Raw genomic sequence first — 57,671 nt, forward strand, 5'->3', positions numbered from 1 at the left:
CTTTCCAACTTTGCAGGGATTCTACCCCCTGCCGAAAAGCCAAGTCTGGATAAAATAAGCTCCTTATCAACTCCCCAAAATCCGATACAATTCCAGATTCAAGTAATAATCTCCTCCGCTGATTTTTCGCTTTTCACACACGCCCAACTCGACCAACTGATTCAAGTATTGCCGGGCAGTATTTTCGGCATAGAGCTTTTTGTCCACCAAGTGCCTGACTTTGGTGAAGGGTTGGGTAAAAATAGCTTCTAAAAGTGACTCCGGTCGGGCGATGCTAGTTTGCTTTTCCAAGACCTGAAGAATGGCATCTTTGGCATTGAGGATATCAGTGATCTTTTGAAAGGTGTCCTGAGACGTCTCTTCTATCCCTCGGAATATAAACAGAAACCACTCTTTCCAAGCCGCACGCTGAGTGACAGCCGAGAGATTGGCGTAGTACTGCTCCTTTTCTCTGAGGATATATTTACTCAGGTACAGAATCGGCAGGTCCAAAAGTCCGCTATGCACCAAGTAATGGATGTTGAAAATCCTGCCTGTTCGCCCATTTCCATCCCGAAAGGGGTGAATCGCCTCAAATTGCAAGTGTGCAATGGCCACTTTGATCAAGGGATCGATCTCGGGTTGCTGGACATCATTGACAAACTGGATCAAATTGGCCATCAAGTCTTCCAAGATCCCCTCTCCTCGAGGTGGTGTGTAGATGGGCTTCCCAGCATTCGGGCCCGAACCGCCCAGCCGGATGTAAGTTTGGGCAAAGGGCTTTCTTAGTCCATCCGTGTACTGCGTCATGGTGCGGTAAACCTGCTCGAAATAGCCCAAGTCGAATTCGCCTTTCTCAGTCAAATATTCATGCCCAGACCAGATGGACTCCCGATAGCGCAAAACCTCCTTTGCCGGTCCATTTACTTGGGAAGCCTCGTCACTATAAGCCTTGTAGAGCTCATCATCCGTGGTGAAAATATGCTCGATCTCACTCGAGGCTTTTGCTTCCTGCAAACTGATCGTGTTCACTAAAATTCCCTGATTTGGAATGGCAATGCTCCGCCCTTGAAGTTTGCCCAAAGCCGCCTTTGCCTTTCCCAAACCTTCAAATACATCCAAATCCCGGTACAACGAGGCGTCGATTGGAAGTTTGGGTAGATTATTCCAAGGGATAGTCCGGTCTGGATTGATTTGATAATGCTGATCTGACATTAAAATAGTCGATTTTTAATGTAATATATGAAAACTAACCTTAAACGCAAGGTCAAAATTACTAATTGACATTAAAAATATGAATTTTTAAGGCGAGTGATACTTTCTGACCTCAATGCTGAAGTCAGAAAACAAGATTAACCTTAAAATTTTGAAATTTTAATGTGAAAATAGAGCTTAAAGCAGGGAGACATCTGACCATTTCCTTCATCTCACCCTGGTCACGGTATTCTGAAATTCAATCTTATTAGACATGGATTAGTTAACCTATTATACTTTTAAAGAATCGAGAGGCCTAAAACTTTTTCTAATAATAATTTAGGCTAGCTATTGTATTTGGTATTTGTTTTAAATAAACTCACCTACAAACTCTTTAAATGAAAAACCTTTTCCTTCTGGTTTTATTCTTTGGCTTTACAGTTCATTCTTCCTATTCCCAAGTAAATCCACCTCAAAAAATTCTCATTATCTGTAAGTGCAGGCCCTGCCATTCCAGTGGGTGTATTCGGAGGAAAAAATATGGAAAATGCTGCGGTTTATTTTCCAGATTCGAGTGTACCCAATCTTGCGAGTATTTCAAAGGCTAGCAATGGATTTGCAAAAGTTGGCTATTCTATTCACGGAACTCTTAATTATCATTTCGCCAGTCACTTTTATGTATTTCTTAGATCAGGTGTTACAAACAATCCGATCTCTGTTACCGAAATGGAAGATTTCGTCAATGATATTTACGGATTGGATTTTCGCTTCTCTCATGAAAATAACAACATGCTATCAATCACTCCTGGGCTAGGATATTTCTTAAAAAAAGGAAATTGGGAATATCGAGCGGGAATATTTCTTGGCTACGGACAGATCAGCTACCCTTATTTCGAGATGGTTAGGGTTGTTGGTAATGAAACTCTTACATGGGCACATGCCGGTTCTAGACCCAATTTGCATTCACTTACTGCAGGAGGAAATCTGCAAGTATCCAGGGCTATCGGAAAATTTCAAATCGGTTTGGAGATCAATTATCAACGGGCTGATTTTGACTATTCTATATTTCCCCGTACAAGTCCAGGAGGTAGTCAATCTGTAACCTACGAGGATACAATTAAGGTACGAACCTTGACGCTGGGACTTGTATTGAACTATCAACTATCGTCTACTAAAAAGTAATCGATTTCTTATCCACTTAAACCTATCGAAAAATCAAATCACTACGTTATTGTATTTTTTTAAATAGGCGGATCAATCGCGTCCTACTAGTGCTTGAAGCCCTCAGGGGTAGCTTATTTTCCAGATTTGAAGGCAGTTTTATCAAAGGTTTTTTTTCTTCTAGTAATCCTGCTTTTCCGAAAGCAGGATTTCATATTCACGGACTTAACTAGTCCAGCTTCTGGAGAAGCAGGAATTTAACAAAGTTGCTTCACGAAAAAGGAGGTATCATTCTGGTTTTAATGGCCAAGGCTTCGTTTTGGGTGATAGTTAATTTATCCAAATAGGGATAAACTTGCTCATCATCCCTTTCTAGGAATCCAGCTGCGGTAATAAAACTTTATTTCAGTTTGAAGACATTAGAACAAGAGATTGGAAGAATACCTTATTCTATTCTGAAGTGAGTTTGATCCTTTCTGTCTTTCTCTTATTTTTCTTTCCGTACTCGACTTCTACAATTACATCTGGGAAGACCCCCTCCTGGATTACCAAAATTTTAGGATTTTCTAATCCCTCCATCTTATACAATTTACTCTCAGTATAGTAGTCTCCATCCGGTCTAATGCTGATCAAGATACTAGACAAAATCTCATCCGTTCCTACGAAATAATCAGTCGGTGTAGCCTCAGAGTCATATATTAAATAGGCATTGATGAAAAGTGCTCTTTCAAATAATGGGTGAGACAGAAATTCGACACTTTGAATATTGGCAAAAAAGTAATTCGCCTTCGAATCCCCAGTAAGATCTTTCAATTTGACTTGTTGAGCAAAGGAAAATAATGGAACATTAATGGCTATGACCAAAGTTATAGCAATGTTTCGGTTCAAGTATTTTTTCATATTCTTAGACTTATCTTACTGAGAAATGAATATGGTCTGAATGTCCCCCAACAGGATGACTGTAATTCCATTTTCCTGTTTCTATTGAGAATTTATGTTTAAAATGGGGTCCAAAATTTTCTCTCACATTCGGAAAATTATCCATAGCAATCTGAAGTTGAATAATTTGGTTGGTTATTCCTGAGACTGACATCTTTACACCATTTATTCTACTTATATCAATTGCCGTTCCATTGTAATGATTACTTCCGGGTCCATGGGTGCCATTTGTGGTAGCTGCAATATATATTGAGGTGATTTTTTCATTTCCACTTAATTTCAAGTTTGCCTTCTCGATTGCATGTTTGATCCCTTCTAATAATAATTTTGCTACTTCTTGATTAGCACTTTTTCTATCAGATTGGGTAATACCAAACTCTATCTTAATTTGATCTCCATTTTGAAGGATTAGAGTGGTTGGTATTTTAACCTTTTCTCCCTGAAAATTAAACCCATCATCTGGTGTATTTGTCGTTTCGAAATAACGATCCTCCTCCGGAAAAGGAATGCAAAACTCCTCTTCACAGATATCTTCTTCTTCCGGAGTAGTTGATGAAGGGGGTGGAGAACTCGTTCCTCCTCCGCCTACTTGGGGGCTGGAAGTTTCTGGCTCTTCAGTTTCATACGTATTCGTATAACACTCCTGAACCCACACCGATTGCTGGGATTCTACACCAATCCCTTCTTCCATGGCATAGTAGGGAAAATCCACCCAATAACCCGGTTGGCAGCTAGTGTATGAAGAATATGCTCTTGATGAAACTCTCGGCTCCTCGGTCTGATAGCGGATATGTGAGATCAACTGTCCGTTTTCCACTTTAATACTTCTCAGATGTCGCTCATCATAGGTTAAGAGATCGATCCTCCCCGTCCATCCTAGCGGTATCTGATGGTAGGTCATCTCCTCGGACTGTTGACCTTCACTGAAATAACGCGCCACTACCGGTACAAATCCATCCGGTATCTGAGGATTTTCGATGAATAAAAGACTCTCCTCCGTCAAATCATCGGCCTGACTGCCATATTTCTCCATAAATGCAGTAGGCATGATTCCGGTCAAATTTTTAAGATGCACCTCAAACACCTGTCTTCCGTCCGGGAATTGATAAGAATAAAAATCTTCCCAATCCGGCTCTTTTTCGAAGAAGGGTAAAATCAAATCATGGCCGAATTCCCGGGCATGGGCTGAACCCGGCTTGGGATGCAAGAGCACCTTATTCTTTTCATACCAAGACTTTACTTTTTGGATCTCCGGGCTGAATCCCTGATCCATGGAAGTCTCAATATCCTCCTCCTGAATACAGGAGAACCCTATCAATAGGAGGACTGACAAACAGGCAATAGCGCAAAGGCGCAAAAGACTTCTCTTATCCTTCAAGAAAGAAATAAAATGGAAGGAGTGGGGGGGGGGTGTTAAATTAGTTTTCATTTTACGCTGAAAAAGATTGACGAATTATTAAGAATCAATTATAAGACTAGTCCACAATAAATCCTATAAAAATTTGGGAATTTTTTACTATTGCTGCTTTTCCGAAAGCAAGAAATGCCAGTATTATCAAATCGTCCAATTTCTGGAGAAACAGCACAGCATCAATCACATAATTTCGTTAACGCTGACCGTTATACCAATTCCCTTTACCCAGTCATTTCCATCTTCCCAATCCTTAAGATCGATAAGGGTGACTATACTGCCAAACATTTCTGCCGAATTTTGATACCAAAAGCTGGCACTTTTATCGGACTCCATCAAAAGCTTATCCTTCGATATAGAATTTTTATTTACAGAATACTCCTCATGCCCATAAGGCGGGCTTGCCATATGAAAGAAAGAAACTATATTATTTGATGGTGTAGGATCAGGATAGCTCAACGTGAACTCTATATAATCCATTTTATAGTCTCCTATATCTTGGACAACTTTTCGGATATCCAATAGCTCTCGCTCAAAATCAAGAACGATATAGGTGGTATCGTGCAAGTTCTGTATTGGGGGATAATTCTTTTCAAATTCAGGCTTTTTGTTGTCTGAGATCTGTATGGTCTGAGCTAGTCCACTTGATGCCCAGGCAAGAAATAGCATAAATAACAATATTCTTCTTACGGTTAGTTGCATGATTTTCTACCGGTTTCTGCTTTACGAAGATGTTCAGTTATTTCTGCTTTTTTTATCGGACTTAGTGCTTGATAGGCTAAGGTACTCGCATCTTTGAGCCCAGTCCAGGCCAAAGCCTCATAAAATTCCCTCGGAACCCCATCGGGATATCCTCCTGGGTAGTTCATAAAATCTGCGTAAGCAGATCCCCCTAGCTGGGGATGAATCTGTTGCAATACATCAGCCATATATTTTACAAACTTGTCAGCCATTAGATTGTGATGGATTGCATCATTTCCACTAAATCTTCTGGTATATTCTTCAAATGTATCTCTAAAAGATAAATCTTCGGTAGTTGGACTGTTGGTTTTTATTGCTCCATAAATTTCTGCGTGGATCATTTCATGTAAGATCGTTCTGGCTACCTCTAGTGCGGAGCTACCCAGTCGATTTTGATTTAGCGTTATTTCAATTGGTCTGCTTGTAGATCCCATCCATTGGGTCTGTCCTGTAGCATCAGGATTCTGAGTAGCTCCTATCTTAAAAACAACATCTAACTCGGAGGCTACTCCGTCAAATCTTCCAGAAACTTGATTAAATCCGTTAATACTTTTTAATTTCTCAAAAATGCAATCCGCATTAGTGCCTTCAAAAGAAGGATCTTTAATAATCTGATCTCTCTCCTCCGGAAAAGGAATACAATGATTATCCCTGCAGAAATTATTGCTTTCATCATCTTCTCCAGGATTACCTGTAGGTGGAGGAGGATTAATAGGAGTGCCTCCTCCTGTGGGTGGACCCGCGGGGATGCTTGAGGATCCTGGTGTACCCCCTCTATCCACCACATTACATTCAACCATCCAAACAGAGGCCATAGACTAAACACCTCCTGATACACCCCAATAAGGAAAATCTACCCAATAACCTGGCTCACAAGATGTCAAAGCAGAATAATTTCTAGTAGAAACCTTCGGCTCCTCGGCCTGATATCGGATATGGGAGATCAATTGACCGTTTTCTACCATTATACTTCTCAGGTGCCGCTCATCATAAGAAAAAAGATCGATCATCCCGCTCCATCCAAGCGGTATCTGATGGTAGGTCATCCCCTCGGACTTATGACCTTCACTGAAATAACGCACCACCACCGGTACAAATCCATCCGCGGCCTGAGGATTTTCGACAAATAAAAGACTCTCCTCGGTCAAATCATCGGCCTGACTGCCATATTTCTCCATAAATGCAGTAGGCATGATTCCGGTCAGATTTTTAAGATGTACCTCAAACACCTGTCTTCCGTCCGGGAATTGATAGGAATAAAAATCTTCCCAATCCGGCTCTTTTTCGAAGAAGGGTAAAATCAAATCATGGCTAAACTTGCGGGCATGGGCTGAACCCGGCTTGGGATGCAAGAGCACCTTATTCTTTTCAAACCAAGACTTCACTTTTTGGATCTCCGGGCTGAATTCCTGATCCATGGAATTCTGTATATCCTCCTCCTGAATACAGGAGAACCCTATCAATAGGAGGACTGATAAACAGGCAATAGCGCAAAGGCGCAAAAGACTTCTCTTATCCTTCAAGAAAGAAATAAAATGGAGGGAGTGGGGGGTTAAATTAGTTTTCATTTTACGCTGAAAAAGATTGACGAATTATTAAAAATCAATTATAAGACTAGTCCACAATAAATTCTATGAAAATTTGGGAATTTTTTACTATTGCTGCATTTCCTGCTTTTCCGAAAGCAGGATTTCATATTCACGGACTTAACCAGTCCGGCTTCTGGAGAAGCAAGTGGGAAGGGTTATTAATTTCAATCTTTCAACTTCAAACAGTAGATAAAATACGACTCGGCATATTCATCCGACAGCCTGTGCTTAAAGGAGTCAGGTAAGTGATCATAATTTTCCAAGATCCGCTCTCCAGATACACCGAAATACAATATCCCATCTGCTGATAATTGAGGGAAATGAAGCACCATATTAGATATTGAGTTGTCAATTATACCAGGATAAGACATCAATTCCCTTGTATGGAAATCCAATAGTCCAAGTTTACGCCTTCCTTTTTCATTGAACTGAAAAAGAATTCTCTCGGAATTTAACCCATGAACTTCTCCTTGTAAGTACGAGTATTTTTTTCTCATTAAGAAAAGCCAACATTTCCATGGCATGTTGAATTTGAGTAAGGCGATCCAAAACTGCGTCGGAACCAAAATTTACATGGAAAAGAGGACGAAATTCCTCTCGATCCCAAACATAAACCGTATCATTAAAAGCTTGAGAGAAAAGTACATAATTTCCCCAATGCGAGAAGGGAGAATAGGACTTATATACAAAATTATACTCCTCATTTCTAATAGGAAGTGCCTTTTTGATATCCTGATTTTCCTTTATCAGGATATCATAATCCTCTAGCTCATCAATCCGATTGTTGAACGATATAATTTTATCCTTATCAAGAGGATAATGGAAATTTGCTTTAAAAGGAAGTTCCTCCGTTTCAAGTTCCTCCAGATTTTCATCAAACCAAATAACGGTTTTACCCATTGAAACAACTCCTACCTCATTTTCTCTTAAAATTACCTGAGTGATTCCGTCTGCATTGATTTTATCATCGTATCCAAAATCGATACTATTTTTGAGGTTTCCCTTTAAATCTATTTGGTGAAGCGAAGTAACGAACCCCTCTTCAAATAAATAAAAGTACCGATCCGACTTTAAAATTGTGGGTACTCCTGAGATTGGGTATTGGGTTTTGATCTCGATAATATCCAGACTTTCTCCGATCTCGGATACGAAAATTGGCTTTTCGGAATTTATCGGAACAAAAGAAAAATCTGATTTTTTTTCTTCGCAGGAAAAAGTCAGAAGCAGCATAAAAAGGAAAAAGATGCATCTCGAAGTCATTTTCGATTCTTATTTAATAACTAAAACTAAGTGTTTTCAGAATAAACACAAATAAACCGGATCTACCTAAGAAGCGATTTTATCAAATGCCCTTCCTTTTTTCCCTGAATTCCTTAAATTCCCATTCAAACCCAAAAAACCTCAATAATGTCCAAACCAGACCACCTCAACCGCCGGGATTTTCTGGCTTCAGCAGCCACTTTTGCGGCTTCTTTTACCATCGTTCCGTCAACCGTCATCGCCGGACTGGGGAAAATTCCTCCCTCTGATCAACTGACCGTAGCCAATATCGGTTGCGGAACGCAGGGATTGCGGGAAATGGGGGGACTCCTCACTAATCCGAAGGTACGGGTCGTCGCCGTCTGCGATGTGAATAAATTCTCTAGCGACTACTTCGATTGGTCTCCTTACGGCATTCGGGATGGAATCCGTGAAACCTTAGGCGATGAATCATGGGGGGAAGGAAAGCCCGGAATCCCGGGTGGCCGGGACATCGGGCAGGAGTATGTGGAAAAATTCTACGCCAATAACAAACCCTCCGGTAAATACAAGGGTTGCGCCAGCTACGAGGACTATCGGGAGCTATTTGCCAAGGAAAAGGGCATCGACGCCGTTAAAATCATGACCCCCGATCATACCCATGCGCCAATCGCTTTGGCGGCCATGGATCAGAAAATGCACGTAGTCACCCACAAACCGATCGCCAACCGGCTTATCGAAGGGCGAAAAGTCATCCAAAAAGCAAAAGACACCGGCTTGGTCACGCATTTGTTGGCTTGGTCCGACCGACCGGAGTACCGGCAGATCAAGGCATGGATGGATGCCGGACTAATTGGGGAATTGAAAGAAATCCATAATTGGTCTTATCGACCTGTTTGGCAGCAATGGACCAAGCGGCCTGCTGAAAGTCAAGCTGTCCCCGAAGGATTGAACTGGGAACTTTGGCTGGGGCCGGTGCCGGATATGCCTTATCACAAAAACTACACGCACAATGTCTTTCGCGGCTGGTATGAATTCGGCGGTGGATCGGTGGCGGATATGGGACATTACAGCTTGTTTCCACTTTTTGAGACTTTAGGCATCGACCGAAGTCCTGTTTCCGCCAGGGCTTTTGGCACCACGACTCGAGAAGAAGTCAATCAGGTTTATCAGTGGGTCAAAAATGATGTAGCTTTCCCAGCCAGCTGTACCATCAAGTGGAACTTTCCAGCCCAAGAGACATTGCCCGCTTTTGACCTTTTCTGGTATGATGGGGGAATGAAGCCTTTTGCCTGTGAAGAATTGGAAGTTGATGGCAAAGACACGCCGGAAGAAGGTTTGCTGATCGTGGGTTCCAAAGGGAAAATCCTGGGTGGATTCCGTGGTGAAAATCCGGTGCTTTTACCAGAATCTCAAATGATGCCAGGCCGGGATTCCGAGCGGATCAATTCCCGGGAAGTGGACCGAAAAACTGATCAATGGGTGGTTGCCATGCTGGAAAAGCAACAGACCCCGGGCAGCTTTACCCGCGCTCAGTGCATTACTGATACCATCAATCTGGGGGCGATCGCCTTGCGTGCAGGGAAAAAAGTGGATTTTGATGCCAATCTGGTCAAAATCACCAATGATGAAGCAGCAAATCAATTGCTGACAAGGGAGTATCGTGCGGGGTGGGAAGTTTAGGAAAGCGTACGCAGAAGGCAGTCACAGTTTTTAGTTATCTTGCTTTTCCGAAAGCAGGATCCAAGAATAAGTCCAGCTTCTGAAGAACCAGGAAAACACCAAACTAATAATTCAAATTCTATTAACCCATAAACCTAATCTTCAATGACCAATCGAAGAAATTTTCTCAAAAATTCCACCTTAGCCACAGCAGCCTTAGGCCTGGGCTTACCCCAATTTTCCTTCGCTATGAAAGCAGCAGATCCTCCCTTCAAAATCTCCCTAGCCGAGTGGTCAGTCAACCGGCTGATTTTTGGTAAAAAGCTGGACCATTTGGATTTCCCCCTGGAAACCAAAAAGCATGGCATCCACGCGGTGGAGTATGTCAACCAGTTTTTTATGGATAAAGCCCAAGACAAAGCCTATCTCAAAGAGATGAACACCCGCTGCCAAAACGAAGACATCACCCAAGTGCTCATCATGGTGGATCGGGAAGGAATGCTCGGAGCAAAATCAGAAAGTGACCGAATACAGGCGGTAGAAAACCATAAAAAGTGGATCGAAGCGGCCAAATTTCTAGGTTGCCATACCGTCCGGGTCAATGGCTACTCCGATATCGCCTGGTCGGATAATCCTGCTGATGCTGCGGAAGCTTCCAAACTCGTCAGCGATGGCATCCGAAAGGTATGTGAGTTTGCCGAACCGCATGGGATCCATATCGTGATCGAAAACCACGGGGGCTTTTCCTCCAATGCGAAATGGCTGGCCGAAACCATCCGAAACGCCGACCATCCACTTGCCGGAACCCTCCCTGATTTTGGGAATTTCCGTATCGCTACGGTGGATGACAAAGCGGTATCCTACGACTCCTACCGTGGGGTGGACGAATTGATGCCCTTGGCCACCGGAGTCAGCCTGAAGCCCCGGGTATGGGACGATGCCGGCAATGAATCCGAGCTCGATTATGAGCGTATGATGAAGCTGGTTCTTTCCCACGATTACCATGGGTATGTCGGTATCGAGCACGGCACCCAGGACCGGGAATGGGAAAGTATTGTGGAGATTCGGGAGATCTTGGAGAGTTTGCAAAAGTCCCTTTAATAGGAGGATCCTGTTTTTGAGGAACCCTTCGAGGTTTTAGAAACTTTCAACGATACCCCCAACCTTTGAGGTCTTTTTTTGACCTCGAAGGTTTTAATTCCTAACTCCAATCCTTCGAGGTTTTAGAAACCTCAACCGATAATCGCCACCTTTGAGATCTTTTCCGACCTCGAAGGTTTCTTGCTTAGAGCCTATTCAAGCAAAAGGGTATCAGGAAAATATTCTGATTTGATGCTTTCATGTTCTTTTCTGAAAAATTCCAGCCCTCCAAACCATTCCAAGACAAATGACCTTTCTATTTTGGTAGACTTTTGTGATAAAAATGTATCGTATGAGGAGTATTTCCAAGACCTGAAATTATCTGTAAAGCCATGTTTGGCTGGATTATGATGAATATACAGGATCAATCTAGTCAGATAGCTTTCTTCATCAACTACTTTCCTTTTGAATTTTCGCTGAAATAAGGCTCCATTCCTTGAGTAGGTTTTATTAAATGCCTTTGTATAAGAATTTAAAAAATCAGAAAATGCCTTTACTACCTTCTGATTTTCGATAGGATTTTTGACCCTAACTAAAAAGTGAAAGTGATTTGGAATTAAACAATAGGCAAAAGTTGCAAATACTCCGGAACAAAAATGATTATATTTTTCAAGGAAAAACTGATAGTTCCTTTCTTCAATAAATAATAGTTCGTTTCCCACAGATCTGGAATAAATATGAAAAATTCTGCCTTCTTCGAAGATATCTGAACTTTCACTCATAGTTGTTTTTTAAGACTGTTCGAATTTAATAAAAATCCTTCGAGGTGTTAGAAGCCTCAACCAATACCCCCAACCTTTGAGGTCTTTTTTTGACCTCGAAGGTTTTAATTCCTAACTCCAATCCTTCGAGGTTTTAGAAACCTCAAAGGATCTACCCAACCTTGAGGTCTTTTTTGCAGACCTCGAAGGTTTTATATTTTAAAACATTTATACGATCAATCATCGTATATTAGAGCAAAATCTTATTACTATGAAAGTAACTGCCTTGATATCAGACGAATTGATTGCCGAAGCCATGGAGCTGGCTCAAGCCAAAAACATTACCGAAACGCTCAAAATAGCCTTGCAAGAATATGTGGCTACCCAAAAATTGAAAGCCGCCTCCCAAATGATTGCTGCCGAACCTTTGGAGTTTTACTGGACGGCAGAAGAACTCCGCGAAAAGAATAATTCATGAGAGGAGTACTTTTCGACACCTCCATTTGGATAGAATATTTCAAAGCCAATCCAGACTACTTCCCCGCTTGCCAAAGATTTTTGGAAGAGCGATCTGTTTGGACCTTGGATATCATTTTTGGGGAATTGGTCCAGGGAGCAAAAGGGAAAAGAGAATTGGAAATACTGGACATAGTTTATCAAAACACACCAAAAATCAAGGATTCAAATCTTGGATACCATGCAGGGCTTTTTTCTCAAAAATACCAGCTTATCAATCATGGAATAGGCCTCATTGACTCTGTCATTATTTTAGCTTGTCTGGAGAATAGACTCCAACTTTGGTCTTTAGATAAAAAGATCAATCGTTTTTTAGAGGAATCCTTTTCCATTTATGTCTTTGATCCTAAAGGAAGCCAACCTTTGAGGTCTTTTTGACCTCGAAGGTTTCATACATTGACTTTAATTTTTGCAATTTAAAACTTCGGTATTCCCACAAAATACAAATCAAACCCGCCCAATCCACCGGGTCGGTTGGAGGAGAAGATCATCACCTGGTTTTCAAATTCCCAAGAATCCGAGACCACGGGTCTGTATTCATCGAATTCGGAATTGATCTTGGGGCCGAAGTTTTCCGGCTCGGTCCAGCCATTTCCACTGCGAAACGAGTAATACAAATCGTAGCCCCCATATCCTCCCGGTCGGTCCGAGGAAAAGACCAGTAAATCTCCATAGACAAAAGGCATATGGTCATTGGCCGTGGTATTAATCCCGATTTTTTGGATCTCCTTTTCTTCAGCGCTTTCGAGGTATTCCAGCACGGACCCGCTTGCCGGCAGGTCCACCTCGTAGATATCAAATGCCCCATCCCGATCCGAGCTAAAGAGCATTTTTTCGGGTCGGCCTTGGCTTACAATACCTTCATTGTCTTTCAAAAAATTTTGCCCATAGAAACAAGGATACATTTCACTTGACCCAACGTCCAAAAGCCTAAATGAAGATTTACTCCTATCAACCTCTTCTGAGGAGCTTATTTTAGGTTCCGTTAAGATGGAAAAAGAACCATCCGAATTGGCTCTAGAAAACAAAACATAGTTACTATTTTCTTCCACGAAGGTGTATGGTCCTTTTTCATGTAATGGGGAATTAATTGCAAATAAACTATTCCTAATGCTTTGGCTTCCATCAAATATTTTATTGGTACTAAAGGAAAAATTTCCACTTTCTTTATCCCACAAAAATCCAATTAAGGAATAATCCAGATCAAATTGTTGACCCTGAGAGAGTGAATTTGTTGAAAAAACAAAATTAATCGTGATATCAGCCGTTGAAGGCACAAAATTAGAGTTCATTTCGTCATACTCCGTGTTCAAATCAGTTAAATTAACAGGAGCGTCATCTGGAAATCTTCCCGTTTCGTATGGGAAGGTCTCATCACAAGCTGTTAAAGCTATAACCACGCATATTTTAACTATGTTTTTCATCTTAATCCTGTTATCATTTTTAAACTGTTGTAAAATCAGTTCAAATCCCCGCTTCCAAGACCAAAATTTGATTGTTTGTTTTCATAGTTTCTGGAAAAAGTTTGTATTAAGATTGTTAAATATAAAGCTAAATTTTATTCAAAAAAATACCCAGTTCTGGGTATTTTTCAGGGGTTTTCTTAATTTTTTCTTGATATTTCACAATCAGTAACCTTAGTTGGCTTAGTTAACCAACGGTAGCTCTCCAGAAACCGGACTGATTAAAACTTCGGTATTCCCACAAAATACAAATCAAACCCGCCCAATCCACCGGGTCGGTTGGAGGAGAAAATCATCAATTGATTGGCAAATCCCATAGCGTTCGAGACCACGGGCCGGTACTCATCGAATTCGGAATTGATCTTGGGGCCGAAGTTCTCCGGCTCGGTCCAGCCATCTCCGCTGCGAAACGAGTAATACAAATCGTAGCCTCCATATCCTCCCGGACGGTCCGAGGAAAAGACCAGCATATCCCCATAGACAAATGGCATGTGGTCATTGGCCGTGGTATTGATCCCGATTTTTTGGATCTCCTTTTGTTCAAGGCTTTGGAGATATCCCAGTACGGATCCGCTTGCCGGCAGGTCCACCTCATAGATATCAAATGCCCCATCCCGATCCGAGCTAAAAAGCATTTTTTCGGGTCGGCCTTGGCTTTCAACTCCTGCTCCTTTCAAATAATCGGCTCCATAAAAGGAGGGGTACATTTCACTCGATCCATCTTCCATTAGCCTAAATGATGCCGCAGCACCATCAATTTCTTGTGAGATTTCTTCCCGGGGTTCTGATAGGATGGAGTAAATACCTTCGGCATTGTCCCGACTAAAGAGCAGAATCTCTCCAGCTTCCGAATCAACGAAGGTATAGGGCCCTTTTTCATTAATATTAGTCTCCGTTTTTCTAACCCAATCGCTCAACCAGGTATCAAAAAGGGTACTACCTTTTTCAACCGATAGAAATCCATCAGATGGATACCAAATGAAAACAAGCTTTGATTCTACCAAATTAAAGTGATTGGGTTGGGAATTAATTCGATTGGATGAAAAGACTAGATTGGTCTCATGACCAAAAAACCCCATATCTGAGTTCACATCATCAAATGGAGAATTGACTACGGATAAGTTGGTCGCTTCCTCAGGAAAAATACCGACAGGGTAGTTGTTTTGATTACAGGAGAAAAGACCAACAAAGAAAACAGATAGAATTATTGACTTTTTCATCTTAAACCAGTTATCATTTTTAAACTGTTGTAAAATCAGTTCAAATCCCCGCGTCCAAGACCAAAATTTGATTGTTTGATTGTTTGATTGTTTGATTTCATAGTTTCTCTGGAAAAATGTAAAAGTTTATGATTAAAACTAGGGAAAAATTTCTAAAACCAAGCCTGACAGACAGATATTCATCATTTTTTAACACTAATTTTTATTGGATAAAGCATAATCAGAAAAAATAAGGGACTAATCCTTCGAGGTTTCAGAAACCTCAAAGAATATTCCCAACCTTTGAGATACTTTTCTAGGCCTCGAAGATTCTATTGGTTACTGCCATCTTGTCACTTTTTCTCGATTGGAACAGGCATTGATAATTCCCCATTGTCAATCATTGTATTCACTAAAACGATTTATACCATGCAGGAAAAAGGTACCATCTCGATTCATACCGAGAATATTTTCCCCATTATCAAAAAATTCCTCTACTCAGATCATGAGATTTTTCTTCGCGAATTGGTTTCCAATGCCGTCGATGCTACGCAAAAAATCAAGCGGTTGGCGACTTTGGGTCAGTACAAAGGCGAATTGGGGGACATCACGGTAGAGGTTTCCTTCGACGAGAAAAAGAAAACCATCACGATCTCTGACAAAGGCTTGGGGATGACCGCCGAGGAGATCAAAAAGTACATCAATCAAATCGCGTTCTCCGGGGCTACGGAGTTTGTGGAGAAGTTCAAAGATGCCAAAGATGCCAATGAGATCATCGGTAAGTTTGGTTTGGGATTCTACTCTGCCTTTATGGTGGCCAAAAATGTAGAAATCCATACGCTTTCCTATCAGGATGGGGCCGAACCTGCCATTTGGACCTGTGACGGTTCCACCGAGTTTGAGATCAAAAAAGGCAAGCGAAAAACCCGCGGTACAGACATTATTCTCCACATCAACGAAGACTCCGAGGAGTTTCTCGACAAGTGGAAGCTGCAGGGCATTTTGGACAAATACTGTAAATTCCTTCCCGTTCCGATCAAGTTTGGCACCAAGAGCGAATCGGTAGAAGACGGCGTCGATGACAAAGGTGAGAAGAAGTGGAAATCCGTCGAAGTGGATAACATCATCAATACCACTTCCCCGATTTGGACCAAGTCGCCTAATGATCTGAAAGATGAGGATTATTTGAATTTTTACAAAGAACTCTATCCGATGAGTGAGGACCCGCTATTTTGGATTCACCTCAATGTGGACTATCCATTCAACTTGACCGGAGTATTGTACTTCCCAAAAGTGAAGAATGAATTCGAATTGCAGCGCAATAAAATCAAACTCTTTAGCCGTCAGGTATTCATCACCGACGAGGTGAAGGATATCGTGCCTGAGTTTTTGATGCTGCTTCATGGGGTGATCGATTCTCCGGATATCCCATTAAACGTATCCCGAAGCTTCCTGCAGGCAGACGGAAATGTGAAAAAGATCAATAACTACATCACCAAAAAAGTTGCCGATAAACTTTCCGAACTGTACAAAAAAGACCGAAAAGCTTATGAGGCCAAATGGAATGATATTGGTCTTTTTGTGAAGTACGGCATGATCTCCGAGGATAAGTTCTATGAGAAAGGCAAGGAATTTACCCTGCTGAAAAACACCAAGAACGAGTACTTTACCCTCGATGAATATACCGAGAAAGTAAAAGCCATTCAGACCAATAAGGACGATCAGACGATCTTCTTATACGCCACAGATGTGGATAAGCAGGATAGTTTCATTGCATCGGCCAATAAGAAAGACTATGATGTGTTGATTTTGGATTCGCCAATCGACAGTCACTTTATTCAGCATATAGAAACCAAGCTCGACAAAACCCAACTCAAGCGGGTCGATGCCGATGTGGTGGAAAAACTGATACAGAAAGAAGATTCCTATGCCAACTTGCTTACCGAAGATCAAAGCAAGCAGGTGAAGGAACTCTTCGAAAAAGCGATCGATAACAAGTCCTACTCGGTAGAGATCGAAGGACTCAGCCCGGAGGAGATGCCTGTGACGATCACCATGGAAGAGTGGATGCGCCGCATGAAAGACATGGCCCAAACGGGCGGTGGAGGCCCGATGAGTTTCTATGGACAGATGCCGGACAACTACAAAGTGGCGATCAACGGAAACCATCCCGTAGTGGACAAAATTTTGAAAGCTGAAGGCGAAGAAGCCCAACTGCAGTTGGCCAAGCAAGCCTTTGACTTGGCAAAACTGTCTCAAGGACTTCTAACCGGGAAAGATCTGACTGCCTTTGTGAAGCGCAGTGTAGAGTTGATTTAGACCTTTGGGGTCTAGCAGACCTCGAAGGTTTCTTGAAGTAGAACCAATTTAAGAGAGAAGAAAATTTTTGCTAAATCCCCGTCAAATCGACGGGGATTTTACATTCATACCTGTCAGAACTCCATATATATCTTAAAAATAAAGGTTTATTAACAAATTGTATTTCAAGAAGTTAATAATATGATTATTTTGAGAATTAAAATTTTTTATTACTGATAATCAGTGGGTTAAATAGTACAATTTCAAATTAATTAGTCAATTATTTGACTTTGTGGATAGGGGGGAGTATGTTTAGTTCAAGTTTTCGGCGCTGAGGACTTTTTAATTAAATAATTAACATTAAAAATTTTAAAATTATGAAAAGTAATTTAATTATTCTTTAGTTCGCATTATTACTCGCAGTTGCTTGTGATTTTAATCAATCTCCTGTAGTGGAAAAAGAATCCACATTAACTAAACTTCTTAGTGATCCTCTTTCTAAAGAATTTAGCAAAGCGTTAATTAAAGCAGAAGAATTACATTCCTTATATATTGGAAAAGTTTCTGATCCGGAATTTTTGAGACATAAAGGATTTGATTCTATTGATGAACTGAAAAAATTTATTGGCACATACTACGATAATCCTGAATACGTTTTTAATTCACTATATGAACTGGCAACTCTTGGACAGGAAATAAGAAATAAATATCCAAGTGTTTCGAAGTTTACTTCAAAAGAAATTGAGATTTTGGTTTTGGAAGTTATTGAATCAAGGGAAAAATCAAATTATTACAATTCTTCTGAAAATCTCAGAATTCAAGGTCAGTGTGAAGATGAATTGGATTCTTCTTTACAGACTTGTCAGGATGCTGCACTGGTAGGGGTTGCAGGTTGCGGTCTTTTGACACCCACCCTATTAGGAGCATTAGGATGTGGAGCTGTTGTATATTTGGGAGAATTGGTTTGTATAGATGATGCAAATCGTTCTTATGATATTTGTAAAAATTATGAAAACTAATTTGCTATGGGTAATGTAAAAAAATGGGAACTCTTTTCTGGATTTCTTGCAATTGGAGTTATTTATTCAGGATTTTTCTTCAAATCAATTATGATATCTCTAATAGTTTTATCTTTTGGGGTTTTAATTCAAATTTATATATTCTACCTCTATAAGAGGAATAGTTTGGTAGATGATTATTTTAAGAAGAAATTTGGAGCATTGCTAGCGGGGCTATTATTGGTAGGTCTTTTTCTTTTGAAAAATACAATCACATTCTAATTCTATTATTGTTAAAGTAATAGTGTAATCGGAAAATGAATCCCTGTCAACTCGTCGGGGATTTTTTTATTAAAACCTATTCATACACTATGATTAGTTTTTCATAATCAGAAATCGAAAGTTGGTTAACAAATTGTATTTCAGGGAGGTGTAGATATAACTATTTTAAGAACTAAAAATTTTAATTCTGAAAATCAGTAGCTTAAATAATACAATTGTAAATTAATTAGTCAACTGCTTGACTTTCTGGATGCGGTATGTTTAGTTGAGTACTGAGGGCTTTTTATCGAACTTTCAACCCATAAATTAACCGAAAATGAAAAAATCAATTTTTGTTTTAGGCCTCTTTATCTCAAAACACTACCTCTTATGAGAAGGAACTTTTGGTTTTATATTATTTTGGCCACGATTATCAGCTGTACTAAATCAAGTGAATTTACAACCTCCAATCAAACTATAGAGATTCAAGTCGAAAATGCAAAAGAGGCAAAATTAAGTGAGCTCTATGAAAGTATAGAATATGTTTTGTTGAAAAAATCCGATGAATTTCCGTTGGTCCGGCCTTATAAATTTAAGTTTTCTGGTGATCTCTTGGGGATTGAGGATCCGGGAGCTGAGCAATATGTTTTTTTTGATTTGAAGGGGAGTCCTCGCTTTAAGCTTACCGCCAGTGGTGGGGGACCAGGAGAATTTCAGCGGACTGAGGATTTTCAGTTTTCTAATAATCAGATTATCATCAAAGACCCTATGCTCTCCAAGTTCCTATTCTATGATCGACAAGGGAATTACCTTCGAGAGGAAAAGTCAAGGGTCAGGACCAGCTACTTTTTTAAAAATGATGAAATTGAGCTTCACTACTCAAAGAATATCAAAGAGCATGGGGATTTCGATTTTTATAGAATTGAGAATGATCAAATCATCTCTATGGTTCCATCAAAGACCTTCATTAAAGATGTGGTTTTTGGAGATAATGCAAGTTTTATGACTGATCCGAATAGCGGCAATATTGTATTTAATATTCCTTTTGCTACTCTTATTGCATTCTTTGATGAACAGGGTCAACTTAATAGCTTGCTTGAATTTGACTTTGGCGATAAGTATATTAATCAGGAAGAAGCAGCCAAAATGACTCCGGAAGAAAGGAACGAAAGGGTTATGAGCGAAAATTTGGTATCGATGGGAGTCAGTTCATTTTTCCCAATGAATGGAGGTTATTTAGCTACTTTCGGTACGGGTTATAAGTATAGTCACCAAGTTTTTTTAGATGAAAATCTAAAATTAAAAGGGCATTACTATAATATCTCAAATGACATCGATCAGATGCCTGTAAATACTGTTCCTTGGTTCTTTCAGGAAAATCGTCTTGGATTTTTCATTCCTTCCAGTGAGTTTTTTGCAGATTACTTGGAAAGATTTGAGATAGGTACTGATGCCACTGCAAAGAGTAATCTCCACCAATTCGTAGAAGAGAATCAATACGAATTAGGTGAAGACTCGTATGTGCTCACTTTTCTAAAAGTAAAAAAAGAGGTTTTCAATGATTAGTTTGGATTTTCCAAAAAACGAAAAGATTAATTTAATACTTGTTAAATCGTCGGAGATTTTTATTCCCCACCCCCGTACTAGGCTATTCCGAGAATTGGGTTATTTTTGTCTATGCTTTCCAAAAAGACCAAGTACGCCCTGCATGCCCTCACCTATCTCGGCAAGCATCGGGATGAAAAAACCGTCCTGATCCATGATATTGCCGAGGAGCATGGGATTTCCCAAAAGTTTCTGGAGAATATCCTACTCGAGCTCAAGAAGGCCGGTATTCTTGGCAGTAAAAAAGGAAAAGGCGGGGGCTACTATTTAATCAAGGAACCCAAGGATATCCCGCTTTCCAAAGTGATCCGACTCCTCGATGGACCCATTGCACTTCTCCCCTGTGTCAGCCTCAACTACTACGAACCCTGTGCAGAATGTAAGGATGAAGTCACTTGCGGTATCAATAAAGTCATGATTCAAGTTCGTGATGAGACACTTAAAATACTGGAAAACAAGACCCTAGAAGATATTTTAAAAACTTAACAAAATTTTTTCCCTATAAAGTCTATAAAAATGATAGGCTTTATATACTTTTGCTTTTACAATTCGTGTAAAGCTTATGATTCTAGACCAGCCACTTAAAAAAGCCTTCGAAAGCAAGCCGGGAAAAGACAGCAACCTGAAGAGTCTGCTCAAGTCGATTTCTTGGCGGATTGTGGGCACGATTGATACGATTATTATTTCCTTTCTCGTCACCGGAGAGCTGACGATGGCTTTGTCTATCGGTTCGGTTGAGGTAGTTTCCAAGATTCTACTTTACTATCTCCATGAGCGGGTATGGGAGACGGCCACCAAAACCAAAACAGCTGATGCAGAAAAAGAATATGCACGATCTTGAGCAGCGACTGGAGCAGTTGACTGCTGGAGAAGGCTTGGCACTGATTGCGGATCTTTTCCCTGGGAAGGTGGTTTTTTCTACCTCCCTAGGACAAGAAGATCAGGTGATCACTCAGTTGATCGCTTCACAAAATCTCCCGATCCAGATCTTTTCGCTGGATACCGGAAGATTGTTTCCGGAGACCTTGGAGCTCTTGGCCCGAACCGAAAGCAAATACAAGACTCGAATAAAAGTCTATTATCCGGAGACCACTTCCGTGGAAAAGTTGGTGGCTGATATCGGAATCAATGGATTTTATGAGTCGGTAGAAAATCGAAAATCTTGCTGCTTTGTGCGAAAGGTAGAGCCTTTGAAAAGAGCTCTGGCAAGGAATAAAGTTTGGGTCACCGGTCTTCGTGCCGAGCAAAGTGCCAATAGAAGTGCGATGAAGCGGATCGAATGGGATGAGGCCAATCAGATCTTGAAATACAATCCACTTTTGGATTGGGGTTTTGATGAGATGCTGGCTTACATCCAGGAACATAAGATTCCGTACAATCCCCTTCACGATAAAGGATTTATCAGTATTGGTTGCGCTCCCTGCACCCGTGCGATACTCCCTGGGGAAGATGCCCGCGCCGGCAGATGGTGGTGGGAGGAATCCAAAAAGGAGTGTGGGCTACATGCTAAATGAGACGCTAGAAACTAGATGCAAGACACAAGACTTCGTTTTGACGTCACTACGAGGAGGAACGACGAAGCAGTCCTTAGATTAAAAAGTGAAAATTGAGATAGCTTCGGGCCAGTTAAATAAATTGTAATAAAAGAAATGATCGTTTGGGCCATATCGATGACAATGTCAAGTAAGACCCAAGTTCTGGTCACCCTGAGCGGAGTCGAAGGGTCCTCGACTCCGCTCGGACTGACCCATTTAAAAATACCTAAATAAAATCTGTCATCGGTAGGAGAAACGACGAAGCAGTCTCCAAGACGGGGAATTGTGATATAGATTGCTTCGGGCCAGTTAAATAAATTGTAATAAAAGAAATGATCGTTTGGGCCCTCGCAATGACGCTCGAACACATAAATCGAAAATCATAACTCGTAAATCCTATGTCAAACCTATTCATACCTAATCCCAAAGAAGCAGAATCCATTCACATTATCCGTGAGGTGGCGGCGCAGTTTGAGCGTCCGGTTCTGCTTTTTTCTGGAGGGAAAGATTCGATTACCTTGGTGAGATTGGCCCAAAAGGCCTTTTTTCCGGCAAAAATTCCTTTTCCACTTTTACATGTGGATACCGGGCATAATTTTCCGGAGACCATTGAGTTCCGAGACCAACTGGTGAAGGAATTGGGCTTGGAGTTGATCGTGCGAAATGTTCAGGATTCTATTGATCAGGGGAAAGTACGGGAAGAGAAAGGTCGCTATGCCAGTCGGAATTCGCTTCAAACGACTACGCTTTTGGATGCAATAGAGGAGTTCAAATTTGACGCCTGCATCGGAGGTGCCCGAAGAGATGAAGAAAAAGCCCGAGCCAAAGAGCGGGTGTTTTCTGTGCGGGATGATTTTGGCCAGTGGGACGAAAAAAATCAGCGCCCAGAGCTCTTCGACATGCTCAACGGCAAAATTCACGTGGGCCAAAATGTGCGGGTATTTCCGATCTCCAATTGGACCGAGTTGGATGTTTGGGAGTATATCCGTACGGAGAATATCGCGATCCCGAGCATTTATTTTGCCCATAAGCGGGAGGTGTTTTTCCGTGATGGGTTGATCTGGACGGCCAATGAACATGTGTACCGCGAGGCGCATGAGGAAGTCACTGAAAAGTGGGTTCGATTCAGAACGGTCGGAGACATGACTTGTACCGCTGCGGTGCTATCGGAAGCGGTGAGTTTGGATGATGTGGTCAATGAAATTCGTCAATCTACACTTTCTGAGCGAGGTGCCCGGATCGATGACAAGCGCTCCGAGGCTGCCATGGAGACCAGGAAGAAAGTGGGATACTTTTAGCAGATGCTAGATACTAGACACAAGAAACAAGATAAGAATCTAAACAGAAATACAGTTGAAATTAAAAACGAATAAGTCACTCGGTTATGCTGCTTCTCCAGAAGCAGCATTTTCAGAATCAATAAAGGTCCTTCTTTCCGAAAAGCAAGACAGCGGCGAAGTATTTCACCGAACGCAATGAGGCTTATTTCAACCTATTTCTACAGTATTTCAAAAAGATAAGATAATGAATATACAAAACCGAAAACTCATCAAAATCGCCACTGCAGGCTCAGTGGATGATGGTAAAAGTACCCTGATCGGAAGATTGTTGTACGATACTCATTCCTTGACTACCGATAAGATTGAGGCGATAGAAAGAAGCTCTCGGCAGCGAGGCTATGATTACCTGGATTTTTCCTTGGCTACTGATGGTTTGGTGGCAGAGCGGGAGCAGGGAATCACCATCGATGTGGCCCATATTTACTTCAATACTGACAAGACCAACTTTATCGTAGCCGATACTCCGGGACACGTGGAGTATACCCGAAATATGGTAACTGGCGCATCTACCTCCCAGGTGGCCATTATATTGATCGATGCCCGGAAAGGGGTGATCGAGCAAACGTATCGTCACTTTTTTATCGCCAATCTCCTTCGGATGAGTCATGTGGTCGTGGCGATTAACAAGATGGATTTGGTCAATTATAGTGAGGATGTGTTTCTGAAAATAAAGGCAGATTTTGATGCCTTGGTATCCAAAAGCAATTTCTCGGAAGAGCAGATTACGTTTATCCCGGTTTCGGCTTTGAAGGGTGAAAATGTCACGCGTAAATCCGAACACATGCCGTGGTATGTCGGTAACACTCTCCTCGATCATTTGGAAGTGTTGGAGCCAGAGGATTTGCAGGAAAGCACTGCGGCGAGATTTCCGGTGCAGTTGGTCATACGGCCAAAAACCGAAGCTTATCATGATTTTAGGGGTTTCTCCGGGAAATTGTATGGAAATTCCCTACAGGTTGGTGACCGAGTGACCGTTCTTCCTTCCGGAAATGAATCTACGATCAAAAGCATTCACTTCTTTGATCAGGAATTGGAAAGCGCCGCTCCGGGATCCTCCATCGTTCTTACTCTAGCCGATGAGGTCAATTGCAGTCGGGGCGACATGATTGTCAAAAGCGGTGAGGTTCCGAAAAGCGAAAAGTTGCTTTCTGCTACGATCTGTCAGGTCAATTCAAAGCCTTTGCAAGTTGGTCAAAAATATACCCTTCAGCACGGGGTGAACCGTGTTTTGGCCAAAGTAGACCGAATCGAAGCGAAAGTCCATACAGATTTCTCAGGAACTGAGGAAACCGATCAACTCAAACTCAATGATATCGGCAAGGTACATTTCAAACTCAGCAAACCGATTCATTTTGACTCCTATCATCAATCCAAGTCGAATGGGGCTTTTATTCTGATTGATGAGGGGAGTTTTGATACCGTGTCCGTGGGATTTATTGAATAGGCTCAGGATACTAAACTAAAATACAAGCCTCGACCAACATCTAGGCTTTTTAAAATATTATAAAACCTACTTCCCCGATAGGGAAACAAAACTATTACGCTATGCAAAGTTTTCGAACCGAATTAGAAAATCCGATTGTCGAAAAGGACATCATCGATTTGGATCGTAAAATCGCTCTTTTCCGCGAGGGAAATATCGATGAGGAAAAATTCCGGAGTCTTCGCCTTGCCCGCGGTGTCTATGGACAGCGGCAGCAGGGGGTACAAATGGTACGGATCAAATTGCCCTATGGACGTGCTACTTCCGCTCAATTAAGGAGAATTTGTAAGGTTTCCGAAGACTATTCTATCGGTCGCCTGCATATCACCACCCGTCAGGATATTCAGATTCACTACGTGAGTTTGGATCGTACGCCTGAGCTTTGGGCAGAACTCGAAAAGGATGAGGTGACAATTCGTGAAGCTTGTGGGAATACCGTTCGGAATGTAACCGCTTCTGAAACTGCGGGGATTGATCCCCGAGAGCCTTTTGACGTGACACCTTATGCAGATGCAACATTTCGGTATTTTCTGAGAAATCCAGTTTGCCAGGAAATGGGTCGCAAGTTCAAGATGGCTTTTTCCTCTTCCGATCAAGACACGGGTTTGGCGTATATGCACGATTTGGGTTTTATTCCAAAGACCAAAGAAGCGGATGACCAGCAAGTTCGGGGCTTTAAAGTCTTGCTTGGCGGAGGTTTGGGTTCTCAGCCTCGGCATGCGGATTTGGTTACGGATTTTTTGGAAACTGATCAATTGATTCCCTTTATCGAGGCGGTACTTCGAATTTTTGATCGGCATGGAGAGCGGGCTAGAAGAAATAAAGCAAGGATGAAGTTTCTGATTAAGGATCTTGGGATTGAGCACTTTTTGGATTTGGTAGAAAAAGAAAAGGCAGCCCTTCCTTTCAAGAGTTATCCACTCGATTTTGAAGATCAGGAAGAAAAAGTCCCTCCCAATCCACCTGCAGTCCACGTAAATGAAGGCGAATTAGGCTTGGATTATGAGCTTTGGAAACTGACCAATATACTGCCGCAAAAGCAGGAAGGTTATGTTTCGATTGGGGTTCGTGTGCTTTTGGGAGATTTTTACCTGGATCAAGCCCGGCCTTTGGCGGATTTGGTGGAGAACTATGCGGCAGGAGAGCTTCGATTTACCCTTCGGCAAAATATTTTGATTCGGGATGTGAGAGAAGACTTGATTCCATTCTTTTATCAGGAATTGAAAAAAATCAATCTCGCTCAGCGGGGATACAATTCTCTCGGAGATATTACGGCCTGCCCGGGGACAGATACCTGCAACTTGGGAATCGCGAGTTCGACTGGGATAGCTGTGGAGCTCGAAAAAGTAATTCAAGCGGAATATCCACAACACCTGAAAAACCAGGACTTGGTGATCAAAATCTCGGGCTGTATGAATGCCTGTGGGCAGCACAATATGGCTCATATTGGTTTCCAAGGGATGTCCATGCGCGTGGGGAAAACGGTTTTTCCGGCGCTACAGGTTCTTCTCGGTGGAGGCAATCTCGGCGATGGAAGCGGTCGATTTGCCGATAAAGTCACCAAAATCCCAAGCAAAAGAGGTCCTCAGGCGCTTCGGGTTTTGTTGGATGATTTTGAACAGCATGGGAAAGGGTTGGATTTTCTCACCTATTACGATCAGCAGGGACAAATGTATTTTTATGACTTGCTCAAAGAACTGGCGGACCCGGCTGTTTTGGAGGATTCGGATCGGATCGATTGGGGAAGACAGGAAGATTATGAAGTGGCCGTTGGAGTAGGCGAATGCGCCGGTGTGGTGATTGATTTGGTGGCGACCTTGCTTTTAGAGGCCAAGGAAAAGCTGGATCTCGGTCAGGAATCTCTCGAAGAGGGACGCTGGTCAGATAGCATTTATCACCACTATGCAGGCTTGATCAATGCTGCAAAAGCACTTTTGCTCAGCGAGGATATCAGCACCAATAGCTATGCGAATATTATCAAGCTTTTCGATGAAAACTTTATTGAAAACGGTAAAATTCAGCTTAATGGAACCTTCGCAGAAAAAGTCTATCAGATCAATGAAAATGAACCGACGGAGGAATTTGCGAAAGCTTATGCCAAACAGGCTTTGGAGATTTATCAGGTATTAAAACAATATAGAGAAGAGGAGGTGGAAGCATGAGATCGAATATAACTCCAAAAGTGACACTCGTCGGTGCGGGTCCCGGTGACTCTGAATTGATCACGCTAAAAGGAATTTTGGCGCTGAATACCGCTGATGTGGTTTTGTATGACGCCTTGATCGATCCGGTTTTGCTTAAGCATGCCCCACAATCTGCTTTGAAAATCTTCGTGGGAAAGCGTGTTGGCAAACATAGTATTCCCCAGGATGATACCAATCAACTCTGTGTAGAATTAGCTAAAAAACACGGGCATGTCGTCCGTTTGAAGGGTGGAGATCCTTTTGTATTTGGCAGGGGAGGAGAAGAGATTGATTATATTGAAACTTTTGGCATCTCCACAGCAGTTGTTCCGGGAATCACCTCCGCAGTTGCCGTTCCGGCGAGCGCGGGGATTCCTGTAACCAAAAGAGGGATTTCTGAAAGTTTCTGGGTCGTAACCGGAACCACATCTTCTCGCGAGCTTTCTCAAGACGTGGCCTTGGCAGCCCAAAGTACTGCAACGGTGGTGATTTTGATGGGGACCAAAAAGCTTTCCGAAATCGCTCAAATCTATCGAAAAATGGGAAAGGAAAATTTGCCGATCGCCATTATCCAAAGTGGTACCACAAACGAGGAAATAATTACGGCTGGATTTATTCAGGATATCGAGCAGAAAGCATTAAAAAATCAGGTCGAAGCCCCTGCGATTATCATCATCGGGGAAGTGGTGAGGGAAAGTTTGCGATTGGCTGAGGTGTACCGGGAAGCCGTATCAGTGGTCAGTTTGCAGTAGCAATAAGTAAAATTCTTTGCGAAATACGATTGAAGAAAAGCTCACTTCGTCTAGAGATGTCCGGGTTATGCTGCTTCTCCAGAAGCAGCATTTTCTCGCCTCGGTCTGTGTCTCCACAGACCGAAAATTCAAATCAGAGTAGTCTGTGGCGACACATACGACGGCAGAGAACAGTCGCATTAATACCGTGTATTTTCAAAAAATCTCGATTCCATTGTCTTAACTCTTGATTCTAAGAAAAATGAACCATTTATATCCCATTTTCCTCAAAGTTCACGAACTCAACGTCCTGCTCATTGGTGGAGGGTTTGTAGCTACTGAGAAACTGGAATTTCTACTCAAATCCAGTCCGCAGGCACAGGTGACGGTGGTCTCCAAAATGTTCCGTCCTGAGTTTTTAGCTTTGGCCGAAGGTCAAGAAACCGTCACTTTGATCGAAGATCTCTATGATCAAAAATATCTCGGAGGGAAGCACCTCGTAATCGCAGCAACGGATGATAAAAGGGTCAATCGTCAAATCCGAACTGAAGCCAAGGAGCGCTTTCTTCTGGTCAATGTCGCGGACACGCCGGAACTCTGTGATTTTTATCTGGGTGGAATAGTTACCAAAGGAAATTTGAAAATTGCCATTTCCACCAATGGAAAATCACCGACGACAGCAAAGCGGCTCCGGCAGCTTTTGGAAGAAGTGTTGCCCGAGGAAATCGATGATTTACTTGAAAACCTGAATGCATATCGCGCTACATTAAAGGGCGATTTTGAATATAAAGTCAAAGCGATGAATGAGGTGACGGAGGGTTTGGTGAGGAGGGAGTCTAGAGATGAGAAGCGAGACTCCGCAAGTTGTAAATAGTAAAGGGTAAGTTGGAATTGGTTTTAAAAAAAGCCTCTCTAAATCACGCTTTAAGTTCCGATTATGTGAATTTTTTCACGTTTTAGTCAGGTAAAGTGTGATTTTTATTTTATGGGTGGACTTTTCCTTCGTTTTGACCAATAAAAAAGCCCAGAATTTCATCCGGGCTTTTTGGAGTAAGTGGTGGTGGTTTCTTACACGTAATTATTTAGCATTACTGGCATCACGAGCATCAGGATGTCTTCATTTTCGTCTTGTTCAGCCGGAAGAATCAATCCTGCCCGATTCGGAGCGGAGAACTTCAAGCTGACCTCTTTGCAAGAAAGATTGTTGAGCATTTCGACCAAAAACTTGGCATTGAACCCAATCTCAATATCCTCACCATCGTGCTCGCAGGAAAGTCGCTCGTTAGCTTCATTGGAGAAGTCAAGGTCTTCTGCCGAGATCATCAATTCCGACCCTGTCAATTTCAACCGAACCTGATGCGTGGTCTTATTGGCATAGATGGCGATTCGACGAAGCGAGCTCAACAAATCCTGCCGATCTATGGTCATGATGTTCGGGTTGTCCGATGGAATGACATTTTCATAATCCGGAAAACGCTCATCGATCAGTCTACAGATCATTTTGATGCTGTTAAACTTGAAGTAAGCATTGGACTGATTAAATTCTACAGTTACCGGGACATTTTCAGACGGTAGTGTTGATTTCAGCAGATTGAGTGCCTTGCGGGGAATAATCAGACTCGCTGGACTTGGTGAAGCGATGTCTACCCGTCTGTATCGTACCAGGCGGTGTCCGTCAGTAGCCACAAATGTGGTGTTAGTTTCACTCAGGTTGATATAAACCCCAGTCATGGCAGGGCGAAGTTCATCAGAACTTGTCGCAAAAATCGTATTGGAAACCGCGCTGGAAAGCACCTCCGTCGACATATCCACGGTAGTGGCATTGCTGACTGTCGGGATTTTTGGGAAGTCGGTGGCATTTTCACCGGCTAATCGATAGCGTCCATTATCAGAGCTGATTTCTACCGCATAGGTGTCATGATCAATGCTGAAGGTCACCGGCTGCTCCGGCAGATTCTTCAAGGTATCGATCAGGATTCGGGCGGGCACGGCGATGTTTCCATCTTCTTTTGCTTCCACGTGGATTTCCGTGATCATGGAGGTCTGCAGGTCAGAGGCAGTAATCGTCAAGACAGAATCTTTGATCTCAAAAAGGAAATTTTCCAAGATAGGCACAACGGGATTGGTAGTGACCACACCATTGATAGCCGATAACTGCTTTAAAAGGGCAGAAGAGGAAACAATAAATTTCATATCGTAGGGCTTATTTGATTTTTACTTTTTGAATGGGGGTAAATTTATAAATAAAATCCAATTGCATAGGGCGGATTGGGGATTAGAAATAAAATAAATTGCATCTTTTACTGCTTTTTTCCTCAGTTTATTTTTTTGAAAACTTTCTTTTACGTGCAAATGAAATTCCGGAGCCAATAATCAGAAGCGTAATGACTGGAGCCAAAACATTGATAAGCTGCCAATAGCTCTTTTGCTGGGCGATTTTGGCACGGTTGAGTGGACGAATCTGGAAAGTCCGCGTTCGACTAGCAATGATTCCCTCGGGATTGATCAAATATTGACTGAGATTTCTGAGAAATAATTTATTTGCAAAAATCACCTGATTAAATGGATCATCGCCTAAGTTCAGCGGATTTCCAGTCATTGGATCAGCTTGGCTTTGAAAAATTTCCCCATCTCCGATTACTACCACTTTTCCTTGACCGCTTTCTCGGAAATCCTCCTGATCAAATCCATCGGGAAGGAAGCGGTTTTTGTATAGAGAAGTGAATTCCCCTTCGAGTAAGTAGGCTAAAGGAAGGTTGGATTGATTATAGGTGTTCAAATCGGGCTCTTGCTCCATATCACGAAAAGCTACGCGCGCCGGAGCTGGTAAAATACGGGAGTTTTCAGAGCTGAAAAGCAAGGGTGTTTTTTTGATTCCTTTGGCCATCACCGTATCTATACTGCTGGCAAAGCGCAAATAAACCATATCCAATCCCTTGGTGATGGGGTGAGTTTGCATTCGGGTAGATTGGATATAAAAAGGCCAGGGTAGCGGTACCAATTGCTCCTGATCTCCAAAATTCCCACCCATGACCGGAAAGTAGCCAAAATTCAAATCCTGGATCAAATCTTTATTGATTCGGATTCCATATTTGAACAGCAGATTGTCCAAACCGTGGTCAAAAGGCATAGCGAGCGTTCCTTCTCCGTCAGCCTGGGAGATGTCAAGTGCTACACCATCAGTCAGGACCACGAGATTTCCTCCATTCATGACGTATTGATCGAGCAGGTAAATTTCCCGCTCAGTGTAGGATTCTTTTGGACCTTGGATGAAAATAATTTTAAAATTAATCAAATCCTCCACCGTACGCGCTTGCTCCAGCGGAACTTTAAACACTTCAAAATCACCATCCAGCGCCTCGACCAACCCGTATCCATCATCCTCGCTCATTTCATCATGGCCTATAATCATCGCCAGCGCATTATCTCCGGATTGGGTTAGTTTTCGGATTGAGTTTGCAAGTTCAAATTCCAGGTTTTCGATGGATTGATTGAGAATCTGATCCTCACTCATGCCCATTTCCCCTTTTAAAACCAGTGCTCCGGTTTCGTATTCTTCATCATAAACCAATATTCCAGGAAAAACCAATTCTGTCCGCTGTCCACCACTCTGACGGATGCGGAGGTTGGTCGGATTAATACCATAATTTGCCAAATCCACGACAAATTCCTCCTGCTCCTCCTGAGGAATACTCAGTGGATCAAAATAGGAAAAGGTGATTTTTTCGGGACTGTAGGCATTAAAAGTACGGACGGTTTCCTCGATGGATCGCTGCAGTCTTCGCATTCCACCAGGAAGGTCATCACCCACAAGTAATATCTCTACATGAATGGGAGATTCGATTCCAGAGAGAATTTCTTCCGTAGCCGGATGAATGGAATATCTTTTTTCCTCCGTCAAATCAATCCGAAAATGAACCAACTGACCCATTAAAAAAAGCAAAATCAATCCTCCCAAAAGGATTCCCAAGTAAAGTGCGTTATGTTGTTTTTGTTGGATCATTTGTTTTTCAATGTCAAAACAGAAAGTCCCAAAAACAACCAAATCATACCGATCATAAAGAACACATCTCCCGAGTCGATTACTCCACGGCTGAGATTGATGTAATGAAAGCTGAGGCTAAATTCCTCGATCCAATATCCCCAGTCTCCCAAGATGAGATCCGCAAGCGCGGAAAAGCCAAAATACAACACAAAACAAAGAAACACACCCATCACAAAAGCGACCACTTGCTGCGAACTCAAGGCTGAGGAGAAAATTCCCACTGCTCCAAACACCGCCCCGATCATCAATAGACCTATCCAGCTTCCAAAAAATCCAGCTTGATCGAGATTTCCCGCAGGATCCCCCAACTGCATGATGCTGAAATAATATAGTAGTGTAGGCAAGACAGCCAAGCCAATCAGCAGCAATAAGGCGAGATATTTGGCGATGATAATTTGAACCAATGAAAGCGGTGATGTTCTCAATAATTCCCAGGTATTGTTTTTTCGCTCTTCTGCGATTGCCCGCATCGAAAGCGCAGGGATCAAAAAAGTGAACACATATGGGGTATAGGTGAAAAGCGGCTCCAAATCGGCATAGCCATAATCCAAAACACTTGTCTCAGGAAATACCCAAACGATCAGTCCCATAGCTACCAAAAACATCGCTACGATCAGATAGCCCAAAAGACTACCAAAAAACGCATTGATTTCTTTGAGGAAAAGACTTTTCATTTCGTGATTTCTCTAAATAGTTCCTCGAGATTTTTTTTGAACTGACTGAGATTGACCAAGCTTAGATTTCGTTCTTGCAAAACCTTTAAAATGGATTTTCGCGCCTGAACCGCATCGCTTATTTGAATCCGAATTTCCTTTTTTCCTTTTTGACCAAAGTGCACCTCTCCCAAATGGGCAAACCACGCCAGTTCCATTTCCTCTTCAGTTTCTAGAATCAGATGAATCTGTTGATTGGCGGATTGGAGATTTTCCAAACTATCAGCAGCAAGGATTTTTCCTTGATTGATGATGACGACATCTTTGCAGATGGCCTCTACCTCCTGCATGATGTGAGTGGAGAGGATCAGCGTCTTTTCCTCCGCTACCTCTTGGATCATCTTTCGGATCTCCACCAGTTGATTGGGATCGAGTCCGGTGGTAGGTTCATCCAAAATCACCACTTTAGGATCGTGAATCAGGGCCTTTGCCAAACCAACCCGCTGTTGATAGCCTTTGGAGAGTTGTCCGATTTTTTTATGTTGCTCGGGAATTAGCCCGGTTTTTTCCAGCATTTGGTCCAAACGGATTTTCAATTTATTTCCCGAAAGGCCATATAATCCACCAGCGAAATTCAAAAATTCCCGGACATACATATCCGAATAAAGTGGGTTTTTTTCGGGTAAATAACCAATCAGATTTGCCACTTTTTTTGAATTGCTCAGGGCATCATTTCCCAAAACCCTGACCTCTCCGCCGTCTGACTGAATGTATCCGGTGATGATTTTCATGGTCGTGGATTTGCCCGCACCGTTGGGACCCAAGAAACCCAGAATCCGTCCAGGCTTCGCTTCAAAAGAAACTTGGTCCAAAGCCTTTTGGGAACCGTAATTTTTACACAATTGGGAGACTTCCAGAGACATAGGCGATAAAAGAGACCAACCGGGAGTTTACCCGCATGGCAAAGGGCAAAAACCCGGTTGAGAAGGTCTAAGGCAAAAATAGGGAATGAGCATGGAAAGGCAAGATTTTTAAAAACCTTTCACATTCAAATTGCAATTTGGGAATTCCCAGTTTTAATCCAATCCTTCCATATAATCCACCGCAAAATAACTCAGTGCGCGAACACCCAACATAAAACCGCTTTCATCAATGAAGAAATCCGGCGTGTGATGAGAAGGGGTTTTGAGTGGATCGCCACCTTTTTTCATGCCTCCCAAGAATATAAAGAATCCGGGCTTTTCCCGCTGGAAAAAGCTAAAATCCTCTGCTCCGGTGACTGGAGGCATGGCAATGACATTTCCTTCTCCCGCTACTGCGATCATCGAGGGGGTGATTTTTTGGGTGAGTTCCGGAGGATTTACCGTGGAGGGATAGAGCTTTCCGATACGCACATCAGCTTTTGCTCCAGCACTTTCGGCAATGTTTGTAATGACTTCTGTAATGCGACGATGGACGAGGGTTTGCTGCTCATCTCCGAAAGTTCGGATCGTTCCGATCATTTCGACTTCCTCGGGGATAATGTTATGTCTGATTCCACCGTGGATCGCGCCAATAGTGACTACAGCTGGATTTTCTGTGATATTGACATTTCTAGATAGGATGGTTTGTAGTCCCATCACTGCCTGGGAGGCAGTGACAATAGGATCCACACTCGACCAAGGGGAGGCACCGTGAGCCTGGGTTCCGGATATGGTCACTTCCAGATTATCCACAGCTGCCATAAACGGCCCTGAGCGATAGCCGATTTTCCCCACTTCGATCTGCGACCAAATATGCAATCCAAAGATCGCATCCACATCTTCCATAACGCCTTCCTGTACCATCTGCTCAGCTCCGAAAACATCCACATCGTAAACGCCTTCCTCGGCAGGTTGGAAAATAAATTTGACCGAGCCTTTCAACTCATCTTTCATCCCAGCCATGACTTCAGCTACTCCCATCAAAATCGCCACATGAGAATCATGTCCGCAAGCATGCATGACACCGGTTTCCTGGCCGTTGTAGGTTGCCGTGTTTACTGATTTGAAAGGGAGGTCGTTTCGCTCCGTGACAGGCAAGGCATCCATGTCCGCCCGTAAAGCGACGGTAGGGCCAGGTTTTCCGCCTTTCAAAACGCCCACTACTCCTGTGACGGCGACATTTTCGCTGACTTCCATTCCCAGCGAGCGAAGGTGATCTGCGACGATTTTGGCAGTTCGTGTTTCCTGATTTCCCAACTCAGGGTATTGATGAAAATCCCTTCGCCACTCGATGACTTTGGATTCTATTTCATCCGCTTTCTCGTCAATTTTTGTGTGGAGATTGCTTTGGGCTACTGCCGAAAAGGACAGCAATAGCAAGGGAAGGAGAATAGTTCTCATTTTGATGAAAGTTGGTGGTTTGTACTAATGTAAAATACAATTTATGGATTTTAGGGGAAGTAAAGTTGGATGACGATAAAAAAGGAAGATAAACGAACCAAAATGGATTTTTGAGCTTTTTAATGCAGACAGAAAATAACTATGGAACTTAAAAATAAAATAGCAGTCGTCACGGGAGTGAGCAAAGGCATCGGCTTAGAATTGGTCAAATTATTGTTGGAAAAAGGTGTCACTGTAGCAGGATGGGGTAGAACTAAACCTGAATTGGCTCATCCAAACTTCCACTTCTTCACCTGTGATGTTTCCCAAGAAGAATCCGTGGAAAATGCTTTCCAAGAGACTACTCAAAAGTTAGGCTCAGATATCCGAATTTTGGTGAATAATGCGGGTTTTGGTATAGCCGGGCCTACAGAGACTTTTTCTACTGCGGATTGGAAAGCGATGTTTGATACCAATGTGCACGGGATTTTTTATACCACAAAGCGCCTGATTCCTGCGATGAAAAAAGCTGATGAGGGACACATCCTTAATGTCGCCTCGATTGCAGGATTAAATGGAGTGAATCAATTTGCCGGCTATGTAGGAACCAAGCATGCGGTGCGGGGAATTTCGCACTCACTTTATATGGAATTGCGGGACTTTGGGATCAAAGTTTCCACGATTTATCCGGGTTCAATTCAGACCAATTTCTTTGATGATATCGAAGGGATGCAGGCTCATGAAAATATGATGCGTCCTATCGATGTGGCCATGACTATGCTTCAGACCTTGGAGACACACCCCAATTATTTTGTGGCTGATGTGGAATGTAGACCACTTAGACCCAGAGGGAAAAAGTAATTGTGGAGAAAAGCAAAAAGTGACTGACACAAAAGTGAAATTTGTCACATTGAGCGGCTGGCTGAAAAGGCTGGAAGTCGAAATATGAGCCAAAAACGATAGAAATGGCCTTCGACTCGGCTATCAATGACAAAGATGCTTAATATCACAAAATTGGGGTCAGTCCGAGCGGAGTCGAAGCGTCCTCGACTCCGCTCGGACTGACCAAAAATTTGATTCAAACCATAATTTTCGTCATCTCCATTTTGTATGTTCAAAGAATATTTAAGACTCAGGCTGACTTGAAAGCGATTTATGAGACAGCCTCTTTTTTAAATTAAAATCCGACTACAAAATACAATCCTGCCGCCAATGCCGCTCCCGCGATAGGTCCCAAAATGGGCACCCAAGCATAGCCCCAATCCGAACTACCTTTTCCTTTGATCGGGAGTATTTGGTGCATGATTCTAGGCCCTAAGTCACGGGCAGGGTTGATGGCGTATCCCGTAGTCCCTCCAAGGGACAAGCCAATAACCAAGACTAATAAGGCTACAGGAATTGCACCGATAGATCCCATTCCAATTGGGGTGTTATTTTCATCTGCGATTTGGGCATCGGCAAAGTAGAGAATAACGAAAATAAGGGAAAAGGTCCCGATAATCTCCGAAGCTACGGAGGTGGAGAAATTTCTGATCGCAGGATCTGTACAAAAGGGGGCTCTTTTCAGACCTGGATCATCTGTCAAATCAAAATGATCTCTATACATCAGCCAAGCCAAGCCTGATCCGATCATAGCTCCGATGATCTGAGAAATCACAAATCCAGGTACCAAAACCCACTCAAACTTACCCACGAGGGCCAACCCAATACTTACTGCAGGGTTTAAATGAGCTCCGCTGTAGGGTCCGGCCACGACCACCCCGATAAATACACCCAAGGCCCAAGCCACTGTAATAGCAATCAATCCCCCTCCGTTTCCTTTGGTCTGAGGTAAAACTACATTGGCCACTACTCCTGATCCCATCAGAAGTAAAAGGGCCGTTCCTATAATTTCAGCTATGTATGGATTCATTTACTCTACCCAGTTTTTTGATCGTTCGACGGCTTTATGCCAAAAATGCAATAAATTTTCCCGTTTTTCATCTTCCATTTGGGGTTGAAAGCTTTTGTCCGCTTTCCAAAGCGTTTTGATTTCTTCCCGGTCTTTCCAGAACCCTACGGCTAGACCCGCCAGAAAAGCTGCACCGATGGCAGTGGTCTCGATGATTTGGGGTCGTTTGATTTCGCATTCGAGTAGATCGGATTGAAACTGCATCAAAAAATTATTGGCGGTGGCTCCTCCATCCACCCGGAGTTCTTTGGTTTTCTCTCCGGCATCTTTTTCCATGGCTTTGAGGACGTCATATACTTGGTAAGCAATAGCTTCCAAGGCTGCTCGGGTGAAATGTGCGATGGTTGTACCTCGGGTAATTCCAAAAAATGCACCCCGAGCATCCTGATCCCAGTGAGGCGCACCCAATCCCGCCAGTGCAGGGACGAAATATACGCCTTCATTGTCGGGAAGGCTCATGGCAAGTTTCTCAGACTCTTTGGCATGGCCAAATAATTCGATTCCGTCGCGTAGCCATTGAATCGCTGCTCCGCCGATAAAAACCGATCCCTCCAAGGCATAATTGATTTCATCTCCGATTTTCCAAGCAATGGTAGTCAGGAGTTTGTTTTCTGAGCGAACTGCTTCCTTTCCGGTGTTCATCACCAAAAAGCAACCCGTTCCATAAGTCGTTTTTGCCATGCCGGGTTCGGTGCAAAACTGCCCAAAAAGTGCCGCTTGTTGATCTCCAGCAATACCTGCGATCGGGATCTTGCTTCGCAATACATCTCCGGCCGTTTCGCAAAATACTTCCGAGCAGCTTTTTACTTCGGGGAGCATGGATCTGGGGATCTCCAGCAGCTCGCAGAGCTCATCATCCCACGCTTGGGTGTGAATATTAAAAAGCATGGTTCGGCTGGCATTGGTGATATCGGTCAGGTGATGTTGGCCTTTGGTGAGTTTCCAGATGAGCCAAGAATCTACGGTGCCAAAAGCCAATTCTCCGGCTTCTGCTTTTTCTCGGGCTCCTTCTACATTTTCCAGAATCCAGCGGATTTTGGTCCCAGAAAAATAGGCGTCAATGATCAATCCTGTTTTGGAAGCAATAAGCTCCGCATGACCTTTTTCTTTTAAGCTATCGCAAAAATCAGCCGTTCGGCGGTCCTGCCAGACGATCGCATTGAACAGCGGTTTTCCGGTTTTACGATCCCAAACGATGGTTGTTTCCCGCTGATTGGTAATGCCGATGGCTGCAATTTCATCGACCGAGATGCTTTTGTCTACCATGCTTTCAATCATGACGGAGGATTGGGTTTTCCAGATTTCCTCCGGATCATGTTCCACCCAGCCTTGCTTGGGAAAATGCTGCTTGAATTCTTTTTGGGCGACGGAGACGATCTGCCCTTTTTTGTCAAAAATAATGGCTCTCGAACTCGTGGTGCCTTGGTCGAGTGCCATGATGTAGGGTTTGCTTTGGGTCATTTTTTGGGTTAATTGATGGTTTTGACTTACTCCACTTTCAATCTTGCAAGTAACTCAGCCTTTAATTAAATACTTTTCAGCCACTTTTCTAAAATCTTCCAGCTCCTGCTGAATCCATTGCTCATCTTTTTTGAGTTGCTCAGCCATTATTCGGGCAATTTTTTCGGCAGAATCCATGGCTGCTTTTGCATCCAATATCAACATGCGGATTCTTCTGGACAGCACATCTTCTACTTTGACAGCCATTTCATTTTCTACGGCCCATACCACCTCTGCCATCAAATTGGGGAAATCCGGATGGATCTTTTCAGCTAATTCGGCCTGGCTCTTTGCCAAGTTTTGGATCGCTTTTGCATCTGAACCGTAACCGGCCCAATGCCCAGTTGGGATCTTCGTAGTGTGTCCGTGCAGTTTCATATCAAGTGATGCACTTGGGGCAAGATGCTCTTCGGCGATTTGCTGAAAATAGTTGACCGTGTCTTCTCCCATTTTTCGGAAAGTGGTCCATTTTCCTCCCGTCAGCGTGACAAGCTTGCTTTCCGACAAGATCACTTTGTGGGAACGGGAAATTTCTTTGGTTTTAGCACCTTCTTCCTTGGGTCTTGCCAAAGGTCGCAGTCCGGCGAAAACGGCTTTCACATCTGCACGCGTTGGGGCTTTGGTTAAGTAGCCAGCTGCTGTTTCGAGTACAAAATCAATTTCTTTTTGCATTGCCTCGGGCTCCAATTTGGCTTTTTTCCGCAGGGTGTCTGTCGTGCCCACGACCAATTTACCTTGCCAAGGTACCGCAAAGAGAACTCGACCGTCTTTGGTTTTGGGGATCATCAGGGCGTCTTTGCCTCCTAAAAAATCCAAGTCCATCACCAGGTGGATTCCCTGACTGGGTTGGATCATTTTAGCTGATCCCGGCTTGTCCATCTGGAGAATTTTATCCGCAAAAACTCCCGTAGCGTTGACCACCATTTTTGCCTTGAGAGTATAGTTCTTCCGATCGAGTTCGTCTCGAATTTTCAGTCCGGTGACTTTCCCGTTTTCGTCTTTGACCAATCCTTTTACTGCTGTATAATTGAGGATGCAAGCCCCTGCATCATCAGCCGTCATGGCGATGGACAGGGCAAGCCTGGCATCATCAAACTGCCCGTCGTGATAGACTACCCCGCCTTTGAGTCCTTTTTGTTTTACTGCGGGAAGACGTTTGATCGTTTCTTCTCTTGATATAAAGCGGCTTTTCCCAAGTCTTAATTTGCCGGCCATCCAATCGTAGATTTTTAGGCCTACGCTGTACTGCACCCGATCAAACCAGGAAAAAATCGGAATAATAAAGGGTTGGTTTTGGGTAAGGTGAGGGGCGTTTTGTAGCAGTTTTCCACGCTCTTTTAAGGCTTCGAAAACCAATCCCACATCACCTTGCGCCAGATAGCGGACGCCACCATGCACCAGTTTGGTGCTTCGGCTGGAGGTGCCTTTGGCAAAATCAGATTTTTCTAAAAGAATCACTGAAAGTCCTCTGGAAATTGCATCTAGGGCTACTCCCAAGCCTGAGGAACCTCCGCCAATCACGGCAATATCCCAAATTTTAGAGCTATTCGCTAGTTGTTTTAAGTTTTCTTCTCTTTTCATTTGAATCAAAAATAGAAATAAAAGAAAGTAAAAAGAAATAAAAGGAAAGTAAAAATTTATTTTTCCTTCACTTTTCCTTTCTTTTTTTAATTTAGTAAAAAAATTGACTCAAATGACCCTAGCAGAGCGACATCGTTACATTTTAGATCAGTTGGAGAAAACAGGACTCGTGACCGTTTCTGACTTGGCCAAGGAACTGAATGTGACGATGGTGACAGTACGCAAGGATCTTAAACTGCTGGAAGATAAAGGTTTGCTTTTCCGGTCGCATGGAAGTGCTACTTCGGTGTCACCCTATGTTTCGGATCGCTCCGTTCAGGTCAAGAAGCTGGAGCAGGTGGAGGAAAAAAGAAAAATTGCGCAGAAGGCTTTGGATTTTTTGGAGCCGAATGAGGCGATTATCATTGGCTCGGGCACGACGGTGGGAACTTTTGCACAGGCAATCCCCAGAAATTATCCGCTTACTGTACTGACGTCGGCGATGAACGTGGCCTTGGCGCTGATCGATACCACTGAGCTCGAACTCGTACAACTCGGGGGTGTGGTACGGAAGAGCAGCAGCTCGGCAGTAGGGCATTTTGCTGAGGAAATGCTGAAAAGTTTTGCCTGCAGCAAGTTGTTTTTAAGTGTGGATGGGATCAGCTTGGAACATGGCTTGACCACATCCAATATGATGGAGGCCCACCTGAATGCCGAGATGATTCGGTCCGTGCAGAAGACGATTGTGCTGGCCGACAGTCAGAAATTTGGTAGGAAAGGCTTTGGGAAAATCTGCGAACTCGAGGATATCGATGTCATTATCACCGATTCGGGAATTCCGGAAATCTATCGTGAAAAGCTGGAAGAGAAGGGGATAGAGGTGTGGGTGGTTTGAGAAAAAAATTTCAAAAAATTTTTAAATTAATTTTGGAGTTTCGCAAAAAAAAAAAATAGTTTTAAGCAGATAAAGATTTTAAGCCGGTTTTTTTCTTATTCGCAGCTATCGGCCAAGCTGTAATTTGGTCTTTTTATTTCAATTTTATAACTATGAAAATTGTTAAAATTTTATCTTTAAGTCTAGGTCTTAGCTTACCTGGAATTGCTAATTCTTATGCTTTATCGTGGACCCCACAAGAAAGGGATTGTACAGCAACCTTAACATATACTGTCAAAATAGCAGGAGTTGAGGTTGAATATACTGAAACTTGGGAGGGGACTAAACAAGTCTGCAAGGATGGAGATAGTCTTTGTTGGGCATCAGACTGTTCCTAAATATGGGTTTCATTAACAAAAAAGGCATGCTCATTATGGGCATGCTTATTTCATTCTTTGGGTGTAAAAATTCCAATCAGCTTGAAAATGAGGATTCAAACCAAAAATTTGATTGGGTTTCGACCAATTCAATTTCACAAACTGATTTTAAAATCCTGAACAAAAGCAATCAAGTAAATATAGATCAGAGTGAAATAGGTAAGGATATTCATCTTTCGGATTTGATTTCAGAATTTTCATATCTGCAGCTGAAAAATAAAGAAGGCCATTTATTAGGTGATATTGATAAGATTTTATTTACTGATTCTTTGATTTTTGTAATGGATCAATATATCACCAACACTCTTCAAGTTTTTGAAAGGAGAACTGGCAATGAGGTAGTTTACCTTGAAAAATCAGGAGAGGGTCCAAGAGAATTCTTAGAGATTTATGATTTTGACATAGATCGAGAAAAAAAACAAATTTTACTATTTGACGGAAAGCTCTCTAAAGTGCTATTTTTTGATTTTAATGGGAAGTTCATAGAGGAGCTAAAAATCCCAGTTCGGGCTCAAAACTTCAGGAAATTAAAAACTGATGATTATCTGTTTTTTACAGCAAATTTACCAAATGGACACATTGAAGGATTAACTGATTGTGTATATTTTATATTAAATTCTGAGTTTCAAGTAAAATCGTGCTTCAGCATTGAAAAAAAGCTAGAATCTCATGGTAATTATTTCTCAAGAGATTATTTTTCTTCTGATGGGCATGACATTTATCTTTTTCCACGATTTAGTAATGAATTATTCAGGATAGATGGAAAAGATGAAGTATTGAATCAACTGGTTTCTGTAAAATTGGAAGCAGGAATTGAAAAACAAGATTTGGTTGGTGAAGGTCTTTCATTTGTTGATGATAGGAAAAAAGATCGTAAGTTTTTCTCCCATGGAGGAAGTTTTGTCACCAACCGAATTTATGGTTTGGAGTTTCGGAGATTTGGTGGGAGATCTTTTTACTATTTCGAAAGCTTAGTATCAAATGAGCGGTTTTATGGCTCCAATATTAATTTTGATCTTCCCGGTATGCCATTCTTTTCCTTTCCCATTTCATCTTTTAAAAACGTTGCAATTTCCGTAATTAAATTTCAACAATTGAGAAATCTTGGGGTGGAGAAGTTTAAAGCATCTTTGGAAAAGCAAGGAAATTTAACTCTTGATCTTTCTGATTTTTTGGATAATGTTATTGATTTTGACCAGCCAGCTATACTGATTATGGAATTCAAATAGTCAATGGGGAAGGAAAATTCTGCGAACTCGAGGATATCTATGACATTATTAACGATTTGGGAATTCCTGAAATCTATCGTGAAAAGCTGGAAGAGAAGGGGATAGAGGTGTGGGTGGTTTGAGAAAAAAATTTCAAAAAATTTTTAAATTAATTTTGGAGTTTCGCAAAAAAAAAAAAATAGTTTTAAGCAGATAAAGATTTTAAGCCGGTTTTTTTCTTATTCGCAGCTATCGGCCAAGCTGTAATTTGGTCTTTTTATTTCAATTTATTTATTATGAAAACTATTGTTGCTAGTTTACTTACCTTGTTGTTATTATTCCAAATCTCTGTAGGAATGGCTTGTAGCGGGGTTTACTATGGTTGTACTGAAAGTGAAAGGCAAGCCATTAAAGATGATGCTGATCAAAATTGCTGTCAGGGAGATACAGTTTGGATAGATAACTGTGAGCCTGATACAATCCCGGAGCCTTATGAAGTAGCTTTAAATGGGACAAATGCAGATTGTCCTTCTTTTGGAGACTAAAAAAATAATTTGTGGTTTAAAGTGAGCAGGAAAATACCTGCTCATTCCGTCTTATGAGAAATAAAATTATTTCGGCCATTTTTTTAATAATTTTGGCGTGTAATCAGAAAGAATCTAGAGAGTCTTTTCAAATAGACGAAATAGCGGATTTTGAAATTAATGAATCTGAAGAATCTTTTCTTACTGTTCCTGGAATTTCAGAAATCAATAGTCAAGGGGTTTTATTGTCTTTTGATCGAAGCAGGGAAGAGTTTCAGTTATTTGATTTAGTACAAAAGAAGTTGATCGGTCGAGTGAAAGTCGATTTTTTCGGTCTAAATTCGATACCGCCCAATGTATTTTCATCCCTACTTTTTAAGGATCAAATTTTTGTTTCTACCTCCGAAAGTCTTGCTATACTCAATCTTGATGGAGAAAAAGTTAAAGAGATTTTTTACCGAGCTATTCTTGAAAAGTCTGGAATTAATGGAAAAAGTATTAGCGTCATTTTTCGCTCAAATTGGGACCCGGTAACGGGAGATGTTTTCCTTTGGGTGAAAGATTTCAACTCGCATCAAAATCGATTTCAATCGTATGATGAAAAAATTGAACTGCTAAGGTATTCTCTAGTAGAAGAAAGGGCTGAATACTTAGAGCTTAAAGTACCCGAAAACCTTATTCAAGAAAACAAAGGATACTACCCCTCATTGCCTCCATTAATATCAGTTTATGGTGAAAAATTGGTTTATGCCTTTCGATATTTGCCAGAGATCTATCTTGTTGATTTGAATACAAATGAGACAAAGGAAATTTCTATACCGCCAACAAATTTTAAGGCAACAGAACCTATTGCATTTGAAAATTATTCGAGATCAACTATAGGCGAAGTGGGTGAGTCAACTCAATTTATTGATTTGATAGTGGACCCTTCACAAAATCAGATTTTGAGGAAACACAGAAAATATAGGGATGGAGTTTCTACCGGCAAGGATTATTTGACAGTGATCAAATGGGACGGGAGTTGGGGTGAAATTGAAATCGATAATAAATTAGGAAGGTTTCTACCCAGTGAATCCCATGTATTTGCAATTTCTAATGAAATGCCTGATGAGGCGGCATTTCGGTACCATTCGTTTGATGTAAAAGCCTTGGGCAATAAAAATTAATAATCTCGATACAACTTCCTCACCACCGAACTCCCGTTTTTCTCCAAACTGACCTCATAGATAAAATCATATTCGATTTCCTTCAGGTCTTCGTATTTTTCTCCTTCTCCCACAAAATAATTAGCCAGTTGACTGACGGTGTTGCTATGGCCGACGACGAGAATATTGCCCTCTAAGCTTCGCAACTGCTCCACAAGTGCATCATGGTTGCTGGGGTCGTAGGACTGAATCTCAAGGCCAGCTTGCTGAGCGGTAGGCTGAACGGTCAGTTGTGTTCGCTTATAATCCGTGCTAAAGACATGCTTGATTTCTTGGTTTTCGAGTATCTGGGCTAGTTTTTTTGCTCTGACCTGACCCACTTGCAATAATTCGGGGTCAGGATCTTCCACAAGTTGCTTCTCGGCATGCCGAACGATATAGATGGTTTTGGGACTATTTTGGGAGTTACAGGATGCCAATAAACCGATAAGGGTGAAAAGGAAGATTAAGTTTTTCATTAGGAATGGAAATATGCTTTGCGAAATATAGTGGAAATACGTCTCACTTCGCCCGATGAAATACACATCGTGAAATATACCTCGCTATGCTCGGTGAAATAGGTTTGGCTTCGCCTCACGAAATATACCTCAATCCGTTCCTTGAAATATCTCACCCGACGAAAAAGAGCTTGTTTCAATTGTATTTCTATCGTATTTAAAATTTCTGGGGTCCCACCTGAGCTATTTTAGTTTGATAACTTCAAATAAAACTCCTTCGGGGAAAGGATTTGGGTATTTCTGAATTTGGAAATATTGAAGTCATTAAAGTTTCCGGTCACTAAGATGTTCGCTTTACATTCAAGGCAAAGCTCTAGAAATTTATTGTCACTTTTGTCTTCTAGAATATCAACACTTCGCTTAGGGTTGTAAAAAACAGCTATTCTTTTAATCTGGTGTAAGACGATAAGGGCATGATGATAAAAATCATTAAAACGAGAGAATTTGGGTCTTGCGAGCACTTCAGCATATTCTCGAAAAATCTCCTCAGAAAGACAAAGTTCTATGGAAGGGGTTTTAAAAATAGCTTCCAGAATTTTGGAAGGGTAACTTTTGGAAATCAAAGCAGAGATTAAAATATTGGTATCAAGAACTACTTTCATTTCTGAATTCCTGAACTTCGGCTTTTATTTCATCTAGTGTAAGCTTTGACAAGTCTGTAGCTTTTGCATACTTTTGAGCAATTTTTAAGGATTCAAGGGCTAAGTCTCGGCTTATTTTATCTACTAGTTCGTTGAAATTTACAGATTCTACGTCCTCAAGACCATATTTAGAAATATCGCTCGATTTGATTTTTAAGGCTATCGTCTTCATACAATTCGTTTACTTGAATTTAGTAAAAAAGGTTTGATCTGAAAAAACAGGTAGTCTCAAAATGGTTAAAATACATGAATCAGGAGGTGGTCGTCTGTGATGACACAGACGACGGCAGAAAAATGAAGTTTTTACGGTAGGGCGGGTACGAGCACTCTTTGACTCTTCAATACTTTGCGGGAGAAAATAAATTACCCTGAAAAAGTATTGTCCAAATGCTGGTCCTTGGCTTTGATTTCCTCAAATTCCAAAAACTGCTCCCAAAACTCATTTTCTGGCAATGCGGCACGCAAATACAGCTTTTCCTTTTTGATCGGATGAACAAATACCAAATTAAAAGCATGCAGATTGATGCTAGCGTCGGGATTGGGCTTGGCAAAACCATACTTCAAATCGCCCCGAATTGGACATCCCATCGAGGCCAGTTGTACCCGAATCTGATGCGGACGACCGGAGACAGGCCGGACTTCGAGTAGCCAATGATCGTTGAGTTTGCCGAGAGTCTTGTAGTTGAGTTCGGCTTTTTGTGAACCCGGTACTTCCCGCTCATGCGCCGTGACGATGTTTTTATTTTCGTCTTTGGTCAGCCAATTGGTGAGTTTGCCCATTTCCTCCTGAGGACGTTTTTTGACGATCGCCCAATAAACTTTATGAATATCCCGCTTGCGGAAAAGCTCCATCATGCGCTCCAATCCTTTGCTGGTTCGCGCAAAAACCACCAAACCGCTTACCGGCCGATCCAATCGATGAACAGGATGCAAAAAAACCGCTCCGGGCTTATCGTATTTTTTGGCGATATAATCCTTGCAATAATCGGTGAGGGTTTTGTCTCCGGTTTTGTCCCCTTGGACGAGAATTCCCGCAGCTTTATTGACCACGAGCAAATGATTGTCTTCGTAAACGACGTTGAAGGGCTTCTTTTTCATAACTTTTGCAAAGGTAGGGAATTTGTGGGGGAGTAATTGACAGTCTTCTTTTTTACCCAAGAAATGTTAATTATTATTTTGTATACTAGTAGTTTAAAACTAAGATTCTATGAAGTTACTGTTGATTATTTCAGCCCTTCTTTTAATTTTTTCCTGCTCTAATTCAAGAATTGAGGAGGGAGAAAATAATGATGACACCAAAACAATTTCTCTGATCGCAGAAGATTCTACTGTTGTTAAGGATGTTCTTGCTTCCACCTTTATCTTTCAGGATGGAGATCGGGAGCATTTGGTTTTCCGAGATGCACCCGCCTCTACGATTTATGTTGTTGATCGGGAAAATGGAGATTTGGTAAATAAATGGACCAAAACCGGGGATGTGCCCGGAGCTTTTTCCATGGCTGCTAGAAATTTGGATATTTCCGATTCCGGAGAAATTGTAATCTTGGATATTGATCAGGGATTGCGGGTTTTTGCTAAAGATGGGGAATTGCTTAGCCGCGCCAACCCAGTGGCCAGTCAGTGGAGTTTTGGAGGAGCTTTTAATCTTTTCAGAGTCAATGAATTGGTCAAAATCGAAAGTCAATCATTTATTCTTTACTCCTTGGACAAGTTGGAAGCTGAGCGAGAATATACCGCAGAATACCTTCAAAATAGGAAGAACTTGGTGTTGACAAATTTGCAAACTGGAGAACATCGCTTGATTTTGCCTTTTCCCGAAGGATCAAAATTTCTGAGTGGAAAGGTTTTTCCTTTTGAGGATTTCAGACCTCGATTTGTGGTGAATGAAAAGGCCAATAAACTTTATGTTGTCTTTCAAAATGAACCTGTGCTTTATACCTATGCTTGGAATGATGGCGAACCTAAACTGGAATCCAGCAAAAGAATTGAGCTTCCCGGTTTTGAAGAAAATGAAGGATGGGAAGTTGGGCAAATTCAAATGGCTCAAATCACGGATCAAACTACCGAACCTTTTCCGGCGCGGATCCAAGCTTTGGAAGCTGTGGAAAATGGATTTTTGTTGAGTTACAGTACCCGCCCTACGGACAAGGACAATTATACCCGATATAAAAACAAGGAAGCAACAGCCGACGGATTTAAACAAATCATAGCCGAAACTCGGCCAAAAACAGTTTATTTGGATTTAGAGGCAAACGTTTTTCCGGTTGATTTTCCTTCCATGCACTACGAAAGTTTTCAGATTATTGAAGGGAAGGTTCATTGGATGAGGAAGCCTGATCCGGGAGAAGAGGCTGAGGAATTTACCGTCTATTGGGGAAAGCTTCGAATCGAGTGATTTAGCTTAGTTTTTTTGAAATATCTCCCATGATCGACTCGGCATGCACAATGGAGTTCTCGATGAAAAACTCCCGAGTATTCAATCCTCCGCAGACTACTCCCGCTAGGTAAACACCCGGTACATTGGATTCCTGATTGGCTTGGTCGTAGCAAGGCTGGCGCTTTTCGTCCAGCGATAATTCCACTCCCAACTGATCCAAGAGTGCAAAATTGGGTTTGTAGCCCGTCATGGCCAGTACAAAGTCGTTTTCGATCGTGACCTCGCCATCGGGAGTTGCAATGACCACTTCCTTTTCCCGGATTTCCTTGACTTTGGAGCGGGTAAAGGCTTTGATGCTGCCTTCCTTGATTCGGTTCATGATATCGGGGCGAACCCAATATTTCACATTTTCATCGACCTCATCTCCGAGTAACACCATGCTCACTTCGGCACCCTTGCGCCAAGTTTCTAGGGCTGCATCCACGGCCGAGTTGGCCCCGCCGACCACCAATACTTTTTGGGCGATAAATGGCCAGGGCTCCTTATAATAGTGCATGACTTTGGGGAGATCTTCGCCGGGTACATTCATTAAGTTGGGCAAATCATAAAAACCAGTAGCCAGTACGATTTTCCGGGTTTGGTATTTACCTTTTACTGTGGTGATCAGGAAATTTTCCCCAGATTTTTCTAAGGTTTTTACTCCCTCGTAGAGATTTACATTGAGCTGAAAATGGGAATAAATGCGACGGTAATATTCCAAGGCTTCTGTCCGGGTGGGCTTATTTTCGATTGACATAAATGGGATTCCAGCCATCTCCAGGCGATCCGATGTGGAAAAAAATCGCATATTGATCGGGTAATTGTAGATGGAATTGGTCAAAGCGCCTTTTTCTAAAATCAAGTAATCCAATCCCTGTTTTTGCGCCTCCACGCCACAAGCCAATCCGATCGGACCTCCTCCTACGATGATTACATCAAAAATTTTATCCCTCATTTTTATCTAGTTTAAATTGCTCATGCGTATCGCTGAAGATTTGCTCGTCCCAGTCATAGCTTCTTTCTGTAATAGAAATCTCCCCGGATTTGTTCCAAATTATCGAGCTTGCGGAGCGAGTACCATAGTTTCCATTGGCTCGAATGAGTTGGGCAGAAAGCGCGATTTCCAGTTCTTTGGGCGCTCCGGTGTCAGGAAGCTTTTCGACCGGATAGGTTTCTTTGGATTTGAGAATTTGTAGGAGATTTTGATGAGAAATCTCTTGATCTAATGTTTCTTTCAATTGCTGGTTTGCTAAAGTTGTTTTTGGCCAGGGCTCATTGATCAGTCCATTGCTCAGACCGTGAATTCCGGGTTTGACTTCATTAATTCCCAAACCAAAATTACTGAAATACAAGAGTTGATCACCATCTGAAACCAGCAGATTAAAACCCTCATAGCGGTTTTTTACTTTTTCGATTTCTTTCAAATAATCCTCTGGCGAAATGGAATCTTCCAGAAAATCCTGCACCAATTTGCCACGGGAAATTTTCCCATGTCCCATTTTTCGAAAATCCCGAAAATTGGTCAGCAGGGACCAGCGTCCATTGGGATGAACACCCATCCAAGTGCCACCGCTTTTCAGGTCTTTTCCTCCAAAAAAACCAGCATCCCACTGGTGAAGCTTTGCCGTGGGCCGCTCAAAAAACTCATCCCGATTGGCGGAAATGAGTAAGGGAAATTCTGCATGTTCTTTCCAGGAAAAGGTAACCAAACACATAATTTAAAGATAAAACAAAAAGGCTGTCTAATAAATAGCTTTAATGTCAGGCTGAGCGGAGTCGAAGGCCATTTCTAACGTCCTAGCCCACATTTCGACTTCGCTCAATGTGACAATCTTCTCTTTTGAGACAGCCTCCTTAGGGTGAATTAATCAACTTTTACCTCCTCGAGGCTTGGGTAATCGGTGTAACCTTTTTCACCGGGAGTGTAAAACGTATCTTGGTCCCAATCTGCCAACGATGCGTTTTGGGCAAAGCGCTCAGGCAAGTCTGGATTGGAAATGAACGGTTTACCAAACGCAACGGCATCAGCCAAACCGTCTTCGATGACTTGGTTTCCGCTTTGCTGATCAAAATTGCTGTTGATGATCAAGGTTCCTTTGTACATCGGACGATAGCGTTTTGCGATGTTAGGTTCCAAAAACTCCACTTCAGACACATCTGTAAAGGGCTCAGATAAATGCAAATAAGCCAGATCGTATTCGTTGAGTTTATTCACGATATAATCGAAAGTAGGGATGGTCTCCTCATCGGCTTCCATGCCAAATGCTCCGTGAAGAGATGGGTTTAGACGCAGACCGATTCGGTTTTCCGGCATGACTTCCTTGATCGCATCAATTACTTCGAAAAGAATTCGAGCCTTATTCTCGATACTTCCTCCGTACTGATCTGTCCGCTGATTGGAAGAATTGTTGAAAAACTGATGAAGTAGATAGCCATTGGAAGAGTGAATTTCCACTCCGTCAAACCCGGCTTCCATCGCATTTTTAGCTCCATTTTTGAAATCTAAAATAGTCTGCTTGATGTCTTCCAAAGTCATTTCTTTTGGGGCTACGGTTTCCTTGAAGCCCTCTGGGGTATAAGATTTTGAATTGGGATTGACTGCGGAAGGTGCATGGGGCAATTCGCCGTTGTGAAAGTCAGGGTGTGAAATTCGACCCACATGCCAAAGCTGAATGAAAATGTGACCGCCTTCTGCGTGGACAGCTTCGGTTACTTTTTTCCAACCCTCTACTTGAGCCTGTGAATAAATGCCTGGGGTATTGATGTAACCCACTGCCTTTTTGGAGATCTGAGATCCTTCAGTGATGATCAATCCGGAAGAAGCGCGCTGTTGATAATAGTTGACGTGTATGGCATAAGGCGCATTTTCTGGATTATCCGCCCGGCTTCGGGTCATGGGTGCCATAAATACGCGATTTTTTAAATTCAAATCTCCCATTACTAGCGGAGATAAAAGTGCTTGCTTACTCATAAATAAATGTTGGTTTAGCTTTTTAAAATCTATGTATATACAACTAATTAGCTTTTGTGATAGTTCATTGAATCAAAAAAAAGCCATCGGAGATGTCCCCGATGGCTTGGATTGAATTTTTGATTTGGATTAGAAATTAACCGTCACTTCATTGGAGCAAGTGGAAGTTCCTGCTTCACATACTTGATAAGTGAGGGTTCCGCCACCGCGATTATTGGTTTGGTCGGTATAACTGGTGCCGGATACCGTAGCGATTTTGCTTCCATTTCTGTAGATGTCCACATTTCCGGTGTTTCCGGACCAAGACAGATTAGCTCCCCATCGACCCTTTTCTTTAAATCCATTGGCAGAAAGATCAATAGATGCTGGGTCCTCAGGTTCTGGATATGGCTCAGGGTCTGGCTCAGGATCAGTTCCTCCTCCGCCATCAGTGGTACCGAGAGAATAAAGCATGTGATTGTTTGCAGAATTTGAGTTAGTTACCACGCCTTTGGTAGAAGTGCTGCTGATAAAATCATAAACTTCTTGTGCGCTTGCATTTGGATTGGTTTCCAAAAACAGAGCCGCCACCCCAGCTACATGAGGGGAAGCCATAGAAGTACCGCTGATAGTATTGGTTCCAGTTGTGCTGGTGTACCAAGCGGCTGTAATACCCCTGCCTGGTGCAAAAATATCTACACAGCTTCCATAATTAGAAAAGCTAGATCTACTATCTGTTTTGTCTGTGGAACCTACCGTGTAGGCATTAGCCGCGCTGGAAGGAGAGTAGTTGCAGGCATTTGCATTTGAATTACCCGCAGCTACCATGACGGGAACCCCTGCATTGTACATTTTGGTGACTGCATCATTTATGGAAGAGCTTGCTCCCCCTCCCAATGACATATTAGCGACGGACGGCCCATTTGCATTAGCTGCTACCCAGTCCATTCCAGCAATCACCCCACTGAATGTCCCTGATCCATTACAGTCTAATACTCGTACTGCTACGAGATTGACATTTTTGGCGACACCGAAAACTGTGCCCCCTACTGTTCCTGCCACGTGAGTACCATGCCCGTTACAGTCTTCGGAGTTTCCCCCAAAGGCATCAAAACCTCGCTGTGCACGACCTCCAAACTCCACATGGTCTGTCCGGATTCCCGTATCGATGATGTAAGCTGTGACTCCCTGTCCTGTGGCAGTGTAGGTATAGGATGCATCAAGCGGGAGGTTGGTTTGATCGATCCGGTCGATTCCCCAAGTAGCTTGATTTTGTGTGGTAGAATACTTGGTGACTATTCCATCAGGTTCGATGTATTTGACTTTTGGGTCATTTTCTAACTTCCGTAGCTGCTCCTGATCAAGCTCAGCAGCAAATCCAGAAATCAAGCTTCCATAAACTCGATCAATTTGAGATTCTTCCAAATCATATCGAGCAGCAAAATCATTGGCTACTACACGCATGCCTGCTTGGGCACTTTCGTAATCTTTGGTTTTCCTAAACTGAATGTTGCTCTCATTCAATACCACAATGTACCTTCCCGGAATAATCTCGGATTCTTGGCTGTTTGCTGCCAGTTCGGGATCTGTCAAATTAACCGTCTGCTCTGTATCCGTACAGGCAAAAACTGAAAATGCGAGACCAAAAAGTAAGAACCATTTGGCCTTGGTGAAATTTTTAAAATGTTTCATCTTTTTATTAGTTGATGGTTTATGAAAGTAAGTTATATTTTATTTTGAAAAAAAGGTAAAAAAAGAAATAAAAAAGTGCTCAAAATAATTTTAGCAAATTAAATAATGTTTTTGTTTCGCTATTTCGGTTTTTTATATACGGAAATTGAGCTTTCATCCTTTTTTCTAAAAATTATTTTTTTCGCTTTCACAGCAGGAAATAAATCAAACAGACTATAATCGGGGTAAAAGTTCAATTTAAGCAGACTTCTGTCTCCACTCGTCTGTTTTGTGCGAAGCGAAGCCCCTTCTCCAATATAAAAAGATATTTTGCTACTGGTATAGTCCCGTAAAATCATCTAAAAAATCTGTTAAGCCTCCACAAACCAGGATTTAAGATTTTTTAATACGATAATTATCGCACTTTTTTTTGAAATTACGATTCGCTTCGTATAACTTTGTACGAAAGCTATCGTATAACACGTCATGAATAAACCAACCGAAGCAGAATTAGAAATTCTTTCACTTCTCTGGGAAATGAAAGAAGCCAGTGTCCGGCAAATCCACGAGCGATTGGCTGAGACCAAGGAGACCGGTTACACGACGACCTTAAAAATCATGCAAATCATGCATGCCAAAGGGTTGTTGGACAGAGATGATCAAAGTCGATCTCATATCTATCGGGCAAAGATCAAAAAAGGGGACACTCAAAAGTCTCTCTTGAAAAATCTGATGACCACCGCTTTTGGAGGTTCTTCCAAAAATTTGGTCATGCAGGCCTTGGGACAGGATAATCCTTCTCGTGAGGAACTCGATGAAATTCGCGCGTTTTTGGATGATTTAGAACAAAAGAAATCATGAATTTATTAAACGACTGGCTACCCGAAAGTTTACTTCAGGTCCTCGGTTGGACCTTGGTGCATTCTGTTTGGCAATGGATCATCTTGGCGGGATTGCTCTGGGGAGGATTAAAAATCTTTGCCCACAAATCCCCGCAATTCAAATACAAGTTGGCCTTGGCAAGTCTTGGCTTGGGATTTTTGACGAGCGTGGGGACGCTTTGGTACGAATTGAATTTAAACTCCCTGAGCAATGCCTCTCCGGTGGCTGTTTTGATCGATTGGAATGCCCAAATTGGTGCTACGGATAGTCCATCACTACTGTCCGATTTTACCGCTTGGATAGAAAGTCTACTGCCATTTTTGGTCAATGTCTGGTTTTTTGGGGCAGTGCTGTTTTTGGTTCGGTTGTTTACCAATTTATCAGCTGTCAGAAATCTTCGAAATCAAAGTCAAGCCAATAAAGATCAAGGACTTCAGAAATTAGTTTCTGAAATTTCCACGAAAATGGGGATGGTCAAAAATCCCCAGCTGAAAATAACTGCCGACGGACTTTCGCCAATGGCCATGGGGCTAATCAAGCCGATGATTTTGATTCCTGCAGGCTTGATTTTTCAGCTTTCTCCAAGGCATTTGGAAGCTATTTTGGCACACGAACTCGCGCATATCAAACGGAATGATTATTTGATCAACCTGATTCAAACGGTCATGGAAGTATTGTTTTTCTATCATCCCTGCTTTTGGTGGATCAATCAGACCATCAAGGAGCTCCGGGAAAATGCCACAGATGATTTGGCTATTTCCTCTGGAGTAGCACCTCAAGTGCTGGCAGAGGCATTGGCTGAAGTGCTCAATTACGCAAATGAACAAACCCCCGAACTCGCTTTGGCAGCAGCCAAAAAAAGAAATCCAACGCTAAACCGAATCCGAAGAATGCTGGGACTTCCCGCTCAAAACTATCCACAAAACCCTATAATCACTATTCCTATGATTTTGTCATTGATCATCAGTGCGAGCCTGATTACGGCAGCACAGCAAGTGGACCAAGAGTCCCTTAATGAAATACTTCCTGAGATTGCCTTGGAAAATCCCATGTTGGATGCATTTTCCAGCATAGCTCCCCTGCAAGCTGCTATTCCAGCGGATACGACATCGGAGGAGAAGAAAAAAGTCGTCGTCATTAGTAAAGAAGACGGGAATCAAGCTTGGACGGATGAAAATGGAAATCAGGTAGTGATCCGGCAGCGTGGAAACAATAATTCCTTTGTATTCCGAATGAATGGAGATACCCTGATCGTAAATGGGGACACTACCTTCAATTTCAGCAAAATCATGAATCTGGATGAGATTCCGACGATGGATTTTGAAGATTTTCCTGAAATTGTAATGGCGCCAATGACTCCTATGCCTCCTTTTCCAGAAGGGTTTATGCAGGATTTTGACATGGATTTCTTTCCCCCCGATGCACCTTTTGTTTTCGAGTTTGAAGGGGAAGCACCTGGTGTATTTTTCTTTTCAGACACCACCAAAATGACTGAAGAAGAACGCAAAGATTGGCAGAGAAAGCATGAAGAGCGCATGAAAGAATTTAGCGAGCGAATGGCAGAAAGATCCACCGAATGGAAGGAGAGAATGGCGGAACTCCAAGTACGTCAGCAGGCCCGAATGAAAGAGTGGGAAGCTGAAATGGCTCCAAAAATGAAAGAGTGGGAAGAGAAAATGAAAGCTTGGCAAGAAGAGCAGGAGCCACGAATGGAGGAGTTTCGGGCCAAAATGAAGGAATGGCAAGAATCCAATGAGCCCAAAATGGAGGAGTTCCGAAAAAAGATGGAAGCCTGGGAAAAGGAAAATGCCGAAAAGATGGCAGAGTTCAAGAAATCCCTCGAAGCCGAACTCGAAAAAATGAAAAAGGAAAAAGATAATTAATTTGTGTGTTGATGTCTTTGGAAAAGCCCCGGTCGATGATCGGGGCTTTTTTTATTGTGGAGGGCTCAAAGTGATTTTGAAGAATTTTTCTGGGAAAATCTCCCACTTTTTACCCTTGACTTTTTTTTGAATCTCGTAGAGAATGTGATTCACTTTTGAAAAGCATAAAATTCCCTCAAAATCAGGCATTTTTTACTTGCATTGGCCAGCATCTAAGCAATTGAGAACCAAGTAAAAAATCCAAGAAATTTTTGTCAAACTATTGGGTAGAATCAATCTTTTGGCTACTTTTAGTCCAAAGTGGGAAAAAGTGGGGCAAAGTGGTAGAATGTGAAAATCATTTTATTACTTTTGTTTTTACTAAAAACTCGAAAAAGCACTAGGAAGAAATGTTCAACAGCCATTACGATTGTAAGCTAGATCCGAAAGGTCGTCTGGCCCTGCCGGCAAAGATTAAGGCAGCGGTTCCAGAGGCCAATGGGACTACTTTGATGCTTCGGATGGCGGAGGATCGATGTCTGGCTCTGTATCCCATGGTCGAATACAAAAAGCTGGAGAATCAGATCAAATCCCTGAATATTAATAATCCTGAGCAGCGCGCCCTTCAGCGGGCATTTTTCAATACGGTAGTCGATGTGGAGTTGGATAGTGCAGGAAGGCTTTTGATACCCAAATCATTTCAGACCTATGCTGGTCTCGAAAAAGATGTAGTAGTCGCCGGAAACGGAACACGAATAGAGATTTGGAGTCCTGAAAATCATGCGAAACACGTCATGCCGGATCCGGCGGATTTGTCCGCGTTGATGGAAAAATACCTCTCATAAGCCATGACAGCAGCTGTATACCATATCCCAGTGATGCTAGCCCAATGCACTGAAGGCTTGGCTATTGATCCGAATGGGACCTATGTGGACTTGACTTTTGGTGGAGGGGGACATTCCAGAGCGATATTGAATCAATTGGATCGAGGTCATCTCTATGGTTTTGACCAGGATGAGGATGCCTTGGCCAATGTGCCGGATGATCCCAGATTCACTTTCGTTCAGGCTAATTTTCGGGATCTTAAAAAATACCTCAGGCTTTATGGAGTGAAGCAAGTCGATGGGATTTTGGCGGATTTGGGGATTTCGTCCCATCAGATTGACGAACCCAGCCGAGGTTTTTCGACCCGATTCCAAGGGGAATTGGACATGCGAATGAATCAATCGGCTGCTGTGAGTGCCAAGGAGGTGCTGAATACTTATGATGAAGGAAAGCTTCATCGCATTTTAGGAATGTACGGCGAAGTGAAAAATGCCAAGACTTTAGCTCAGGCTATTGTCTCCGAACGAAATCAATCGCCTTTTTCCTCAACAGAAGGCTTTACGGCTTTCCTGAAAAAATTTGCTCCCAGAGGCAAAGAGTTTAAATATTTCGCACAGGTATTTCAGGCACTTCGAATAGAAGTCAACGATGAAATGGGGGCTTTGGAAGAAATGCTTTTAGAAGCAGTTGAGGTATTGAAGCCAGAAGGCAGATTGGTGGTGATGAGTTACCATAGCCTCGAGGATCGCTTGGTCAAAAATCTGATTCAAAAGGGCAAATTCCATGGGGAATTGGAAAAGGATTTTTACGGAAATCCCATTCGCCCACTGGAGCCAGTTAGTCGGGGTGCGGTGGTGGCTGATGCTGAGGAGATCGAGGCAAATCCACGTGCCCGCAGTGCCAAATTGAGAATCGCAAAAAAGGTAAAGCTATGAGTCAAAATACCTTTCGTAAGAAACTGAAAAGCGGAAACAAGCCCAAAGCTGGGTCTGGAAAGACCATTTTTACCTGGATTGAGGAGAAACTCGATGTGACCAAACTCCTCGGTGAGGGTGTTCCCGTGCAGTTTGTCCCGCCGGTTTCTTTTGTGGTGCTTTTGGGACTTATTTATATCTGGGGAAATCACCGGGCAGATAATATGGTCCGCAAGATCGAAAAAGTACAACAGGAAGTGGAAGACCTCCGGGCCGATGTCACTACACTGGAAGCAGAATATATGCTGAGTAGCATGCAGTCCGAACTGGCCAAAAAAGTGGCCAATCAAGAAATTGTAGAATTAGAACAACCACCCATTAAAATAACCCTGAAAGATTGAATATTAAGCGTTCCATAGTGCTCCGAGTAAGGATAGTTTTTATCCTGATTGCGCTTGCAACAGCGGCAATACCGATGCGTATTGCTACGATTCAGTTTGAGCAGGGAGATAAATGGCGCGCTAAAGCCGAAACGATCAACTTTCAATATCGGGAAGTCCCTGCCACCCGAGGCAATATTTATGCAGGAGACGGGAGTTTACTGGCGACGAGTTTGCCTTTTTATCGCGTGGCGATGGATCCCACGATGGCTAAGGCCGAGCGTTACAATGCTGGAATCGATTCTCTAGCCAGATTATTATCCGGATACTATAAGGACAAATCGGCGGGAGTGTACAAGCGCTTGATCACGGATGCCCGTCGGGATAATAAGCGATACATCGTGCTCAACCGCAAGCAAGTAGGCTATCAGGATATGCAGAAAATGTCCCAATGGCCGATTTTCCGTGATGGCCGATTGGGAGGAGGAGTGCTTTTTGAAAAAGTGGAAAAGCGGTATCGGCCATTCAGTTCATTGGCAAGTCGCACGGTGGGCTTTTTAAATGAAAATGAATACGGAGCGGGTATCGAATATAGCTTTAATGAATACCTCAAAGGTCAGGATGGAAAGGCACTTTTTCAGCGGTTGGCTGGGGGTGTGTGGAAACCCGTCTTCGATGCAGAGGATGTCAAACCTGAGGATGGTTACGATATCTTGACGACCTTGGATGTCAATATTCAGGATGTGGCAGAGAAAGCTTTGCTTCGCCAATTGATGAATCGGGATGCTGCTTTTGGATCGGTGATAGTAATGGAGGTGAAGACAGGAGAGATCAAAGCGATCACGAATCTTCAAAAAAATAAAGGAAGTAATACCTACGGTGAAAACTACAATTTTGCCATCGGAGATCAGGGTAATACCGAGCCTGGATCGACTTTCAAACTGCTGTCGATGCTGGCGCTTTTGG

Annotated in this window: 54 protein-coding genes (1 of these 54 running past the window's edge); 28 read left to right on the forward strand and 26 right to left on the reverse strand. The window is 42.4% G+C overall.

Annotated features, from left to right (window positions below):
• Window positions 1-66: 66 nt before the first annotated feature.
• The gene (locus BM043_RS11565) at window positions 67-1,194 is read right to left on the reverse strand and encodes a Fic family protein (protein WP_092791811.1); all 1,128 of its coding nucleotides are present in this window, start codon (window positions 1,192-1,194) and stop codon (window positions 67-69) included.
• Between the two features lie 519 nt (window positions 1,195-1,713).
• On the opposite strand from BM043_RS11565, the gene BM043_RS11570 reads away from it, so the two are divergent.
• A complete protein-coding gene (locus BM043_RS11570; RefSeq protein ID WP_143189528.1) occupies window positions 1,714-2,355 on the forward strand; it encodes a hypothetical protein in 642 nt (213 codons plus the stop codon).
• Between the two features lie 429 nt (window positions 2,356-2,784).
• On the opposite strand, the gene BM043_RS11575 is transcribed toward BM043_RS11570, so the two are convergent.
• The 6 genes from BM043_RS11575 to BM043_RS11605 all read right to left on the reverse strand — a co-directional run bounded on the left by BM043_RS11575 (window position 2,785) and on the right by BM043_RS11605 (window position 8,274).
• Complete coding sequence (locus tag BM043_RS11575) at window positions 2,785-3,234, reverse strand: hypothetical protein (RefSeq protein ID WP_087938368.1); 450 nt, start codon at window positions 3,232-3,234, stop codon at window positions 2,785-2,787.
• 10 nt (window positions 3,235-3,244) lie between these two features.
• Window positions 3,245-4,651 carry a hypothetical protein gene (locus BM043_RS11580; protein WP_143189529.1) on the reverse strand — a complete coding sequence of 469 codons (1,407 nt, stop codon included), beginning with the start codon at window positions 4,649-4,651 and terminating at the stop codon, window positions 3,245-3,247.
• 216 nt (window positions 4,652-4,867) lie between these two features.
• Window positions 4,868-5,386 carry a hypothetical protein gene (locus tag BM043_RS11585; protein WP_092791817.1) on the reverse strand — a complete coding sequence of 173 codons (519 nt, stop codon included), beginning with the start codon at window positions 5,384-5,386 and terminating at the stop codon, window positions 4,868-4,870.
• A complete protein-coding gene (locus BM043_RS11590) occupies window positions 5,377-6,240 on the reverse strand; it encodes a hypothetical protein (protein ID WP_092791819.1) in 864 nt (287 codons plus the stop codon). Before BM043_RS11590 ends, BM043_RS11585 begins: the two co-directional genes overlap by 10 nt.
• A gap of 3 nt (window positions 6,241-6,243) precedes the next feature.
• Window positions 6,244-6,993 carry a hypothetical protein gene (locus tag BM043_RS11595; RefSeq protein ID WP_092791820.1) on the reverse strand — a complete coding sequence of 250 codons (750 nt, stop codon included), beginning with the start codon at window positions 6,991-6,993 and terminating at the stop codon, window positions 6,244-6,246.
• Window positions 6,994-7,434: 441 nt separating this feature from the next.
• Window positions 7,435-8,274: a 6-bladed beta-propeller gene (locus BM043_RS11605; protein WP_092791823.1), complete on the reverse strand. Its 840-nt coding sequence runs from the start codon at window positions 8,272-8,274 to the stop codon at window positions 7,435-7,437.
• Between the two features lie 147 nt (window positions 8,275-8,421).
• On the opposite strand from BM043_RS11605, the gene BM043_RS11610 reads away from it, so the two are divergent.
• Complete coding sequence (locus BM043_RS11610) at window positions 8,422-9,936, forward strand: Gfo/Idh/MocA family oxidoreductase (protein ID WP_092791825.1); 1,515 nt, start codon at window positions 8,422-8,424, stop codon at window positions 9,934-9,936.
• A gap of 144 nt (window positions 9,937-10,080) precedes the next feature.
• Complete coding sequence (locus BM043_RS11615) at window positions 10,081-11,016, forward strand: TIM barrel protein (protein ID WP_092791826.1); 936 nt, start codon at window positions 10,081-10,083, stop codon at window positions 11,014-11,016.
• 191 nt (window positions 11,017-11,207) lie between these two features.
• On the opposite strand, the gene BM043_RS11620 is transcribed toward BM043_RS11615, so the two are convergent.
• Window positions 11,208-11,777, reverse strand: a complete 570-nt coding sequence (locus BM043_RS11620; RefSeq protein ID WP_092791828.1) for a transposase — start codon at window positions 11,775-11,777, stop codon at window positions 11,208-11,210.
• Window positions 11,778-12,027: 250 nt separating this feature from the next.
• Between BM043_RS11620 and BM043_RS11625 the strand changes: the two genes are divergently transcribed.
• Window positions 12,028-12,234, forward strand: a complete 207-nt coding sequence (locus BM043_RS11625; RefSeq protein WP_024283646.1) for a type II toxin-antitoxin system VapB family antitoxin — start codon at window positions 12,028-12,030, stop codon at window positions 12,232-12,234.
• The gene (locus BM043_RS11630; RefSeq protein WP_092791829.1) at window positions 12,231-12,650 is read left to right on the forward strand and encodes a PIN domain-containing protein; all 420 of its coding nucleotides are present in this window, start codon (window positions 12,231-12,233) and stop codon (window positions 12,648-12,650) included. Before BM043_RS11625 ends, BM043_RS11630 begins: the two co-directional genes overlap by 4 nt.
• 38 nt (window positions 12,651-12,688) lie before the next feature.
• On the opposite strand, the gene BM043_RS11635 is transcribed toward BM043_RS11630, so the two are convergent.
• A complete protein-coding gene (locus BM043_RS11635) occupies window positions 12,689-13,696 on the reverse strand; it encodes a PD40 domain-containing protein (RefSeq protein ID WP_143189530.1) in 1,008 nt (335 codons plus the stop codon).
• Window positions 13,697-13,956: 260 nt separating this feature from the next.
• Window positions 13,957-14,955, reverse strand: coding sequence for a PD40 domain-containing protein (locus tag BM043_RS11645; protein WP_092791834.1), 999 nt, complete (start codon window positions 14,953-14,955; stop codon window positions 13,957-13,959).
• A 408-nt stretch (window positions 14,956-15,363) separates the two neighbouring features.
• On the opposite strand from BM043_RS11645, the gene htpG reads away from it, so the two are divergent.
• The 11 genes from htpG (at window position 15,364) to BM043_RS11705 (ending at window position 28,242) form a co-directional block, all read left to right on the forward strand.
• Entirely contained in the window at window positions 15,364-17,253 is a 1,890-nt protein-coding gene (gene htpG, locus BM043_RS11650) for a molecular chaperone HtpG (protein WP_092791835.1), read from the forward strand.
• Window positions 17,254-17,684: 431 nt separating this feature from the next.
• On the forward strand, window positions 17,685-18,251 hold the full coding sequence (locus BM043_RS11655) for a hypothetical protein (protein ID WP_092791837.1): 567 nt from the start codon (window positions 17,685-17,687) through the stop codon (window positions 18,249-18,251).
• Between the two features lie 630 nt (window positions 18,252-18,881).
• On the forward strand, window positions 18,882-20,057 hold the full coding sequence (locus tag BM043_RS11665) for a 6-bladed beta-propeller (protein WP_092791840.1): 1,176 nt from the start codon (window positions 18,882-18,884) through the stop codon (window positions 20,055-20,057).
• Window positions 20,058-20,168: 111 nt separating this feature from the next.
• Window positions 20,169-20,582, forward strand: a complete 414-nt coding sequence (locus tag BM043_RS11670; RefSeq protein WP_092791841.1) for an RrF2 family transcriptional regulator — start codon at window positions 20,169-20,171, stop codon at window positions 20,580-20,582.
• 76 nt (window positions 20,583-20,658) lie between these two features.
• A complete protein-coding gene (locus BM043_RS11675) occupies window positions 20,659-20,937 on the forward strand; it encodes a DUF2061 domain-containing protein (RefSeq protein ID WP_092791843.1) in 279 nt (92 codons plus the stop codon).
• A complete protein-coding gene (locus BM043_RS11680) occupies window positions 20,909-21,610 on the forward strand; it encodes a phosphoadenylyl-sulfate reductase (protein WP_177188470.1) in 702 nt (233 codons plus the stop codon). Before BM043_RS11675 ends, BM043_RS11680 begins: the two co-directional genes overlap by 29 nt.
• Before the next feature lie 419 nt (window positions 21,611-22,029).
• Entirely contained in the window at window positions 22,030-22,929 is a 900-nt protein-coding gene (gene cysD, locus BM043_RS11685) for a sulfate adenylyltransferase subunit CysD (protein WP_092791844.1), read from the forward strand.
• Window positions 22,930-23,155: 226 nt separating this feature from the next.
• Window positions 23,156-24,415 carry a sulfate adenylyltransferase subunit 1 gene (locus tag BM043_RS11690; RefSeq protein WP_092791846.1) on the forward strand — a complete coding sequence of 420 codons (1,260 nt, stop codon included), beginning with the start codon at window positions 23,156-23,158 and terminating at the stop codon, window positions 24,413-24,415.
• Between the two features lie 101 nt (window positions 24,416-24,516).
• Window positions 24,517-26,616, forward strand: coding sequence for a HEPN domain-containing protein (locus BM043_RS11695; RefSeq protein ID WP_092791849.1), 2,100 nt, complete (start codon window positions 24,517-24,519; stop codon window positions 26,614-26,616).
• Entirely contained in the window at window positions 26,613-27,389 is a 777-nt protein-coding gene (cobA, locus tag BM043_RS11700) for a uroporphyrinogen-III C-methyltransferase (protein WP_092791851.1), read from the forward strand. The genes BM043_RS11695 and cobA overlap by 4 nt, the downstream gene beginning before the upstream one ends.
• 241 nt (window positions 27,390-27,630) lie before the next feature.
• A complete protein-coding gene (locus tag BM043_RS11705) occupies window positions 27,631-28,242 on the forward strand; it encodes a precorrin-2 dehydrogenase/sirohydrochlorin ferrochelatase family protein (protein WP_092791853.1) in 612 nt (203 codons plus the stop codon).
• Window positions 28,243-28,436: 194 nt separating this feature from the next.
• Here the strand turns inward: BM043_RS11705 and dnaN are convergent, their stop codons facing one another.
• The 5 genes from dnaN to BM043_RS11730 all read right to left on the reverse strand — a co-directional run bounded on the left by dnaN (window position 28,437) and on the right by BM043_RS11730 (window position 34,429).
• Window positions 28,437-29,561 carry a DNA polymerase III subunit beta gene (gene dnaN, locus BM043_RS11710; RefSeq protein ID WP_092791855.1) on the reverse strand — a complete coding sequence of 375 codons (1,125 nt, stop codon included), beginning with the start codon at window positions 29,559-29,561 and terminating at the stop codon, window positions 28,437-28,439.
• Window positions 29,562-29,688: 127 nt separating this feature from the next.
• On the reverse strand, window positions 29,689-31,371 hold the full coding sequence (gene gldG, locus BM043_RS11715) for a gliding motility-associated ABC transporter substrate-binding protein GldG (RefSeq protein WP_092791858.1): 1,683 nt from the start codon (window positions 31,369-31,371) through the stop codon (window positions 29,689-29,691).
• Window positions 31,368-32,087, reverse strand: coding sequence for a gliding motility-associated ABC transporter permease subunit GldF (gene gldF / locus BM043_RS11720; RefSeq protein WP_092791860.1), 720 nt, complete (start codon window positions 32,085-32,087; stop codon window positions 31,368-31,370). The genes gldG and gldF overlap by 4 nt, the downstream gene beginning before the upstream one ends.
• Window positions 32,084-32,989 carry a gliding motility-associated ABC transporter ATP-binding subunit GldA gene (gene gldA, locus BM043_RS11725; RefSeq protein WP_092791862.1) on the reverse strand — a complete coding sequence of 302 codons (906 nt, stop codon included), beginning with the start codon at window positions 32,987-32,989 and terminating at the stop codon, window positions 32,084-32,086. Before gldA ends, gldF begins: the two co-directional genes overlap by 4 nt.
• 153 nt (window positions 32,990-33,142) lie before the next feature.
• The gene (locus BM043_RS11730) at window positions 33,143-34,429 is read right to left on the reverse strand and encodes an amidohydrolase (RefSeq protein ID WP_092791864.1); all 1,287 of its coding nucleotides are present in this window, start codon (window positions 34,427-34,429) and stop codon (window positions 33,143-33,145) included.
• 141 nt (window positions 34,430-34,570) lie between these two features.
• On the opposite strand from BM043_RS11730, the gene BM043_RS11735 reads away from it, so the two are divergent.
• Window positions 34,571-35,269, forward strand: coding sequence for an SDR family oxidoreductase (locus tag BM043_RS11735; protein ID WP_092791865.1), 699 nt, complete (start codon window positions 34,571-34,573; stop codon window positions 35,267-35,269).
• A gap of 316 nt (window positions 35,270-35,585) precedes the next feature.
• Here BM043_RS11735 and BM043_RS11745 read toward each other — a convergent pair whose 3' ends face one another.
• The 3 genes from BM043_RS11745 to BM043_RS11755 are packed head-to-tail and all read right to left on the reverse strand — an operon-like array spanning window position 35,586 to window position 39,440.
• Window positions 35,586-36,320: an MIP/aquaporin family protein gene (locus BM043_RS11745; protein ID WP_092791869.1), complete on the reverse strand. Its 735-nt coding sequence runs from the start codon at window positions 36,318-36,320 to the stop codon at window positions 35,586-35,588.
• On the reverse strand, window positions 36,321-37,820 hold the full coding sequence (glpK, locus tag BM043_RS11750; RefSeq protein WP_092791871.1) for a glycerol kinase GlpK: 1,500 nt from the start codon (window positions 37,818-37,820) through the stop codon (window positions 36,321-36,323). It lies immediately after the preceding gene.
• A 54-nt stretch (window positions 37,821-37,874) separates the two neighbouring features.
• On the reverse strand, window positions 37,875-39,440 hold the full coding sequence (locus BM043_RS11755) for a glycerol-3-phosphate dehydrogenase/oxidase (protein WP_092791873.1): 1,566 nt from the start codon (window positions 39,438-39,440) through the stop codon (window positions 37,875-37,877).
• Window positions 39,441-39,552: 112 nt separating this feature from the next.
• Here BM043_RS11755 and BM043_RS11760 point away from each other — a divergent pair, with 112 nt between their 5' ends.
• The 4 genes from BM043_RS11760 (at window position 39,553) to BM043_RS11780 (ending at window position 43,628) form a co-directional block, all read left to right on the forward strand.
• Complete coding sequence (locus BM043_RS11760; protein ID WP_092791875.1) at window positions 39,553-40,314, forward strand: DeoR/GlpR family DNA-binding transcription regulator; 762 nt, start codon at window positions 39,553-39,555, stop codon at window positions 40,312-40,314.
• Between the two features lie 418 nt (window positions 40,315-40,732).
• Window positions 40,733-41,959 (forward strand): 6-bladed beta-propeller, encoded by a 1,227-nt coding sequence (locus BM043_RS11770; RefSeq protein WP_262481170.1) that lies wholly within the window; start codon window positions 40,733-40,735, stop codon window positions 41,957-41,959.
• Between the two features lie 275 nt (window positions 41,960-42,234).
• Window positions 42,235-42,483, forward strand: coding sequence for a hypothetical protein (locus BM043_RS11775; RefSeq protein ID WP_092791881.1), 249 nt, complete (start codon window positions 42,235-42,237; stop codon window positions 42,481-42,483).
• 53 nt (window positions 42,484-42,536) lie between these two features.
• Window positions 42,537-43,628 carry a DUF4221 family protein gene (locus BM043_RS11780; RefSeq protein WP_092791883.1) on the forward strand — a complete coding sequence of 364 codons (1,092 nt, stop codon included), beginning with the start codon at window positions 42,537-42,539 and terminating at the stop codon, window positions 43,626-43,628.
• Here the strand turns inward: BM043_RS11780 and BM043_RS11785 are convergent.
• The 4 genes from BM043_RS11785 to BM043_RS11800 all read right to left on the reverse strand — a co-directional run bounded on the left by BM043_RS11785 (window position 43,625) and on the right by BM043_RS11800 (window position 45,903).
• The gene (locus tag BM043_RS11785; protein WP_092791885.1) at window positions 43,625-44,125 is read right to left on the reverse strand and encodes a SixA phosphatase family protein; all 501 of its coding nucleotides are present in this window, start codon (window positions 44,123-44,125) and stop codon (window positions 43,625-43,627) included. The two genes, BM043_RS11780 and BM043_RS11785, sit on opposite strands and share 4 nt — an antisense overlap.
• Before the next feature lie 227 nt (window positions 44,126-44,352).
• Window positions 44,353-44,766 carry a putative toxin-antitoxin system toxin component, PIN family gene (locus tag BM043_RS19870; protein WP_092791887.1) on the reverse strand — a complete coding sequence of 138 codons (414 nt, stop codon included), beginning with the start codon at window positions 44,764-44,766 and terminating at the stop codon, window positions 44,353-44,355.
• Window positions 44,750-44,977 (reverse strand): hypothetical protein, encoded by a 228-nt coding sequence (locus BM043_RS11795; RefSeq protein ID WP_092791889.1) that lies wholly within the window; start codon window positions 44,975-44,977, stop codon window positions 44,750-44,752. The genes BM043_RS19870 and BM043_RS11795 overlap by 17 nt, the downstream gene beginning before the upstream one ends.
• A gap of 191 nt (window positions 44,978-45,168) precedes the next feature.
• A complete protein-coding gene (locus tag BM043_RS11800; protein ID WP_092791891.1) occupies window positions 45,169-45,903 on the reverse strand; it encodes an RluA family pseudouridine synthase in 735 nt (244 codons plus the stop codon).
• Window positions 45,904-46,012: 109 nt separating this feature from the next.
• Between BM043_RS11800 and BM043_RS11805 the strand changes: the two genes are divergently transcribed.
• Entirely contained in the window at window positions 46,013-47,200 is a 1,188-nt protein-coding gene (locus BM043_RS11805) for an NHL repeat-containing protein (protein ID WP_092791892.1), read from the forward strand.
• A gap of 1 nt (window position 47,201) precedes the next feature.
• Here BM043_RS11805 and BM043_RS11810 read toward each other — a convergent pair whose 3' ends face one another.
• The 4 genes from BM043_RS11810 to BM043_RS11825 all read right to left on the reverse strand — a co-directional run bounded on the left by BM043_RS11810 (window position 47,202) and on the right by BM043_RS11825 (window position 51,863).
• Window positions 47,202-48,176: a YpdA family putative bacillithiol disulfide reductase gene (locus BM043_RS11810; protein ID WP_092791894.1), complete on the reverse strand. Its 975-nt coding sequence runs from the start codon at window positions 48,174-48,176 to the stop codon at window positions 47,202-47,204.
• Window positions 48,166-48,936 carry an NRDE family protein gene (locus BM043_RS11815; RefSeq protein WP_092791896.1) on the reverse strand — a complete coding sequence of 257 codons (771 nt, stop codon included), beginning with the start codon at window positions 48,934-48,936 and terminating at the stop codon, window positions 48,166-48,168. The genes BM043_RS11810 and BM043_RS11815 overlap by 11 nt, the downstream gene beginning before the upstream one ends.
• Window positions 48,937-49,085: 149 nt before the next feature.
• A complete protein-coding gene (locus BM043_RS11820) occupies window positions 49,086-50,192 on the reverse strand; it encodes an alkene reductase (RefSeq protein WP_092791898.1) in 1,107 nt (368 codons plus the stop codon).
• A gap of 129 nt (window positions 50,193-50,321) precedes the next feature.
• The gene (locus BM043_RS11825; RefSeq protein ID WP_092791900.1) at window positions 50,322-51,863 is read right to left on the reverse strand and encodes a S8 family peptidase; all 1,542 of its coding nucleotides are present in this window, start codon (window positions 51,861-51,863) and stop codon (window positions 50,322-50,324) included.
• Window positions 51,864-52,328: 465 nt separating this feature from the next.
• Here BM043_RS11825 and BM043_RS11835 point away from each other — a divergent pair, with 465 nt between their 5' ends.
• The 6 genes from BM043_RS11835 to BM043_RS11860 form a co-directional block, all read left to right on the forward strand.
• Entirely contained in the window at window positions 52,329-52,703 is a 375-nt protein-coding gene (locus tag BM043_RS11835; RefSeq protein WP_092791903.1) for a BlaI/MecI/CopY family transcriptional regulator, read from the forward strand.
• The gene (locus BM043_RS11840) at window positions 52,700-54,607 is read left to right on the forward strand and encodes a M56 family metallopeptidase (RefSeq protein WP_092791905.1); all 1,908 of its coding nucleotides are present in this window, start codon (window positions 52,700-52,702) and stop codon (window positions 54,605-54,607) included. Before BM043_RS11835 ends, BM043_RS11840 begins: the two co-directional genes overlap by 4 nt.
• Before the next feature lie 389 nt (window positions 54,608-54,996).
• Window positions 54,997-55,431: a division/cell wall cluster transcriptional repressor MraZ gene (gene mraZ, locus BM043_RS11845; protein WP_092791908.1), complete on the forward strand. Its 435-nt coding sequence runs from the start codon at window positions 54,997-54,999 to the stop codon at window positions 55,429-55,431.
• Between the two features lie 3 nt (window positions 55,432-55,434).
• Window positions 55,435-56,346 (forward strand): 16S rRNA (cytosine(1402)-N(4))-methyltransferase RsmH, encoded by a 912-nt coding sequence (gene rsmH / locus BM043_RS11850; RefSeq protein WP_092791910.1) that lies wholly within the window; start codon window positions 55,435-55,437, stop codon window positions 56,344-56,346.
• Window positions 56,343-56,726 (forward strand): FtsL-like putative cell division protein, encoded by a 384-nt coding sequence (locus tag BM043_RS11855; protein WP_092791912.1) that lies wholly within the window; start codon window positions 56,343-56,345, stop codon window positions 56,724-56,726. Before rsmH ends, BM043_RS11855 begins: the two co-directional genes overlap by 4 nt.
• Window positions 56,723-57,671, forward strand: the 5' portion of a protein-coding gene (locus tag BM043_RS11860; RefSeq protein WP_092791914.1) for a penicillin-binding protein. It continues 1,160 nt past the right edge of the window; 949 of the gene's 2,109 nt are visible here — the first part of the coding sequence; the start codon lies at window positions 56,723-56,725; its stop codon lies off the right edge, out of view. Before BM043_RS11855 ends, BM043_RS11860 begins: the two co-directional genes overlap by 4 nt.

Source organism: Algoriphagus hitonicola (assembly GCF_900113375.1).
GTDB lineage: Bacteria > Bacteroidota > Bacteroidia > Cytophagales > Cyclobacteriaceae > Algoriphagus > Algoriphagus hitonicola.

Bases quoted from the DNA above. Each gene is read 5' to 3' on its own strand.
- BM043_RS11565 (WP_092791811.1), bottom strand. From the start codon at position 1,194: ATGTCAGATCAGCATTATCAAATCAATCCAGACCGGACTATCCCTTGG.
- BM043_RS11570 (WP_143189528.1), top strand. From the start codon at position 1,714: ATGGAAAATGCTGCGGTTTATTTTCCAGATTCGAGTGTACCCAATCTT.
- BM043_RS11575 (WP_087938368.1), bottom strand. From the start codon at position 3,234: ATGAAAAAATACTTGAACCGAAACATTGCTATAACTTTGGTCATAGCC.
- BM043_RS11585 (WP_092791817.1), bottom strand. From the start codon at position 5,386: ATGCAACTAACCGTAAGAAGAATATTGTTATTTATGCTATTTCTTGCC.
- BM043_RS11590 (WP_092791819.1), bottom strand. From the start codon at position 6,240: ATGGCCTCTGTTTGGATGGTTGAATGTAATGTGGTGGATAGAGGGGGT.
- BM043_RS11595 (WP_092791820.1), bottom strand. From the start codon at position 6,993: ATGAAAACTAATTTAACCCCCCACTCCCTCCATTTTATTTCTTTCTTG.
- BM043_RS11605 (WP_092791823.1), bottom strand. From the start codon at position 8,274: ATGACTTCGAGATGCATCTTTTTCCTTTTTATGCTGCTTCTGACTTTT.
- BM043_RS11610 (WP_092791825.1), top strand. From the start codon at position 8,422: ATGTCCAAACCAGACCACCTCAACCGCCGGGATTTTCTGGCTTCAGCA.
- BM043_RS11615 (WP_092791826.1), top strand. From the start codon at position 10,081: ATGACCAATCGAAGAAATTTTCTCAAAAATTCCACCTTAGCCACAGCA.
- BM043_RS11620 (WP_092791828.1), bottom strand. From the start codon at position 11,777: ATGAGTGAAAGTTCAGATATCTTCGAAGAAGGCAGAATTTTTCATATT.
- BM043_RS11625 (WP_024283646.1), top strand. From the start codon at position 12,028: ATGAAAGTAACTGCCTTGATATCAGACGAATTGATTGCCGAAGCCATG.
- BM043_RS11630 (WP_092791829.1), top strand. From the start codon at position 12,231: ATGAGAGGAGTACTTTTCGACACCTCCATTTGGATAGAATATTTCAAA.
- BM043_RS11635 (WP_143189530.1), bottom strand. From the start codon at position 13,696: ATGAAAAACATAGTTAAAATATGCGTGGTTATAGCTTTAACAGCTTGT.
- BM043_RS11645 (WP_092791834.1), bottom strand. From the start codon at position 14,955: ATGAAAAAGTCAATAATTCTATCTGTTTTCTTTGTTGGTCTTTTCTCC.
- htpG (WP_092791835.1), top strand. From the start codon at position 15,364: ATGCAGGAAAAAGGTACCATCTCGATTCATACCGAGAATATTTTCCCC.
- BM043_RS11665 (WP_092791840.1), top strand. From the start codon at position 18,882: ATGAGAAGGAACTTTTGGTTTTATATTATTTTGGCCACGATTATCAGC.
- BM043_RS11670 (WP_092791841.1), top strand. From the start codon at position 20,169: ATGCTTTCCAAAAAGACCAAGTACGCCCTGCATGCCCTCACCTATCTC.
- BM043_RS11675 (WP_092791843.1), top strand. From the start codon at position 20,659: ATGATTCTAGACCAGCCACTTAAAAAAGCCTTCGAAAGCAAGCCGGGA.
- BM043_RS11680 (WP_177188470.1), top strand. From the start codon at position 20,909: ATGCAGAAAAAGAATATGCACGATCTTGAGCAGCGACTGGAGCAGTTG.
- cysD (WP_092791844.1), top strand. From the start codon at position 22,030: ATGTCAAACCTATTCATACCTAATCCCAAAGAAGCAGAATCCATTCAC.
- BM043_RS11690 (WP_092791846.1), top strand. From the start codon at position 23,156: ATGAATATACAAAACCGAAAACTCATCAAAATCGCCACTGCAGGCTCA.
- BM043_RS11695 (WP_092791849.1), top strand. From the start codon at position 24,517: ATGCAAAGTTTTCGAACCGAATTAGAAAATCCGATTGTCGAAAAGGAC.
- cobA (WP_092791851.1), top strand. From the start codon at position 26,613: ATGAGATCGAATATAACTCCAAAAGTGACACTCGTCGGTGCGGGTCCC.
- BM043_RS11705 (WP_092791853.1), top strand. From the start codon at position 27,631: ATGAACCATTTATATCCCATTTTCCTCAAAGTTCACGAACTCAACGTC.
- dnaN (WP_092791855.1), bottom strand. From the start codon at position 29,561: ATGAAATTTATTGTTTCCTCTTCTGCCCTTTTAAAGCAGTTATCGGCT.
- gldG (WP_092791858.1), bottom strand. From the start codon at position 31,371: ATGATCCAACAAAAACAACATAACGCACTTTACTTGGGAATCCTTTTG.
- gldF (WP_092791860.1), bottom strand. From the start codon at position 32,087: ATGAAAAGTCTTTTCCTCAAAGAAATCAATGCGTTTTTTGGTAGTCTT.
- gldA (WP_092791862.1), bottom strand. From the start codon at position 32,989: ATGTCTCTGGAAGTCTCCCAATTGTGTAAAAATTACGGTTCCCAAAAG.
- BM043_RS11730 (WP_092791864.1), bottom strand. From the start codon at position 34,429: ATGAGAACTATTCTCCTTCCCTTGCTATTGCTGTCCTTTTCGGCAGTA.
- BM043_RS11735 (WP_092791865.1), top strand. From the start codon at position 34,571: ATGGAACTTAAAAATAAAATAGCAGTCGTCACGGGAGTGAGCAAAGGC.
- BM043_RS11745 (WP_092791869.1), bottom strand. From the start codon at position 36,320: ATGAATCCATACATAGCTGAAATTATAGGAACGGCCCTTTTACTTCTG.
- glpK (WP_092791871.1), bottom strand. From the start codon at position 37,820: ATGACCCAAAGCAAACCCTACATCATGGCACTCGACCAAGGCACCACG.
- BM043_RS11755 (WP_092791873.1), bottom strand. From the start codon at position 39,440: ATGAAAAGAGAAGAAAACTTAAAACAACTAGCGAATAGCTCTAAAATT.
- BM043_RS11760 (WP_092791875.1), top strand. From the start codon at position 39,553: ATGACCCTAGCAGAGCGACATCGTTACATTTTAGATCAGTTGGAGAAA.
- BM043_RS11770 (WP_262481170.1), top strand. From the start codon at position 40,733: ATGCTTATTTCATTCTTTGGGTGTAAAAATTCCAATCAGCTTGAAAAT.
- BM043_RS11775 (WP_092791881.1), top strand. From the start codon at position 42,235: ATGAAAACTATTGTTGCTAGTTTACTTACCTTGTTGTTATTATTCCAA.
- BM043_RS11780 (WP_092791883.1), top strand. From the start codon at position 42,537: ATGAGAAATAAAATTATTTCGGCCATTTTTTTAATAATTTTGGCGTGT.
- BM043_RS11785 (WP_092791885.1), bottom strand. From the start codon at position 44,125: ATGAAAAACTTAATCTTCCTTTTCACCCTTATCGGTTTATTGGCATCC.
- BM043_RS19870 (WP_092791887.1), bottom strand. From the start codon at position 44,766: ATGAAAGTAGTTCTTGATACCAATATTTTAATCTCTGCTTTGATTTCC.
- BM043_RS11795 (WP_092791889.1), bottom strand. From the start codon at position 44,977: ATGAAGACGATAGCCTTAAAAATCAAATCGAGCGATATTTCTAAATAT.
- BM043_RS11800 (WP_092791891.1), bottom strand. From the start codon at position 45,903: ATGAAAAAGAAGCCCTTCAACGTCGTTTACGAAGACAATCATTTGCTC.
- BM043_RS11805 (WP_092791892.1), top strand. From the start codon at position 46,013: ATGAAGTTACTGTTGATTATTTCAGCCCTTCTTTTAATTTTTTCCTGC.
- BM043_RS11810 (WP_092791894.1), bottom strand. From the start codon at position 48,176: ATGAGGGATAAAATTTTTGATGTAATCATCGTAGGAGGAGGTCCGATC.
- BM043_RS11815 (WP_092791896.1), bottom strand. From the start codon at position 48,936: ATGTGTTTGGTTACCTTTTCCTGGAAAGAACATGCAGAATTTCCCTTA.
- BM043_RS11820 (WP_092791898.1), bottom strand. From the start codon at position 50,192: ATGAGTAAGCAAGCACTTTTATCTCCGCTAGTAATGGGAGATTTGAAT.
- BM043_RS11825 (WP_092791900.1), bottom strand. From the start codon at position 51,863: ATGAAACATTTTAAAAATTTCACCAAGGCCAAATGGTTCTTACTTTTT.
- BM043_RS11835 (WP_092791903.1), top strand. From the start codon at position 52,329: ATGAATAAACCAACCGAAGCAGAATTAGAAATTCTTTCACTTCTCTGG.
- BM043_RS11840 (WP_092791905.1), top strand. From the start codon at position 52,700: ATGAATTTATTAAACGACTGGCTACCCGAAAGTTTACTTCAGGTCCTC.
- mraZ (WP_092791908.1), top strand. From the start codon at position 54,997: ATGTTCAACAGCCATTACGATTGTAAGCTAGATCCGAAAGGTCGTCTG.
- rsmH (WP_092791910.1), top strand. From the start codon at position 55,435: ATGACAGCAGCTGTATACCATATCCCAGTGATGCTAGCCCAATGCACT.
- BM043_RS11855 (WP_092791912.1), top strand. From the start codon at position 56,343: ATGAGTCAAAATACCTTTCGTAAGAAACTGAAAAGCGGAAACAAGCCC.